Source organism: Lentzea sp. NBRC 102530 (genome assembly GCF_030269365.1).
Classification (GTDB): domain Bacteria; phylum Actinomycetota; class Actinomycetes; order Mycobacteriales; family Pseudonocardiaceae; genus Lentzea.
In genome coordinates, this window is record NZ_BSTF01000003.1 from 1 (window position 1) to 55521 (window position 55521).

Here is a 55521-nt window from a genome sequence, read left to right on the forward strand (position 1 = left end):
ACATCGACTGGTACAACACCACCCGCATCTCCACCACGCTCAAGGGCCTGAGCCCGGTCGAATACCGAGCCCAGGCCCTCACGGCCTAACCTTCAGTTAGCCAGTCCAACTTCCGGGGACCAGTTCAGGAGCAGCCCCCTCTTCTTCGTTTCGGAACTAGACCGCGATGGCCTCGGCGTCCGCGACCCGCTCCAGACCCGACCTGGTCGACAGCGGCTTCTCGCGCAGGAACCACACGAGGACGAACGCGACGATCATCACGATGCCGCCGGTCATGAAGACCGTGTCGATCGCGCTGGAGAACCCGTCGAGGAACGGCTTGGCCAGCACCGGGTCGAGACCGTTGAGGAACTCGGTGTTGTTGATGTCCACGCCGGACCCGCCACCGCCCTGCAGCATCTTCGCGAACTCCGGGTTCTGGCCCAGAGCGGCGCGGAAGGCGTCGGTCTGCGCGGCGGCCTTGAGGCCCTCGGCGATCTTGTCGCCGACCGTGCTGAACAGGATCGACAGGAACACCGCGGTGCCGACGGTGCCGCCGATCTGGCGGAAGAACGTCGCCGAAGCGGTCGCCACGCCCATGTCCCGGGGCTCGGCATCGTTCTGGATCGCCAGCAGCAGCGTCTGCATGCACTGGCCGAGGCCCGCGCCCATCACGAACATGTAGCCCATGACGAGCCAGGTCGGCGTGTCCGTGCCGATGGTGCTGAGCAGGAACAGCGCGAGCGCCATCAGGCCGGCGCCGATGATCGGGAAGATCTTGTAGCGCCCGGTCGTCGACGTGACCTTGCCCGCGATCGCGGTGGCCGACATGATCCCGAACGTCATCGGCAGCAGCATCAGACCGGCCGTGGTCGGCGTGACGCCCTTGACGATCTGCAGGTAGAGCGGGATGGAGACCATGCCGCCGAACATGCCGATGCCGAGCACGAAGTTGATCGTGTTGCCGAGCGAGAACGTGTGGTTGCGGAACATCCGCATCGGCAGCATCGCCTCGTCGCCCATGCGGTTCTCGACCCACACGAACGCCACCAGGCCGAGCACGCCGATCACGTACATGGCGATCGACAGACCCGACGCCCAGCCCCACTCACGGCCCTGTTCGGCCACGATCAGCAGCGGCACCAGGCCGACGGTCAGCGCGATGGCGCCACCGAAGTCGATGCGGTGGTTCACCCGCTGGTGCGGGATGTTGAGCACGCGGGCCACCACGAACAGGGCGAGCAGCGCGATCGGGACGTTCACGAGGAACACCCAGCGCCACCCGGTGACACCGAGGAACGAGCTGAGACCGGCGAACACGCCGCCGATGACCGGGCCGAGCACGCTGGCCGAACCGAACACGGCCATGAAGTACGCGGAGTACTTGCTGCGCTCCCGCGGCGAGATGATGTCCGCCATGATCGCGAAGGCCAGCGACATCAGACCACCGGCGCCGAGACCCTGCACCGCGCGGAACGCGGCCAGCTCGTACATCGAGGTCGCGAGGCCCGAGAGCAGCGACCCGACGAGGAACAGCGAGATCGCCGCGAGGTACATCGGCTTGCGCCCGTAGATGTCCGACAGCTTGCCGTACAACGGGGTGGTGATGGTCGCGGTGATCAGGTAGGCGGTGGTCGCCCACGCCTGCAGCGTCTGGCCGTGCAGCTGGTCGGCGATGGTCTTCATGGCGCTGGCGACGATCATCTGGTCCAGCGCCGCGAGGAACATGCCCAGCAGCAGGCCGGACAGCACCGTCATGATCTGGCGATGCGTCAGGGAGACCCCTGGCGTGGGTGTCGCCTCGGCTGTTGATGACATCTCTAGTCTTTCCCTCCGTCGCGGGGCCCCGTCCCGCGGTTGTTCAGAAAGAGCGCTGGAATCACGCGCTCGTAGTCCTGGACGAAGCGTTCGAACAGGTCCGCGAAGCCCTTGAAGTCCTCGTCGACCCAGTCCGCGAACACCTGCTCGATGGCCTCGTTGCGCTGACGCCGACGCGTCAGGATCAGCTCGCGGCCCGCTTCGGTGACCGCGAGAACGCTGGCCCGGCCGTCCGCCGGGTCGGCCCGCCTCTCGATCAGCCCGTCCTTCACCAGACCGGCGACCTGCCGGCTGATCGTGGACGGGTCCGAGAGAACCGCCTCCGCGAGCGCGCTCGACCGGCATTCCCCGAGACCGGAGAGCGTCGCGAGAAGCACGAAGGCGGACTTGTCCATGCCCTGCTTCGCCATCTGGTGCGACACCTGGGCGTGCATCTTGTTGAGGCGCACCATCGCCATCCCGACCCGGTCCGCGAGCTCGTGCTCGGGATCGACGTCGAAGGTGACGCTGGGGCACCTGCCCGGCTCGACCATCTGACACCTCGTTGCTTGTATCACCCAACTAGTTGCTCGGTACAAGCATCCATCCCGGTCCACCGGATTGCAAGTGAGTTTCAGGTCTCACTCCACGGCGGAGTGGTACGGACGCTCCGAGTAGCGGTTACTCGCGGGTAGCCCCAGGAGTTACCCGCCGGTAGCATCCGTCCCATGAGCCAAGACGTGTCGTTCATCGCCGACGCCATGAAGCAGGCAGTGCCGTACGTGAAGACGACCGGCATCGAGTTCGAGGAGGTGTCGGCGAGCCGCATCGTGGCGTCCCTGCCCGACACCCCGGAGCTGCACAACCACATCGGCGGCCCGCACGCCGCGATGATGTTCGGTCTCGGCGAGTCCGCGTCCGGCGCCGTCGTGATGGCCGCGTTCGCCGCCCACCTCGCGAAGGTCACGCCGCTCGCCGTCAGCGCGGAGATCTCCTACAAGAAGATCGCCATGGGACCGCTCCGCGCGGAAGCCGTGCTCGGGCGTTCCGCGGACGAGGTCCTGGCCGAACTGGAGGCCGGCACGCGGCCCGAGTTCCCCGTCACCATCACGATCAGCAACGCCGAGGGCGTCACCACCGGTGAGATGACCGTCGTCTGGACGCTCAAGCCCGCACGCTGAACTGGGCATCTCCGTATTTCGGTTGGAAATCGCGGTGAACCGAACCGCGCGAAATACGTAGCCTTGGCGACTCTCCGCCCCGCGTGCACCATCGAGGTCATGTCGGGGTGGAGAACTGTGGGCGGGGTCGTGCTGGTCCTGCTCACCGCGGGGTGCGCCGCGCAGGTGCAGGAGTCGAGACCGGTGGCCGTCGAGAAGCCGGCCGAGGACGCGCCGGTGACGGCGTCGTCGCCGACCTCGGCGTCGATCCCGCCCGCCCAGCTCGGCATCAGCGTGGCCTCGATCGTGGACGGCCGGTCCGTGATGCTCTCCGACGGCTCGAAGGCCGAGGTCAGCGGACTCGCGCAGCCCGGCGCGTGCTGGGCGGACGCCGCCACGAGCTTCGCCAGGAGCATGCTGCTCAACCAGCAGGTGCGCTACGACCGGGCCACCGGCGTCCTCTCCCTCACCGACGGCACCGACTACGCGTTGCTCGCGCTGGGCAACGGCGCCGGTCGCACCGCGGGCACCCCCACGCCGGGCCAGAAGGAGGCCGAGGTGGCCGCCCAGCGCGTGCCGATGGGCCTGTGGGGCACGCCCTGCGGCGGCAAGGACGTCCTGGAGACCTCGACTCCCCCGCCTCCGCCACCCCCTCCGGCGACGACGACCACGACCAAGAAGCCGCCGACGACGACGCAGACGCCGAAGCCCACCTACTTCGCGACCTGCGACGACGCCCGCCGCGCCGGTGCCGCCCCGCTCTACTGGGGCCAGCCGGGCTACCGGGTCGAGCTCGACGAGAACCGCAACGGCATCGCGTGCGAGTCCCGGTACCGCTAATAACCTCAGCGGTATGAAGCTGGACAAGGCCGCCGTCGACTACAGCCCCGCGAGCGCGGGGGACATCGCCAAACAGGCGGAAGAGCAGGGCTACGACGGGTTCTGGCTCGCCGAGACCAAGCACGACCCGTTCCTCGCGCTGGCCGGAGCCGCCGCGGCGACCGAGCGGATCGAGCTCGGCACGGCGATCGCGGTGGCGTTCGCACGCAACCCGATGACCGTCGCGACCACGGCGAACGACCTGCGGCTGCTGTCGGGAGGCCGGTTCAACCTCGGCCTGGGTTCGCAGGTCGAAGCCCACATCACCAAGCGCTTCGCCATGCCGTGGAGCAAACCCGCCGCACGCATGCGCGAGTTCGTGCTGGCCCTGCGCGCGATCTGGCACGCCTGGGAGACCGGCGAACGGCTGGCGTTCCGCGGCGAGTTCTACAAGCACACGCTGATGACACCGTTCTTCGACCCCGGCCCGAACCCGCACGGCCGGGCGCCGATCTACCTCGCGGGCGTCGGCGAGCGGATGACCGAGGTGGCGGGCGAGGTCGCGGACGGCTTCCTGTGCCACAACTTCACGACCGAGCGGTACCTGCGCGAGGTGACGCTGCCGGCGTTGGAACGCGGCCGCGCGAAGGTGGGGAAATCGTTGGAGGGCTTCGAGATCAGCGGCCCGGTGTTCACCGCGACGAACGACGAGGAGATCGCCGACGTCAAGCGGCAGATCGCGTTCTACGGGTCGACGCCCGCCTACCGGCCGGTGCTGGACCTGCACGGGTGGGGCGCGCTGCACGAGGAGCTGCACCGCATGTCGCGGCGGCAGCAGTGGGCGGAGATGAGCGAACTGGTCACGGACGAGGTGCTGGCCGAGTTCTGCGTGCTCGGCACCCCGGAGACCGTCACGGCCGCGCTTCTGGACCGCTACGGCGACGTCGTCACCCGGATCTCACCGTCGCGGAACGTGCTTCAGCGGCCGGAGAAGTGACTGAGCCCCTGGCGGGCCAGCTCGGCGTGGAACCCGACCAGTTCGGCGCGCACCCTGGCGACGCCCTTCTTGCGGATCCACCGGCGTCTGCCGACGTTGGCGGCGGTCAGGGCGAACGGCAGGGCGAGCAGGGTCAGGATCAGGGCGATGGCCATCTCGTCTCCTCAGGGGGTTGCGAACAAGCAACGACCAATCGAGACATCGCTTACGGTACCGGCTCGAACGCCACCCAGGTGGAGCAAAGTCACCGACAGACGACGAGTTCTTGACTAATATTATTTTCGGTGTGACGCTTGCGGCATGTTCGAAGTGGCGGTGATCGAGGACCCGTCCGCGGCCGAGGTGTCGCTGGACCCGGTGCGGGCGAGGCTGCTCGCGGAGCTGGTGGAGCCCGGATCGGCGACGATGCTCGCCGCGAAGGTCGGGCTGCCGCGACAGAAGGTGAACTACCACCTGCGCACGCTGGAGCAGCACGGCCTGGTGGAGCTCGTCGAGGAACGGCGCAAGGGCAACGTGAACGAGCGCCTGCTGCAGGCGACCGCCGCGTCCTACGTCATCTCCCCGACGGCGCTCGCGGCCGTGCAGCCGGACCCGGCGCGCTCGCCCGACCGGTTGTCCGCGCGGTGGCTGCTCGCCGTCTCGGCCCGGCTGGTGCGCGACGTCGGCACGTTGATCACGGGCGCGACCAGGGCGAAGAAGCGGCTCGCGACGTTCGCGCTGGACGGCGAGGTCCGGTTCGCCTCGGCGGCGGACCGCGCGGCGTTCGCCGAGGAGCTCGCGGGGTTCATGACGCAGCTGGTCGCGAAGTACCACGACGAACAGGCCGAAGGGGGACGCCCGCACCGAGTCGTCGTCGCCCTGCACCCGCGCGTGGCCGCCAAGGAGGAAGAGTCGTGACGCACGAGTTCGAGATCGCGAAGGAAGTCGAGGTCGAGGGGACCCCGGAGCAGGTCTGGGACGCCATCGCGACCGGACCCGGCATCGACTCGTGGTTCATGGGCCCGCACACCGTCGACGGACGCCTCGGCGGCCGGATGACGCTCGACATGGGCTTCTTCCAGGAGTCCTCGACGATCACGACCTGGGAGCCGGGCAAGCACCTCGCGTACTCGAGCGCGAAGGGCGAGGACGGCACGTTCCACGCCATGGAGTACCTGATCGAGGCCCGCGAGCAGGGCACGACCGTGCTGCGGTTCGTGCACAGCGGCATCCTCGCCGACGGCTGGGGCGACGAGTTCGTCGACCAGCAGTCGAAGGGCTGGGACATGTACCTGTTCACGATGGCCGAGTACGTCAAGCACTTCGCCGGACGACCCGGTACGTACGTCTTCGCGCAGTGGCCCGAACAGCCGGAGGGCGCGGACAACTGGCCGGTGCTGCTGGCGGCGCTCGGGGTCTCTCCCGACGCCGAGGTCGGCGACGAGGTGACGCTGCGACCGTTCGGCATCCCCGGCGTCGTCGACTACGTGGTCCGCCACGACCTGCACAACTTCCTCGGCGTGCGCGGCCCGGACGGCCTCTACCGCTTCCACGGCACGAGCGCGTTCGGCCACCACGTCTTCGGTGACGCGACCGGTGAAGCCGAGCGCTGGCAGGCGTTCCTGACTCAGACCGTCGGCGTGCAGACCTCGTAGACGTAGTCCTCGTGCCCGTACGGCACGATGTTCCGGTCGCGCCGGATGATCGACACCTTCCCGGCGCGATCGGCACAGGACTTGTTGAAGCCCGCCTCGGTGTACTCGATCTGGAAGAAGTCGTTGCCGAACGCGTTGGCGAACGTCCCGCACTCGTTGCGCGCCTGGCAGTCCTCGGTGATCGCGAAGTCGAAGCCGATCTCCTTCTTGCCCGCGTCACCCAGTTCCGCGGCGTTCTTCTGCGCCACCGCGAGCCCCTGCTCGTGCGCGTACCGCACGAACGCCTTCATGTACTCCTTGGTGGCGTTGAGGTCGAACGCGCCCTGCGAGCGCTGGTAGGAGTCGAGGTTGTCCGGCTCGACGCCCTTGAAGTACGACGTCTTGCAGTCCTTGATCCACTTCTTCTGGATCTCCAGGATCTTCGCGCGCTTCTCGCCGGTGGAGATGTCGAGGATCCCCTCCTGCCACTCCGGGTCGATCGCGACCTGGCCGTCCTTCTTGACCAGCAGGTCGTCGTGGTTCGCGCGCCACCAGTCGAGCCCGCCCTCCGCCTTGTTCGGCTGCGTCTGCAGGGCGTTGAGGTAGCAGATGTTGTAGCGCCGGCCGTCAATGATCTTGCTGCGGTCCCTGACGACGATCTTCACCGGCACGTCCGGCTGGTAGGCGCCCCCGAGCTGGTAGTCGAGCTGGCCACCGGCGGGCGGTTTCTCCCGCGGCGGCAGCTCGGGTTCGCTCGCACACCCGCTCAGCAAGACCAGCACGGCAAGTGCCGCAACAGGTTTGACCAGTGTTCCGAGATCCACGCGACGACCTTCCCGGTCTCGACGCCCTCAGGCCGTTCACAGCAGCCACACAGCCTGCTCCACCGCATGTCTCACCGGCGTGAGGATTAGGCCGTTGGGCGGCCATCAGTTCAGTGCCGGCCGGGTACCACCCGTCCATGCGGTGGTTGCTGCTGATCCTCGTCCTGGCGGGCTGTTCCGCGATCCCCCTCTCCCCCTCGGCGTCCTCCGCGGCCCAGGTCGACCGAGTCCCCCGGGGAACCCTCGACGCCGTCGCCGCCCGCACCTCACTGGCCGCACTGCCCGTGGCGACACCGGGCCGGATGGACGGCTACGTGCGGGACTGCGACGACGGCAAGGCGTGCGTCTTCGGCCAGCCCTGGTTCGACACCGACGGCGACGGCTGCGACCAGCGCAGCCAGGTGCTGGCCCGCGACCTCGCCGAGGTGACCCGCAAGCCGGGCCGCTGCGGCGTGCAGTCCGGTGTCCTCGACGACCCGTACACCGGCACGCAGGTGACCAGCGTGTCGAAGATCCAGATCGACCACGTGGTGCCGCTGGCGGCGATGTGGCGCAGCGGGGCCGCCTCCTGGGCGCCGGAGCAGCGGCTGGCGGCGGCGAACGACCTGCGGAACCTGGTGGCGGTGTCGGGCAAGGTCAACCAGTCCAAGGGAGACAAGACGCCGGACGAGTGGATGCCGCCGTCCGCCGGCTACGCGTGCTCGTACGGGCGGATCTACGTGACCGTGAAAGCCGCTTACAGCCTCTCCGTGACGCCGGCGGAGCGTGCGGCGCTGGAGCAGGCCCTCACCGCCTGCGGGTGAGGGAAACCGGCTGTGGGGAGCGCCTGAGAAATGCGGGAGGGCCAGATCAGCGAGTGATCTGGCCCTCCCGTCTCACCGAGCCGCCTATCGGAATCGAACCGATGACCTGCTCATTACGAGTTCCCTGGTGTTCGTGTTGAGTGCTGACGGGTAGTACCGCACCGGTCTGATTGATCCTGGTCAGGCCGGTGCGACTGCCGTTCGGTGCCGTTGTCGATCAGCTCGTTTCAGAGCGTTCGGGCACACAATGGGCACACTTTGCGTGCCTCCATCTCGTCCCCGCTGACCAGCACGGATGCCGCTCCGCAGACGGCGAACCAGAGTGTGATCCCCCGGAAGTTGATCGGGCGTGCCGTCGCTTCGACCGCGTGCAGCAACGACCGGAAGACACCGGCTGCCGGTCTGACTACGGCGTCCACAGGATCGGCCCAGTCGCCTTCACGAGCCGAGGCGCGAGCCGATCGCCAGGAACAGGAACGCTCAGCAACTCCTGAACCACGTGCGTCAGGGAACCCGTGCGCTCCCACACGATGCCGGGCGGCTCATCCCCATCGGTGCGCAACGCCATCGCGTCGTCCTCGTCGCGAACGCGGACAGCGTCGATCCATCCACCCGGCCAGACCCTGTAGCCATCGACCTGTGTCGGCACTCCCTCGACCGCGTCGCGGTGGACGAAACTCCAGCCTGCGTCTCTGATCGCGATGAGCGCAGCGAGCACGGGAAAGGCACGGATCGCCGCGTCGTCATTCATGCGGCATCACTCGACGCCCGGACGCGAACACCAGTCGCCACAACCAGTTCCGGCAACGGATCGCCGTTCACGCGGTGAACCACGCGCTGTCCGGTGAAGGCCCGTCGACCGTGCAACCAGCGGTGATTGTCCAGGACGTAGCCCTGCCCGGCAGTGAGCCTGAACTCGAACGCATGGCGGTCGATCGCGGCCCTCAGCACTGGAATCCAGCGGTCGACCTCGGGCGCGAACTGAGCAAGCTCGTCGAGCCGAAGTCTGACAGCGATCCGGCCGCCGCCGTTGTCGCTGAAGATCGAGCTGAGGTACCCGGCCGCGCCGCCGAACAAGACGGAGCGCGGAGTACTCAAGGCGGTGAGCGCTTCAGGCTCCGACTCGGCGAGATCGTCGTACACGGCCTGGCCGTCGATGAGCACGCACTCGCCGCCGGTTGTCGCTGCCTGCGTACAGCTCATCATCAGCAGCGCGGGCGGATGCGGAACGCCCGAGCGATCGGTGTGCGGGTTGAGCGCACAAGCGCTGAAGCCTGCGAACCCACTGCGCACGATGGACTCGCCGAGGTCAGCGATCGTGGTGACGCCGTCAGGTCCGCTGTCGCGATGCGGAACGACTATGGCGATCGACTGCGCGAGCCTCAGCAGGTCCTCGGGGCCGTCGAGACCGTCGACTACAGCGAGTCCCTGCTCGGCGATCAGCCCGACCAGGTTGGCGGAGTCCGCGTTGACGCGATACGGCTCGATCATGGCGTCTACCTCCCGAAACGACTCGTCTACGGGATCAGCAGAACGCTGTTCTGTCCACCACGTCCAGTGACAGGTTGTCAACACCGCGCTGCCTCGGCATGGTGGGTTCCGGTGCTACTTTGCCGTTGAGCAGCCTGCCCGCGAATCACGGAGGACACCTCGATGAGTCAGCTTGCCTACCCCGTCTCGATCAAGGGCGTGGTGGTCCGCGACGGCAAGGTGTTGCTGCTGAAGAACGAGCGCGAGGAGTGGGAACTACCGGGCGGCCGCATCGAGCCCGGAGAGACGCCGGAAGAGTGCGTTGCCCGCGAGATCACCGAAGAGACGCAGTGGAAGGTGACGACCGGGCCGATCCTCGACACGTGGATGTACTACATCAACGTTGCCGAGAAGAACGTGTTCATCGTGACCTACGGATGCCACCCGGTCGGCGATAGCGAGCCCGTGCTTTCCCACGAGCACAAGGAAATCGGCCTGTTCGCCGAGGACGAAGTATCCGGCTTGAACATGCCCGAGGGCTACAAGCGCTCGATTGCGACGTGGTTCGAGCGACTGCGCGCGAACGCGGTTAGGTAAGCCATGACGGGCGGACGGTGTGACGCGTGTGGAGCCGAACTCAGTCGGCTCGCCGTCGAGCCGATCTGTCCCACCTGTCACGCCAGTGCGCGTCACGTCGCCCCGGTCGTTCCAACTCGTCGACTCATGCCCGCCGTGTGGTTGTGGTCAGCGCCAGAAGCAACCGCGGCCCTCAGGAGTCGTGACCTGGCAACGATCCTGCGGGTGTACCGCAGGCTGAACAAGCTCAGCCAGGAACGGCTCGCCGCACTGCTCGGCTACGACAAGACCTACGTGTCGATGATCGAGACCGGTCGCCGGAACATCAGCGATGTAGCCACGCGCCGGCACATCGCCCGGACGCTCGGACTCCCGATGCACGCGCTTGGCGTGACCGACAATGACGATGCCGACTTCGCGGCGATGATCCAGTTCGGTGACTCGACCATCCGACTTGCTGAGATCGCCCGCCAGGCCGGTCGGGCAGTCGATGCGGTCAACGAACTGTGGCCGCTGGTGGCTCGGCTTGAGGCACGAGCCGCTGAGGGGCGAGCCGAACGAGACACGATGATCCTGCTCGGGCAGGGCCGTGCCGCGCTCGGTGTATCGCTCGGCACGGTGCTGCCCGAGGAGCGGCTGACGGCTGCTGCCCGCTGGACGGGCAAGGCACTGGTGATCGCCGAACGCCTCGGCGACCGGGCGTTCCTTGCTCACGCGCTCCGAATGCACGGGAACGAACTGCGCAAGGCTGACCACGTCGGCGCAGCAATCGCTCGACTCAGCCGAGCTGTTGCTGTGTCCGAGGATCGGGAAGGGCAGGGAGCCGCGTTCGCGCTTCTCGCTCGTGCGGCAGGCGAACACCGCGACCCCGACCTGTTCGACCTCGCGATCAACGGGTATCGCGAACGACTCGACCACGGTGGCGGTCGAAGCATGTTGTTCAACCCGTTCACCTTCCGGGAGATCGAGCTACGCGGCCTGGTCGCGACCGGTCGAACTGCGGCCGCTGCGCGCGTCATGCAGGCGGGGCAACCCGATGCCGCACCCGTGGCGCCGCAGTGGCACATCATCGAGCGCGTAACCGCTGGCAAGGTTCTGCTCGCCGCCCGGCAACGGGATGGCGCCGAGGCGTCATTGCGCGCCGCGCTCTTGGCGGCCGAGGTACACCGACTGCCCCACCAGATTCAACGCACGATCCGTGCTGCGAAAGCTGGCAAGTTGTCCCAGGTCGAGGTCGAAGGCCTTGCCGCCCTCCAGCGATTGAACGACTTGCTGACGGTTCGATAGGCACGACGCGGCCACGCGCCCGCGTCTCCTAGAACCCCAGCACAGATAGCTGCTCTGAGATCTCCCAGTTCCGTACACACCGCGAGCAGCTATGACGTACCGGTGCGCAGATTCATCCGCTGTGGGTCACCCCCCACCCCGGTCAGAGCTGTGTCGGCGCGGCATAGACGGCTTGCGGAGTGGCATGATCCGATGCCATGCCAGCCGCCACACCACCAGATCGCGCAAGCGGAGCCACGCCAGAGCGTCCCAGAGCACCGCAGTCAACTAGGAGCCTGGTTCTTACTGCGGCAACATTGATGACGATTGTGGTCATCCTCGTCATCGTCGCGCAGGTCTGGACCAAAGAGCCATCTGCCGCGAACTGGATCAACGGCATTGCCGCAACACTTTCAGGACTAAACGTTGCGCTCACGTTCTTCATCCTGCGAGCCGCACTAGGGCAACTCGATATTCTCCATCAAGACATGAACAACCAGGAGGATCGACATCGCGAGGCATTGCAAGCTCAAGAGCAGCGCAGAGTCGAAGAAGCGGAGCAGGCACAGGCCGAGCTAGCCCGCCAGGAAAGGCGGCACACGGACGAGTCTGGTCGCGCACAGGCACAACTTGCCAACGCACAAGCACAACTAGCACTACAAACGAGCTCGGTACAGATCGCACAAGCCAGCGCTACAAGCACAACGGGAAGCAGCGAGAACACGCCTAGACCTGACCGCCCCTCGCTGCTCTATCGAACTCACGAGCGCACTAGTCAACCTGTACCGACAGGGAAGCCAAGAACCACAACAAGTCCAAGACGAGGACCTCAAGCTAGACGAGGACGTCAACAAGCAATATCTAGAGGTTATTCTCACCTTTACCATCAAGAACTGGGGCCGCGAGCCGGTCATATATTCCCTGGGAAGCCCCTGGGAAAACACCGGATCCCACATCCTATATCCAGAGGTCCCGCAGAACCTCTGGTGGAAGTACAGGACCTCTGTCGATCACTGGATGCGAATAGCCGAAGGGCAAGCCAGCATTTACCGAAGCGAGGAAAAGCCGGACGGTCCTCCAAATCTGATCACGCTGCTGGTTCCAGTCAATAACCTCGACAACACCGTGAACGACATGCATCGATGGGACTCGTACATCATGCCGATAACCGTCAATCGCCTGAGCGTGGTGGCGCACCCAGGATCGAACATATTGAGGACCGCCCGGAAGATTACCTATTTTGAGCGGGAGTGGATACCTCTCCGGGAAGAGAAGGCGTCGCCATCGACTTAGGCCCGTCCGCGACACCTACACAGAGAAGCCTCGGGGCCGCCCCTCGTGCGCGCGAGACTGTTGGCGACCGGTCGAAACGGTCGCGTTCGGATCACCATTGCTCATTCGGATCAGCTCTCGGGACGTGATCCGAACGGTCTGAATGGTGATCCGGACGGCTAGGGCTACAAGTCGAGCGTCCACACCGAGCCCTGCCCGAAGCCCTGCCGGGTAGTCGCGATGCCCGCGCGCTTGCGGGCACGCTTGAGCGTCGCCTCGGCGATCCCGTCGGCTCGTGCGGCCCGAAGAATGTCGGAAGCCTTCGCGCTGCCGCCCTGCTGAATCAGGTAATCCCGCAACCACGAGACGGCCTCGTCCCGCTCCGACCGGGCCTCGGGATCGCTGCCAGACTCAGCGAGAATGTCGCGCACGTTGCGCTCAGTTTCGCCGACCATCACCAGTCGCCCGACCTCGGCAGGACCATCGTCGGTCTCGATCACATGGGACTCGATGCGATATCCAAGCGAAGGCAGATCGAGACGCCCGAGGTTGTTCTTCGCCTGGCTGATCACGCACGAGCCGTCCTCGCTGTCATCGTCGCGGGCGACAGCGAGCACAGCACGGGCGACGGCAGAGAACGCTCGGCTTCCGGTGATCAGGTTCAACGGGTCAGGACTCGCCGACTTGTTGAAGTGAGCGAGCCCGATCACTGCACATCCGGTGCGATCTGCCATGCGCACCAACGGTTCCAGTGCCAACCGCAACTCGCGGTCCCGGTGCGTGTCGATCCCGGAGGCGATCGCCGACAACAACGGATCGAGCACGAGCAAGCCGACACCTCGGGCGGTGATCTCGTCGCCGAGCCGCGTGTTCACCGAGCCCAACGGGACGCTGCTACACCCAGGCAAGGTGTCCGAGGCGTTCGAGAAGATCGTGCGGACGTCGAGCCTGCCGCCGATCCGGCTGCACGACCTGCGGCACGGTGCCGCAACGCTCGCACTCGCGGGCGGTGCCGACATGAAGACCGTGCAGGAGATGCTCGGTCACTCGTCCATCACGATCACGTCGGACATCTACACGAGCGTTCTCCCCGAGGTCGCTCACCGGGCCGCCGAAGCAGCGGCCAAGCTCGTCCCGCGCAGGTCCACCGGAACCGATGGGCACACTTCGGGCACACACGAGGCCCCGAGCAGTGCAGCTCTACAACTCGTCACGGACCTGGGCAAAAGGAAAGACCCAGGTCAGGAAGCCTGACCTGGGTCTTATCTCACCGAGCCGCCTATCGGAATCGAACCGATGACCTGCTCATTACGAGTGAGCCGCTCTGGCCGACTGAGCTAAGGCGGCGAGACGCGATAACTATAACCGACCCGCAAGCGCGTTACTCACGGGGGTCCCTCTCGTTGTACGGACAGTGACCGAGGTCACCACCTCCCCACCGTCGAGGAGTGCTCCGATGCGCCGTTCGTTGTCCGTGCCGCTGGCTGGGTTGCTGCTCGCGCTCGTCGCGACGCCCGCGCTCGCGCAGCCCCCGACCACTCCGGTGCCGGGGCCGCGCGATCCGAACCAGCCGCCGGCGTCGGCGCCGAACGGGCCCCAGCCCCTCGGGCACGCGGTCGGGGACGCGGGGACCGGGTTGAGCGTGCTGCGGCTCGGGCCGCAGGGGGTGCCCACGAACACGATCCTGCCGGGGTTCGGGGACCAGTTGCCGAAGCAGTCGGTGACCGAGTTCGGGTTGGGGCTGGCGAGCGCGCAGGTCAACACCGAGGCGTTCCTCGCGACGGAACGGGTGGTGACGCAGGCCAACCCGTTCGGGTTCGCGGTGGCCGGGCGGGCGCCGCAGACGCCGGGGACGTTGGTGCAGACGGCGATTCCGGACAACCCCCAGCCGACCAACGGCGGGTTGCCGATTCCGGAGACGCCACTCGCGAAGCTCAGGGCGTTGAACGGCAGCGTGCAGGCCCGGTGGGACGAGAAGGTCGGGCCGTGCGTGAGTCCGCTGGCCACGGCCAAGACGTCGTTGGCCGGGCTGGAGGTGCTCAGCGCGTTGCCGGCCGAGGTGCCGTTGCCGGTGAAGACGAGTCTGATCAGCGTTCCCGACACGTTCGAGGCGAGCTCGGTGGTCAAGCTCGTGGACCTGCCCGGCAGCAGGAACAAGGCAGTCGAGTCGACGTCGACGATGCGGGCGGTCAGCGTGGAGCTGGCCGGTGGCATCAAGATCGACGTGGTCACGCCGCCGACGCTGACGGCCACCGCCACCGGGGACGAGAAGACCTCGAAGATCACGTACTCCGCGCCGGTGCTCAAGGTCAGCCAGAACGGCAAGGAGCTCGGCACGCTCGACGCCGCGCACCCCGCGTTGGACATCCCGCTGTTGCTGGACCTGGTGGTCGTGAAGCTGCAGATCGCCGGGTTGAACGAGAAGAAGGCCGCGTTCACGGGCAACGGGTTCAGCGGGTTCCAGCTCGGGGCCACGGCGCGGATGCTCGACGTGCAGCTGCTGCCGACGGACAAGCTGAAGCTGCCGAGCCTGCCGGCGGCGCTCGCGCAGATCTCGCTGGGCGAGCAGATCGTGCGGGCCGCGGCGCCGCAGGGCGGCGTCGTGTGCGGGACGTCGCAGCCGCCGCAGACCACCGTGCCGCAGCAGCCCGGCGCGCCGGCCGCGCCGCCCAAGGGTGCACCGCCGCTGGCCTACACCAACGCCGCGTACAACTCGATCCCGTTGTTCTGGACGGGAACGGCGTTGCTGCTCGCGGGTGTCGTGATCTTCGCGGCGCTGCCGTCGCGGCGGCGGTCCGAGGTAGCGGAGCCGTCCCAGCTGCCGGACTGAGGGTTGTTCCGGCTGGCGGAACGTAGTTCCATGCGGAGAGCCATTCCGCCGCCAGATCGGAAGGCACGCAATGCAGGTCAGGCACTCGACCAACCCGGCCCAGCTGCCGGGCTTCGACACGGAGGGACTGCGGCGGCACTACCTCGTCGACGACCTCTTCGCACCGGGCGAGATCCGGACCGTCTACACGCACGAGGACCGCATCGTGCTGGGCGGAGCGACCCCGCGACCGGGCGGGCCGCTGAGGTTGGAAAGCGCTTCCCCCCTGCGTTCGCAGCACTTCCTCGAACGGCGCGAGCTCGCCGTCGTCGCCGTCCGGGGCAGCGGGACGATCACCGTGGACGGAGTCGCGCACGAACTCGGCACGCGCGACTGCCTCTACGTCGGACAGGGCTCGCAGGACGTCGAGTTCCACGCGTCCGGTGAGGACACCCGCTTCTACCTGTTCTCCACGCCCTCGCACGCCCCGCACCCCACGGCCGTCGCACGCTACGACGAGGTCGACGTGCTGGACGCGGGCGACCAGAGCACCGCGAACCGCCGGGAGATCCGCAAGTTCGTGCACGCCGACGGCATCCGCTCGTCGCAGCTGGTGCTCGGCGTGACGTCGCTCAAGCCGGGCAGCGTCTGGAACACCATGCCGCCGCACACGCACGACCGGCGCACCGAGTGCTACCTCTACTTCGACCTGCCGGAGGAGCACCGCGTCGTCCACCTGTGCGGGGATCCGCAGAACACGCGGAACATCGTGGTGCGCAACGAAGAAGCGGTGATCTCCCCGTCCTGGTCCGTCCACAGTGGAGCAGGTACGCACTCGTACGCGTTCGTCTGGGCGATGGGCGGCGAGAACCAGGCCTACGACGACATGGACCAGGTCGCCGTGACGGAGCTGCGATGAGCTTCTCGTTGGCAGGCAAGACAGCGCTCGTGACGGGCGCGCGCACGGGCATCGGCCGTGCCATCGCCCGCGGCCTGCACGAGGCGGGCGCGCAACTGGTCCTCGTCGGGCGCGGCGACCTGTCGGACGTGGCACCGGCGCTCGCCACGGTGTCCATCGACCTCTCGCAACCGCAGGACGTCGAACCGGCCCTCGGCCCGATCCTCGCCGAGCACCGCGTCGACGTCCTGGTCAACAACGCCGGCACGATCCACCGGGGCGCCGCCGTCGACGTCTCATTGTCCGACTGGCAGCGGATCATGGCGGTCAACCTCGACTCGGCGTTCGAGATCTCAAAGCTCTGCGGCCGCCAGATGATCGCCAATGGCGGTGGCAAGGTCGTCAACATCGCGTCGATGCTGTCGTTCCAGGGCGGCATCCTCGTCTCGGCCTACACCGCGTCGAAGCACGCCCTGGTCGGCATGACCAAGCTGCTCGCCAACGAGTGGGCCGAGTCGAACGTGCAGGTCAACGCCATCGCACCGGGTTACATCGCCACCGACAACACCGCACCGCTGAGGGCCGACCCGGACCGCGAACCGGCGATCCGCAGCCGCATCCCGGCTGGCCGCTGGGGCACGCCAGAAGATCTGGTGGGCCCGGCGGTGTTCCTTTCCTCGTCCGCATCCGATTATGTGACCGGACACGTTCTGGTCGTGGACGGAGGCTGGCTGGCGAGATGACCGACATCGCGCGGGTGACGGGCCTGCCGCAGTCGACGGTCCACCACCTCCTGCCGACGACGATGGTGGACGCGGTGGAGCGGGCACGGCCGGCGTTGCACGCGTTGCGGCGGTCGACGGGCTGCACCGTGCACCTGGCCGTGCTGTTGGGCGACGAACTGGTCCATGTGGACGAGGTCGAGAAGCCGTACCGCACGGCGTGGCGGCTGGGCACGTCCCTGCCCGCCCACGGCACCGCCATCGGCAAGGCCGTGCTGGCCTCGTTCTCCCCTGCCGAACTGGACGCCCACCTCACCCGCACCGGCCTGCCCGCCCGCACCCCGCACACGATCACCTCCGCACCTCGGCTGCGGGCGCAGCTCACGCGGGTGCGCCGGTCCGGGTTCGCGCTGGACGACGAGGAGAACGAGGTGGGCGTGCGCTGCGTCGGCGCCGCGGTCCGGGACCACTCGGGCGCGGTGATCGGCGGGCTGTCGGCGTCCTCGCCGGCGCTGGAGCACTCGCTGCCCGAGCTGATCGCGCTCGGGCCGCGGGTGCTGCGGGCGGCGGACGAGGTGTCAGCCGCGCTGGGGTGGCTCTGACCGCGCGGCGACGGCGGCGAACAGGTCCCAGCCGTCGAGTTCGGCGACCTGCCACCCGGCTTCGTCGAGCAGCGCGCGGATCACCCCGGGCCGGTTGAGGTTCAGACTGCGGCCACCACACGCCACCTGTCCGGCGTGCCGGAAACCGTCCGCGACGAGGCGCCCGTCGCCCGCCTGGAACACGATCACGAGCTGTCCGGGCTCGCCCTCGCGACGCAGCCGCACGACCTCGCGGCGGCCGTCGCCGCAGGAGTGGCGCACCGACCAGACGAACCGGTTCGCGCCGATCAGCAACGACCTGATCCCGCGCCGCGCCACCGGTTCAGCCCCGCTGGGGCGGTGCGACCAGGTCCGGCCGCAGCCGCGACGCCGTCTCCGCGGTGACGGTGGCCCCGTGGTCAGCCACGGTGCAGGGTGGTGACCATCGCCTCGACGGCGATCCGCGGCTTCACGTTGACCTCGATCGCCTCGCGGCACGCCAGCACGGCTTCCAGCCGCCGCAGGATCGACTCCGGCGTCCACTGGGCGGCCGCGGTCTTCGAGTCGCCGGAACGGTCCGGGTGCATCAGCGCCGCCTCGGACCCGGTCCTCGTGACCAGGGCGTCGCGGTAGAAGCCGGCCAGGTCGACCAGCGCCATGTCGAGCGAGTCGCGCTGGGTGCGGGTGGCGCGGGACTTCTGGCGCTTCTCCAGGTCCTTCAGCGCGCCCTTCGCGCCTCGGGTGGCGGCGGCGGTGCCCTTGCCGGTGCCGCCCGCGCCCATCGCGGTCTCCAGGGCTTCGCGCTCGGCCTCGTTGCGGGCCTCGTTGGCGGTCGAGGCGTCGTCCTCTGCCGCCTTGATCAGTTCGTCGGCGCAGGTGAAGACGTCGGCGGGCCTGCGCAGGGCGAGCGGAATGCGCAGGACGGCCTCGCGGCGGGCCCGGGACTGCTCGTCGGAGGCCAGGCGACGGGCCCGGCCGACGTGGCCGCCGCAGACCGAGGCCGCCCACTTCGCCATCTCGGGCGAGACGCCGTCGACGGTCTCCAGCGCTGTGGCGATGTCGGCGGGCCGCGGCGAACCCAGCGACACCAGCCGGCAGCGGGAGCGGATGGTCACCGACACGTCGTCGGGGTGGTCGGAGGGGGCGCAGAGCAGGAAGACGGTGCGCTCCGGCGGTTCCTCGACGGCCTTGAGCAGGGCGTTCGCGGCGCCCTCGGTCAGCCTGTCGGCGTCCTCGATGATCACGACCTGCCAGCGGCCCGAGGTGGGGCGGCGGGCCGAGATCTGCACCAGGGACCGCATCTCGGCAACGGAGATCGAGAGGCCCTCGGGCGCGACCACGCGCACGTCGGCGTGGGTGCCGTGCAACGTCGTGCGGCAGCCGGCGCACTCACCGCAGCCGGGGCGGTCGTCGGTCACCACGCACTGCAGCGCGGCCGCGAACGCGCGGGCGGTCGACGAACGACCGGAGCCGGGCGGGCCGGTGAAGAGCCATGCGTGCGTCATCACGCCTGGTGCCGGCGTGCCACCGGAGACGATCGTGGCCGCCGCCTCCGCGGACGCCGCCAGGGTCGCCACCGCTTCGGGCTGGCCGACCACCTCGTGCCACACGCTCATGGGTGCAGTCTTCCAGCGGCGGGTCAGACCGCGGCTTCGGGGACGGCGCGCCTGCGACCGGCGAGCAACGGCACCACGGCGGCGCGCACCCGCTCGGCCACCTCGTCGGTGTCGCCGTCCGCCTCGACCACGAGGTACCGGTCGGGGTCGGAGGCGGCCATCTCGCTCAGCAGCCGCTGCACCCGCCAGTGGTGCTCGGGCCCGATGCCCTTGCCGTCGGCCACCGGGCGGTCCAGCAGGATCGTCAGGTCGGGACGCAGGCGGCCGGTGGCCCAGTCGACCAGGCCTTCGAGCTCCTGGTGTTCCAACGAGCTGGTGGCGGTGAAGTGCGCCAACGGCGAGTCGACGTACCGCTCCATCACCACGACGGAACCCGAGTCCAACGCGGGACGCACCTGCCGTTCGACGACGTCGGCACGGACCGCGGCAGCCACGAGGGCCTGCGCGCGCACGCCCGCCAGTTCGGCCGACGACAGCATCGTGCGCAACCGGCGTTCGTCGTGCTCGGGATCGGCGGCCAGCAGCACGTCGAGCCCCTCCGCGCGCAACGCGGCGGCCAGGCGCCTGGCCTGCACCGACGTGTCCTCACGGGTGTCGCCCTCGACCGCGATCAGCATGCCCTTGGTGTGCCGTCGTCCCCGGATCGCCGCGAACAGCGACGACAACACCGGCTCCTCACGACGGTCGTCCATCTGCCGGTACGCGACGAGGCCCAGCACGATCGCGATCACCGCGCCGCCGAGCATCACCGGACGGCTCGCGTCGACCTCCATCGGGTGGCCGAACACGCTGACCTGCCGCTTCTGCAGCAACGTGAGCAGCAGCGGCGCGCCGGCCGAGGCACCGAACAGCACGACCTTCAGCAACGTCTGGATCAGGGCGACCGTGCGGCCGCGCATGTCGTCCTCGACCTGCGAGCCCACGATCGTGAGGCCCGTCAGGAACGCCACGCCCGCACATGCGCCGACCAGCGCCACCGTCAGCAGCGCGATCCACAGGTGCGGAGCGAACGCGACCAGCGCGAGCGAGATGCCGGCGAGCACGATCGTGACGCCGAACAGGCGGTTGTAGGCGAGGCGCTGGGCGAGCCGCGGTGCCGTCGCCATGCCGACCGCGAGCCCGAGGAACACGGCCACGAACAGCAGACCGAACGTCGAGGCGCCGCCCAGCAGCGACAACGCGTAGAGCTTGGCCGTGCCGATCACGACACCGGCTGCGGCGAACGCGCCGATCATGCCGATGAGCAGGCCGCGGACCAGCGGCGTCTTGCCGGCGAACCGCAGTCCGTCGCGGAACATCGCGATGAAGCCGAGCTTGTCCTGGTCGTCCTTCTTGCGGGCCGACGAGACGCGGCCGGACAGCTCCGGCAGGCGGGTCGCGACCAGGACCGCCGAGGTGAAGTACAGCAGGCCGTTGATCACCACCGCGATCGTCGCGATGCTGAACTCCAGGTTCCCGCCCTGCAGGTTCAGGTACGCGGGGATGCCCGAGATCAGCGAGTACAGGCCGAAACCGCTGATCGTGGAGATGCCGTAGGTCATCACGAGGCCGAGCTGGTTCGCCGACTCCACCTGGTCCGGGCGGCGCAGCAGGTTCGGCACCGCCGACTCCTTGGCCGGGATCCACAGCATCGCGCAGCAGCCGACCAGGAAGTTCGCGACGAAGAGCCAGATCGGCGAGCCGACCAGCGCGATCGAGATGAACAGCGACCCGCGCAGGACGTCGCAGACGACCATGACCTTGCGGCGGTCGAACTTGTCCGCGAGCACGCCCCCGATCGGCGCGAAGAGGATGCCGGGCAGCAGCTGCGTGAGCACGACGAGCGGCAGGGCGAACGACTGCCACTCGTAGCTCTTCATCATCGTCGAGACCAGACCGGTCAACGCGAGCAGTGACAGCCAGTCACCGACGCTGCACAGGTAGGTGACGAGCCAGAGCCGCCGGAACGGCCGGATGGCGAGTACCGATCGAAGCCGGTGAACCGTGGACACGCTGGACTGGGCCTGCCCTGCCTGGCCTGCCTCGGTCGCCGGTGTGTCCGCGTCCTGAATTTCCGTCACCCCTAAATCGCCACTCCCGTGCGATCAGCGTAACCGGATGTGGTGAGTCAGGTTGACGGACTCAGAACACGGCTAGCTGAAGATCGCTCCGAGGATGCCGACCAGGACCAGCACGAAGAACCCGATGACGACCAGGCAGCCGATGAACGCGGCCACGCCACTCGTCTGCTGCGCGGGCTGTTGTTGTTGCGGCGCAGGGTTTTGCGCCGGCACCTGGTAGGCGGGAGCGAACTGCTGCGGAGCGTACTGGTGCTGCGCGCGCGGCGCCCGGCCACGCGGCCGCCGCTGCTCCTGCTGCATCTGCGCGTGGATCGCCTGCCGCATCTGCTCGGTCGGCGCCGGAGGTGTCGGCACCGCCACACGTGAGCTGAACGACGTCCACTGAGGAGTGACGTAAGTGTCCGCCGTGACCAGACCGGCCAGCGGGTCCGGGTACAGCCGGGGAGGCGGCGGGGCCTGAGTCCCGTCGGGTCCGAACTCGTTGATCGGCACCGCCACCCCCTGCGACATCAGCTCTTGGTCTTGGCCGGAGCCTTCTTCGGCGCGGCGGGCTTCTTCGCCGCCGGCTTCTTGGCGGGGGCCTTCTTCTTGACCGGTCCCTTGGCGCGCTTCTCGGCCAGCAGTTCGGCCGCGCGCTCGTCGGTGATCGACTCGACGCTGTCGGTCTTGCGCAGCGACGCGTTCGCCTCGCCGTCGGTGACGTACGGGCCGAAGCGGCCCTCCTTGATCACCATCGGCTTGCCGGACACCGGGTCGTTGCCCATCTCGCGCAACGGCGGCGCGGCGGCCGCGCGACCCCGCTTCTTCGGCTCGGAGTAGATCTTCAGGGCCTCTTCGAGCGTGACCGTGAAGATCTGCGCCTCGTCGGTCAGCGACCGCGAGTCCGTGCCCTTCTTCAGGTACGGGCCGTAGCGGCCGTTCTGCGCGGTGATCTCGGCGCCCGTCTCCGGGTCCTTGCCCACCACGCGCGGCAGCGAGAGCAGCTTCAGCGCGTCGTCGATCGTGATCGTGTCGAGCGACATCGACTTGAACAACGAGCCGGTGCGCGGCTTCGGGGCCTTCGCCTTGGACTTCGCGGCCGTGCCGTTCTCGGCCGGTTCCGGCAGCACCTCGGTCACGTACGGGCCGAAGCGGCCCTCCTTGGCCACGATCTCATTGCCCGAGACCGGGTCGGTGCCCAGGGAGCGGCCCTCCTGCGGCGTCGAGAACAGCTTCTCGGCGATCTCGCTGGTCAGCTCGTCCGGCGCCAGGTCCTCCGGCAGGTTCGCGCGCTGCGCGGCCTCGTCGACCTCGCGCTCCAGGTACGGCCCGAAGCGGCCGACGCGGACGACGACCGTGCGGCCCTCGTCGTCGCTGAACAGCGGGATCGAGTTGACCTCACGCGGGTCGATGTCCTCGACACCCGTGCCGACCAGCTTCTTCAGCCCGCCGGAACGGCCGATCGAGCCGTCCGGGCCGACGTCGCCACCGAAGTAGAACCCGGACAGCCAGTTCGTGCGGCCCTGGCGACCTGCGGCGATGCCGTCCAGCTCGTCTTCCAGGGCGGCGGTGAAGTCGTAGTCGACCAGGCGGCCGAAGTGCTGCTCCAGCAGCCCGACCACGGCGAACGCGACCCAGGACGGGACCAGCGCCGCGCCCTTCTTCCACACGTAACCGCGGTCCTGGACCGTGCTGATGATCGACGAGTAGGTGGAGGGACGGCCGATGCCGAGCTCCTCCATCGTCTTGATCAGCGACGGCTCGGTGTAGCGCGAGGGCGGCGAGGTGGTGTGGCCGTCCGCGGACAGCTCCGCGATCGTCAGGTCCTGGTCCTTGACCAGCAGCGGCAGGCGCGACTCCGCGTCGTCCGACTCACCGCCGGCCTCGGCGTCGACGGTCTCGACGTAGGCCTTGAGGAAGCCGGCGAACGTGATCGTGCGGCCGGAGGCGGCGAACGTGACCTCCTGGCCCGTCGCGGCCCGCCCCTGGATGCGGATCGAGGTCGTGTTGCCTCGCGCGTCGGCCATCTGGGAGGCGATCGTGCGCTGCCAGATCATCTCGTAGAGCTTGAACTCGTCCGAGTCGAGCTCCGCGGCGACCTGGCCGGGCGTGCGGAAGACCTCTCCCGCCGGCCTGATGGCCTCGTGGGCCTCCTGCGCGTTCTTGACCTTGCGGGTGTACTGGCGCGGCTTGTCCGAGACGTACTGCGCGCCGTACAGGTCCGTCGCCTGCGTGCGGGCCGCGTTGATCGCGGTCTCCGACAGCGTCGTGCTGTCGGTTCGCATGTAGGTGATGTAGCCGTTCTCGTACAGCTTCTGGGCCGTGCGCATGGTCCGGTCCGCGGAGAAGCGCAGCTTGCGGCCCGCCTCCTGCTGCAGCGTCGAGGTCATGAACGGCGCGTACGGCTTGCGCGTGTACGGCTTCTCCTCGACCGAGGAGACCTTGACCGGCGCGTTCTCCAGCCCGGCGGCGATGGCGCGGGCCTGCTGCTCGTCCAGCACGACCACCTCGGCCTTGCCGGTGAGCTTGCCGTCCGAGCCGAAGTCGCGGCCCGTGGCGAGCCTCGTGCCGTCGACGGCCACGAGACGCGCGCCGAACTGACGCGGCGTGGCGTCCGCACCGGCGTCCATCTGCGCGGAGATGTCCCAGTAGCTCGCGGAGACGAACTTCATCCGCTCGCGTTCGCGCTCCACGACCAGACGCGTCGCCACGGACTGCACGCGGCCTGCCGAGAGCTTCGGCATGACCTTCTTCCACAGGACCGGGCTGACCTCGTAGCCGTAGAGGCGGTCGAGGATGCGGCGGGTCTCCTGCGCGTCGACCAGGTCCTGGTCGAGGTCGCGGGGGTTCGCGGCGGCGGCCTGGATCGCGGACTCGGTGATCTCGTGGAACACCATCCGGCGGACCGGGATCTTCGGCTTCAGGGTCTCGAGGAGGTGCCAGGCGATGGCCTCACCCTCGCGGTCACCGTCTGTCGCGAGGTAGAGCTCGTCGACGTCCTTCAACGCTTCCTTGAGCTCGGTGACCAGCGACTTCTTGTCGGCGGAGACCACGTAGAGCGGTTCGAAGTCGTGGTCGACGTCCACGCCGAGCCTGGCCCAGGACTGGCCCTTGAACTTCGTCGGAACGTCGGCGGCACCGCGCGGCAGGTCCCGGATGTGTCCCCTGGAGGACTCCACGACGAAGTTGCTGCCGAGGTACGAGGCGATCTTGCGCGCCTTCGTGGGCGACTCGACGATCACCAGTCGTCGGGTGCTGCCCCCGCCTCCGCTGCTCTTTCTCGTCCGTGTCGATCCAGCCACTCGCCGTCCCGCTCTCTTCCAAACCCGGTTCCCAGGCCCGCCAGTGTTGCCCAGCGTCGGCCGAAAAGCACACCTGTCCGTCATGTCTCCGCGACGCCCGTACGACGAGACAGAGTGACACAACCATGCCGGACCGCCCGCTCAGGCCGCCGGCCAGGTGCTCATCGCCACTCCCTGAGGAGGGCTTCCGACCAGCTCAGCGAGCCTTGCCAGCCGTCGCCGGCCGGTCACCCGCAACGCCGGTGCCCCTACCAGGGTGCACGGAAGTCCGGACGCGAGCAGGGCATTTTGCAACGGCAGGTGTGTCTGCGGTGCGTTGGGGTCCAAACCGAGCAGGTACGCGGACTCCATCCAGCTGCCCGCGGCCAGCGCCCAGACGCGCAGCACTGCTCCGTTCAGCTCGAAGTCGGACGGCACGGTCTTGCCCGATCCGGTCAGCCAGCGGGCGGCCAGAGGGGTGAGATCCGTGCGGAACGGCGTGCGGACGAAGTGCGTGCCCTCCTCGTTGACGCACAGCTCCGTGGTCACGCCGCGCTCGGTGCAGGCCTGCTTCAGGGGCTGGTGGCGCCACTGATCGCGCAGCTCGACGTAGACGCGGGCGGCCGTACCGCGCGCGAAGCTGACGGCCTGCCCCGGCCCGCAGAGGAAGCCGGCGAGGTCCGCCTTGGCCGGCGTGCGCGCCTCGGCCGAGAAGAAGGACAGCTGCCCAACCACGGCCGACAGCGTAGAACAGACGTTCGACTGTGACCAGTGGTGCGCCTGTGACTACGCCGGTCGAGCTACCCCGCCTTGAGCTCGTCGCACGCCGCCGCCCGGCCGATGGCGCCGGCGTACTTCGGCGACTTCTCGAGCGCGTCGAACGTCGCCCGCAGCTGCTCGGGGTTGCTCACCTGCGAGGTGTCGGCGAGCGCCTTCTCGGCGGCGTCCCAGAAGCCCGCGTTCGGTTCCAGGGCCGTGACCGGCGCTTTCGCCGCCTCGTAGGACCTGGCCGACTCGCCGACGTAGGTGAGCAGCCGCTCGTGCACGTCCTCCAGGTCGTCGGACGGCGGCCCGAGCTCCTTCAGCTTCTTCTCGGCCGCGGTGAACGCCGCCGCGTTGTCGTCCACGAGCTTCAGGTAGGCCGTCTTGACCGCCGCCGGGTCGGCCGCGTTCTGCGCCTGGAGCGCCTTGCCCGCCTTCAGACCGGGCACGAACGCGCCGCAGAAGGCGTCCACCCAGCCGCCCTGGGCGTCGCTGAGCGGCTTCTCCTCGTCGGACGCGCACGCGCTGGTCAGGACGGCGGTGGCGGCCAGCAGGGCGGCGATCAGGCGTGTCCTCACCCGGCTAGTTTCCCCTGGCCAGTTCCTGCCATCCCAAGCAGACCTGGTTCGCCCGGAACGCCTCGCCGTACTTCGGGACGTCGACGATCTGCTTGAAGAGCGCTTGGGCGTTCTCACTCGCGACCGAGATCATGATCTGCTCGTACCGCTCGGGGAACTTCGCGTCCGCACGCTCCGCCTGCAGGCGCACCGCCGCCTCGTCGAACCTCTTGGCCTCGTCGCGCAGCGCCTTGACCAGCCGTTCGTGCGGGTTCTGCACGTCGGACCCCAGCGGACCGAGTTTCTCCAGGTCGTCGGCCATCTTGCGGCCGGACGTGGCGGTGAGCTGAGCCCAGCCCACCACAGCCGTCCTCATCGCTTCCGGGCCTGGTGCCGCCTTGCTCGGGATGTCCCTGCGCGCGAGTTGCGTCACGCCCATCGGGCCGCAGTAGGCGTCGAACCACGCCGCCGGATCGGCGCCGGGCACGGTCACCGTCGTGGTGGTCGTGGGTGCGGCCTGCGGCACGGGAGCAGGCGGCGGCGTGCTGCCGCACGCGGCGAGAGCGGCCGCGCCCAGCACGGCCGCTACCAGGGAGAACTTCATGACTCCGCCAAGTACTTCAGAGGCCCGCAGAGGGGTTCTTCGTCAAAGGCCTTGCCGTAGGTGCTGCTCTTGGAGAACTGGAGGAACTCCTTGAGCACCTGTGCGTCCGCCGCCCCCGCCTGGTCGTCGAGGACCTGGCGGAACGCGTCGGCGTCGTCCGGCGTGCCCGGGATGAGCCGCTCGGCCGCGGCGTAGCCGTCCGCCGCCGAGCGCAGCGCGTCGATCACGCGCTCGTGCTCGGCCTCGGCCGTCGAGTTCGGCGGGCCGATCTCCGCGATCTCGTCCGCGATCTCCGTCAACGCCTTCGTGCCGGACGTGGCGACGTTCATCGCCGTGGTCCGCAGTGCCGCGGGGCCGGAGTTGCTCCACTTCTCCAGGTCGAGCTTGGCCCGGAGAAGTGGGCTGTAGCCGCCGCAGAAGGCCTGCGCCCAGTCCTGCGCCACGTCGAGCGAGGCGTTGGTGGGCGCAGACCTGTTGGCGCCGCAGGCACCGCCGAACGCGAGCAGCGCGAAGAGCGCCGCGACCAGTCGGGCCCCGGTCACTTGCCGAGCAGCGAGCCGAGCTTGGTGCGCATGTCGGTGCACTCGGGCGCCTTGGCGATGGCGTCCTTGAGCTTCGGGTCGCCGTCGAGCTTCTTGATCTGGTCGGAGAGCTTCGACGGGTCGGCGGAGTCGCCACCGATCTTCTCGACCTGGTCCATGAAGTCCGGCGCGGCCGCGTCGATCTTGCTGATCTGCTCGTGGACCGACTTGTACTCCTTGGCGCCCTCGCCGAACATCTTGACGAGCTCGTCGTGGACCGCCTGGTGCTCGGGGCCGGGCGCGCCGACCTCCTTGAGCTTCGTCTCGGTGTCGGCCATCGCCTTGCTGCCGGTGTCGAGCAGCTTGAGCATGCCCTCCTTGATGGCGGCCGGGTTGTCGGCGTTCGACGCGACGACGGTGATGAGCTCGACCGCACCCGTGAGGACCGGGGTGGTGCCGGCGCAGAACGCACCCGCCCACTTGATCGGGTCGGCGGCGGGCGCCGTCGTGGTGGTGGTCGTCGGCGCGGCCGAGGACTGCGAGGACGGCGTGGCGCTGCCGCCACAGCCGGTGAGGACCAGAGCCACGCCGGCGCAGGCAGCAGCGATCGACAAACGTGCGTTCACGATGATTTCCCCCAGAAACGTCTAACCGGACCGCCGAACAGTACACGTTCGGGCGATCCGGTCAGACGTGATTTCCGCTTGTCAGGTGGTGGGTGGCGAAGTCTGCAACGCCTTGCAGTTGGCCGCTTTCGCAGCGGCACCGCCGAGGCCCGTCTCGTTGAACTTCTTCTGCACGTCGGCGCCCGCCTTCTCCAGTTCGCTCGCCCGCCCCACCATCTCGGTGAAGGCGGCCACGACCTGGTTGACGTCGGTCGCCGAGTCGAGCTTCGACTTGGTGCCGGCGAGCAGAGACCTGATCTGACCCATGCCCTCACCGGCGGCGGTGGCCAGCTCCTTCGACTTCGGGTGCGGGCCGTCCTCGAGGCCCTTGAGGTCCGCGATCGACTTGTCGACGGCGGTGACCTTGGTGCCGAGCCACTCGGACATGCCGGTCTTGAGCGTGGACGGGTCGTTCATGTCGATCGGGGGCTCGTCGGACATGGCCTTCACGGTGCCGCCGACGGCACCGCAGACCTTGTCCATCCACGCCACGACGTCGGCCTCGTTCGGGGTGGCCTGCGTGGACGTGGACGAACCTCCGCTGCTGCACGCGGAGACCACGAGCAGACAGCTCGTCACGACTGCGATGACTGTGCGACGCATGGGCCGGAAGCTACTCCGCACGGCCCCGCTCAGCTCGTCGGCGTGACGTTGAGGCGCTGCATCTCCTGGCACTTGCCCGCGGTCTGCGTGGCCTTCTGCAGCTCGGGAACGCCCTGGAGGTCGCGCAGCGGGTCAGCGAGTTCGGAGAGCTTCGCGATGGCCTCACCGGCGGCCTGGATGCCGCCCGTGGCGTCGTTGCCGTCCGCCTGCTCGATCTTGGTCTTGGCCTCGGTGAACACCGTGCCGAGGGAGGTGAACGTCTCGGCCATCTTGTTCACGGCCTCCTCGCCACCCGCGACGGGCGACGGGCCGACGTTCTTGAGCCCCTCCGCCGACTTGGCGAAGGCGTCGGCGAGCTGGCCCATGTAGGCGGCCATCTCGGCCTTGAGCTTGGAGGTGTCCGCGGGATCGACCTTCGGGGCGGTCTTCTCGATCTTGGCGAACTCGGACGCGGCGGAGCACACCTTGTCCATGTACGCGACGGCTGCCGCGTTGTTGACGCCGCTCGAGGGCGTCGGGGAAGTGCCGGAGTTGCCGCCGTTGGTGCACCCGGCCAGCGCTAGGGCGGCAACAGCGGCAGTGGCGACGAGGCTGCGCCTCATGTCGGAACTCCTCGGTCGGGGTACGTCGGGGGATACCCGAACGTACCCCGGCCGGGGGTGCCGGACCTACGCGGCGCCGTTGCTCACGGCCTCCGCGGGGCTGTCCGTGATCGACGTGCTGCGCCGCTTCGACACGACGATCGCACCGACGATGATCAGCGCCGCGACGACCGCGATCAGGACGCGGATCGCGTCGGAGGCGCCGTCACCGATGGTGAAGGTGACGATGGCGGGCGCGATCAGCACCGAGACCAGGTTCATGACCTTGATCAGCGGGTTGATGGCCGGGCCGGCCGTGTCCTTGAACGGGTCGCCGACGGTGTCGCCGATGACCGTCGCGGCGTGGGCGTCGGAGCCCTTGCCGCCGTGGTTGCCGTCCTCGACCAGCTTCTTGGCGTTGTCCCAGGCACCACCGGAGTTGGCCAGGAAGACCGCCATGAGCGTGCCGGTCGCGATCGCACCGGCGAGGTAACCCGCCAGCGGGCCGACGCCGAGGCCGAAGCCGACGGCGATCGGGGCGAGCACGGCCATCAGGCCGGGGGTCGCGAGCTCGCGCAGCGAATCCCTGGTGCAGATGTCGACGACGCGGCCGTACTCGGGCTTCACCGAGTAGTCCATGATGCCGGGGTTGTCGCGGAACTGACGGCGCACCTCGAACACGATGGCACCGGCGGCGCGCGTCACGGCGTTGACCGCGAGACCCGAGAACATGAAGACGACCGCGGCACCGATGGCGACACCGACGAGCACGTTCGGGCTGAACACCACGAACGAGAACGACGACACGTCGCCGACGACCTCGCCCGTCTTGGCCACGGCCTGCTTGATGGCGTCGCTGTAGGAGCCGAACAACGCCGTCGCCGCCAGCACGGCCGTCGCGATCGCGATGCCCTTGGTGATGGCCTTGGTGGTGTTGCCGACCGCGTCGAGTTCGGTGAGGATCTGCGCGCCCTCGCCGTGCACGTCGCCGGACATCTCCGCGATGCCCTGCGCGTTGTCCGAGACCGGGCCGAAGGTGTCCATCGCGACGATGACGCCGACGGTCGTGAGCAGACCGCAACCGGCCAGCGCGATCGCGAACAGCGCGACGATGGCCGAACCCGAGAGCAGGAACGCGCCGTAGACGGCGGCACCGATGACCAGGGCGGTGTAGACGGCCGACTCGAAGCCGACCGAGATGCCGGAGAGGATCACCGTGGCCGCGCCGGTCCGCGAGGTCTCGCCGACCTCCTTGACGGGCTTGTGGTCCGTGCCGGTGTAGTAGCCGGTCAGCCAGAGGATGACGCCGGCCAGCACGATGCCGATGATCACCGCGACGGACGCGATCAGCGCCGGGTTGCCGCTGACGGCCTTGATCTCGTCGCTGATGCCGTTGAGGTCCGCGAAGGAGCTCGGCAGGTAGGTGAACGCCGCGATCGTGCACAGCACCGCGGAGATGACCGCGGAGATGTAGAAGGAGCGGTTGATGGCCGCGAGGCCGCTCTCGCCCGCCTTCGCCCGCGTCGTGTAGACGCCGATGACCGCGGTGAGCACACCGATCGCCGGGACGATCAGCGGGAACAGCAGGCCCTGGACGCCGAACGCGGCGGTGCCGAGGATCAGCGACGCCACGAGCGTCACGGCGTAGGACTCGAAGAGGTCCGCGGCCATGCCGGCGCAGTCACCGACGTTGTCGCCCACGTTGTCCGCGATCGTGGCGGCGTTGCGCGGGTCGTCCTCGGGGATGCCCTGCTCGACCTTGCCGACGAGGTCGGCGCCGACGTCCGCGGCCTTGGTGAAGATGCCGCCACCGACGCGCATGAACATCGCGAGCAGCGCCGCACCGAAGCCGAAGCCCTCCAGGACCTTCGGCGCCTGGCCCGCGTACACGAGCACGACGAGCGCCGCGCCGAAGAGGCCGAGGCCGACCGTGGTCATGCCGACCACGCCACCAGTGCGGAACGCGATGCGCGTCGCCTTTTCGCGACCGCCCTCTTCGTTCGCGGCGGCGGCGACACGCACGTTGGCGCGCGTGGACAACCACATGCCCAGGTAGCCGATGGTCGCCGAGAACGCCGCACCGACGATGAAGAACAAAGATCGACCGATTCGCTCGGCCAAATCATCTGCCGGGAGTGCGAACAGCAGTACGAACACGATCACGACAAAAATGCCGAGCGTGCGGAACTGCCGGTTGAGGTAGGCCGCTGCGCCCTCCTGAACCGCCTTGGCGATGTCCTGCATCTTGTCGGTGCCCTGGCCGGCGGCCAGCACCTCCTTGAGCAGCACGTACCCGACGGCGAGAGCAGCCAGGGCGACCACGGCGACCACGGCTACGACGCCGCGATCACCCCCGGAGAGCTCGAGGCCCTCCGCGAGGAAATGCCGGGACATCCGTCCTCCTGGTGAGTTGCCATGTGCAGCGCCAAGGCAGACCAGCCGCCCAGCGCGACGTGACGCATCCCTCATTGGATGCGATGAGCGGGGAGTCTAGGGGCTGGTTGCAAGGAGGCAACGAAACGTCCCGATCCGTGCACACACCGTTATCTGCGCAGGAAGTCGAGTGCGGCCCGGTCAGGACTGTCGGTGGTGTATGCGAAGCTCGATCCCGTGGTGGATCAGGGACGCCGGCTGCTGGACCGCGTGCTGGCGGGGGTTCCCGCCGGGGAGTCACCCCTCACGCATGCGCGCGATCTGCCGTTGCGGCAGGCAGATCACGTGGACTGGCCTGCGTGGACGGCTCCCGCGGTCGTCGAGGCCTTCGTGGAGACGGGCGTGCGCGAGCCGTGGCGGCACCAGGCCGAGGCCGCCTCGCTGGCGTGGTCCGGGCAGCACGTGGTCCTCGCGACGGGCACGGCGTCGGGCAAGTCACTTGCCTACCAGTTGCCCGTGCTTTCCACTCTTTTGGCGGACACGAAGGCCACCGCGCTGTACCTGTCCCCGACCAAAGCCCTTGGGGCGGACCAGCTCCGATCGCTCGAGGAGCTGGGGATCAAGGGGGTGCGCGCGTCGGCCTACGACGGTGACACCCCGATGGCCGAACGCGACTGGGTCAAGGCCCACGCCAACTGGGTCTTCACCAACCCGGACATGCTGCACCGCGGAATCCTTCCGCAGCACCCGAAATGGCTGCGCTTCTTCCGCCGGCTGAAGTACGTGGTGATCGACGAGTGCCATTCCTACCGCGGCGTTTTCGGGTCGCACGTCGCGTTGTTGATGCGGCGCCTGCGCCGGGTCGCCCGGAAATACGGCGCGGATCCGATCTTCGTTTTGGCATCGGCCACAGTGGCTGATCCTTCTGGATCCGCGGAACGATTGCTCGGGGTGCCCGTTTCCGCTGTCGTGGACGACTTCTCGCCACGCGCTTCGCGCACCGTCGCCTTGTGGGAGCCCCCACTGACCTCTCTGGAGGGTGAGAACGGCGCGCCCGTCCGGCGGTCGGCCGGCGCCGAGACGTCGCGCATCCTCGCCGACCTGGTCGTCGAAGGCGCACGTTCGCTCGCCTTCGTGCGCTCCCGCCGCGGCGCCGAGCTCACCGCGCTGGGCACGCAGCGCATTCTGTCCGAAGTGGACAGTGAGCTGCCACCGCGGGTCGCCGCCTACCGGGGCGGTTTCCTGCCGGAGGAGCGCCGGGCGTTGGAGAAGGCCCTGTCCACCGGTGACCTGCTCGGCGTCGCGACCACGAACGCCCTGGAGCTCGGCGTCGACATCGCGGGCCTGGACGCCGTGGTGGTGGCCGGTTTCCCCGGCACGCTGGCGTCGTTCTGGCAGCAGGCGGGCCGTGCAGGCCGTTCCGGTGACAGCGCCCTGGTGGTGTTCGTGGCGCGCGACGACCCGTTGGACACCTACCTGGTGCACAACCCGGCCGCCGTCCTGGACCGGCCGGTCGAAGCGACCGTGCTGGATCCCCTGAACCCGTACGTGCTGGGCCCGCAGCTGGCCTGCGCGGCCTCGGAGATGCCGCTGACCCCGGCGTGCCTGGACGATTTCGGCGGTCCGCTGGCCGAGGCCGTCCTCGCCGACCTGGTGGCCGAGAAGCTCCTGCGCCGCCGCCCGGCGGGCTGGTACTGGGCCTCGCACGACCGCCCGCACGCCGGCGTCGACATCCGCGGCTCCGGCGGCGACCAGGTGGCCGTCGTCGAGGCCGACTCGGGCCGCATGCTCGGCACCGTCGACCCCGGCTCCGCCTCCTGGCAGGTGCACCCCGGCGCCGTCTACCTGCACCAGGGGCGTGCCTACGTGGTCGACGAACTGGACTTGGAGAACGGCCTCGCGATGGTGCACCGCGAGGACCCGGAGTGGACCACCCAGCCCCGCGACTGCGTCGACATCACCGTCGTGCACGAACACGAGCGCTCGTCGTTCGACGGCGTCACGGTGTCTCTGGGCGAGGTCGAGGTGACCACGCAGGTCGTCGGCTACCTGCGCCGCCTGCCGTCCGGCGTGGTGCTCGACCAGATCCCCCTCGACCTGCCGGAACAAACCCTGCAGACCCGTGCCGTCTGGTACACCGTCGACGAATCGCTGCTGGTGGCGGCAGGTGTCGACCCGAAGCGCATCCCCGGCGCCCTGCACGCGGCCGAACACGCCGCGATCGGCCTGCTGCCGCTGTTCGCGACGTGCGACCGCTGGGACATCGGCGGCGTCTCGACGGCCGTGCACCCCGACACCGGCATGCCGACGGTGTTCGTGCACGACGGCCACCCCGGCGGTGCGGGCTTCGCGGACCGGGGCCACTCGGCGTTGCGGGCCTGGCTGACGGCGACCCGTGCGGCGATCAGCGCGTGCGCGTGCCCGATGGGCTGCCCGTCGTGCGTGCAGTCGCCCAAGTGCGGCAACGGCAACGAGCCGCTGGACAAGGCGGGTGCCGTGCTGGTGCTGGACGTGGTGCTGGGCAAAATCGCCTGACCGGGGTCGCTCCGCCCGGTTACCGTGGTGGACGTGAACGCATGCGACTGCAACGCCACCGACCGGACCCGTCGCCTCTGAAACGGCGAGCTGGAAGCCGTCGTGCCACTGGGCGCGGCGAGCTGGAAGCCGTCGTGCCCTGGCGCGGCTGACGTCGATCGCTCCGCCGCGCCCGTCCACCTCCTGGCCACGGGTTCTTCGGAGTCTGCCTTGTTCACGCCCTTTTCCGACCTGAACGCCCTTCTCGCCGACCTCGTCGCCTCCCAGCGCGAGATCCTCGGCCCCACCTACGTCGGCACGTACCTCCAGGGCTCGTTCGCCCTGGGCGCCGGCGACGTCCACAGCGACTGCGACTTCATCGTCGCCTGCACCGAACTCCCGTCCGGCGACCGCGAAGCCGGCCTGCGCGCGTTGCACGACGAGCTGCCCCTGCGTCCCGGCCGGTGGTCGACGGAGATCGAGGGTTCCTACGCCGACGTCGGCTCCCTGCGGTCGGTCGCGGGCCTCGGCGTGCCGTGGCTGTTCAACGACCACGGCACCCGCACCCTGGAGTGGGACCTGCACTGCAACAGCCCGCACGCCCGCTGGATCCTGCGCCACCACGGCATCGTGCTGGCCGGGCCACCGATCACGTCGCTGGTCGACGAGGTGCCGGCGTCCGTGCTGCGGGAGTCGATGCGGGCCGAGCTGCCGCACGTGCTGTCCGGCATCGAGGAGTGGGCGCCGATGGGCAACGCCTGGGCGCAGCGCTACATCGTCTCGGCCTACTGCCGCACGCTCTACACCATCCACACCGGGGAGGTGGAGTCCAAGCGCGGCGCCCTGCTCTGGGCGATGAAAATGCTCGATCAGCGGTGGCACCCGCTGATCGAGCAGGTCCTGCAGGACCGGGACCTCGGCTGGGACGCCGACGCGGTACCGCGGCCCGGATCCATGGAGCAGACCTTCGCCTTCGCGGCCTACGCGGAAGGACTCTGGTTCTAGCTCTCGGGTTCTCCCTGTTTTCGTGGGCGCGGCGGGGGCTCACGGGTACCCCCGCCGCGCTCTCCACGTGCCGAACACTGTTTTCCCGCCTGCTACCGCTTCGTGACCGGATCCCTTGGAACATCGGTGGAATCAGGTTCGTTCGTCTGGACAGGACACGCGGGAGGCGACGGTGTCCACTGTCTTCTGACGAACTCCGGGGAGGAGCCGGCTTCACCGACCGCGGCGGAGCTGGTGCTCCGCCACTAACGTTCCTCGGCCCGGTCACTACAACGGGAGGCTGTCCTTCGGGGTGCGTGTTCGGCTTTTCACCCGGTCCTCTGCGGCCCCCGACGTGCGGGGTGCGGAGGCCGATCATCGGATCGGGTTTGGTGGAACGGCCGCGCAGGGCATCGTCTTCGGGGTTGTCGGGGAGAGTCCACGACGACACCCAGCGCGGCCGGGCTTGTTCTTCAGTTGTGGGTCAGACGGTTTCGAGCTGGAAGCGCGACGGGGCGTGCACGGCCTCGACGAGCGCGTCCTGCACGACGTGCGCGTCCGGCAGGTTCCAGCCGCAGACCTGCGGCTTGACCCGCCAGTGCACGACACCGTGCGCCATCGTGGTGGGCGGCAACGGGATGTACTCGCCCTTGCCGTACAGGTGGACGTCCGCGTTGTTCGCGAGCTCGGCGTTGAGCTTCGAGCCGGACTTCACGAGGAACATCCACCGGCCGGACGGGGTCGCGGCGATCGGCACGGGAACACCGATCTGCCGCAGTGCGACGGCCGCGCGGCGACCCAGGCCGGTGCCGACCTCGATCGCGTCCACCACGTGGCCGGTGGCGACGAGAAGGCTGTAGGACGCGCCGGTCCACCACGTGGCGACCTGCTCGGGACGGGTCCCGATCCGGTCGACCCAGTCGCGGTGCACCGGGATGGGACCGTGCTGCTCGAGGCCGCTGCGGCCCGCCCACTGCGTCACGCCGTTCTCAGAACCGGCCGGGTACGTGCCGGGCAGTACGGGCCAACCGCGGTACGCGAGGCTGATGGCCTCGGCACGCAGTTCGATGCGGAAGGCCCCGCGCCAGCTGTCCGACCAATCCATCTTCCGTCGCCTTCTTCCTAGGCTCTGACTCGACATCGACGTGGTGCCGGTTTCCGTAGGGACACCGCGTCGGTGCCGCCACTACAACTAACGACACCGGCACCGGCCTCCGTAACCCCCGCTCGACAACTGGTAGCTACGGGACGGCGAACGTCCTTTGCCAGAACGGGCCACTGAACTCCGCGCGTTTGGTTCGATCACCGTTCAGCATGTCCCGGCGCGGGTGTGAGTCCGCTCACCGCTGTGAGCCGACCGCTCGTCGTGCTCCAAACGCTTCGATCTTCGGCCGGACCTGCCCTGGCTCGGGCGTTCACCGGGCCGAACGGCGTAATCGCCGACACCTCGACCACCACCTCCCATCCGCTCACCGCACAGCTCGTCAGCTCGGCCCCGTTCTCCAGGGCCACGCGTTTCGCCTGCTCACAAGCACTTTCGTCGCCGTCGGCCAGCCGAGCGGCAGCGGCGAGCGCCGCCAGATCGGCCGCACCGGTCACCTGATGCCGCGCCACGACCGCCGACCCGACCTGCGCACCGGCCACCACGACGATGATCAGCAACAACATCGCCACCACACCGCTCACCGCAGCCGAACCCCGGTCGCAACCCGACCGTTCACCGTTCATCGCGGCTCCGGCACGGCGAACGCCCGAGCGCTGAGCGGTAAGCCCAGCGGCCCCCTCTTGCTGACCACGACCGAGATGGCGTCGCCCTGGACCTCGACCAAGACCTGGGCACCACCCACGATCCGCCCGGCCGCCTCCTCGCCGCGCTGCCGTTCCCCGCGGGCCGTGAGCCGGGCGGCCTCCCGGGCGGCGTCCGCGCACCGCATCTGCTCGGTGACGGCCACCAGCCCGTTCGCCCCCAGCCACACGGCCACCAGCAACGCGCTGACCGCGACCGCCGCCTCGACCGTGACCATCCCCTGGTCGTCAGACCGCCTCCAGCGCACGCTGTATCAGCTCCTGCACCAGGTTCCGCAGACCGTCACTGGTCACCACCACGTACAGCAGCCCGGCGAACGCGGCCGCGGCCAGCGTCCCGATCGCGTACTCGACGGTGCTCATACCGCTGTCGTCCTTGAGCAGTTCCATCTCTCTCTTCTCCTATCTCAGGAATTGACCGGCCAGCCCCAGCACCACCGGCGCGACGCCGAGGCACAGGAACGCCGGCAGGAAACACAGTGCGAGCGGCGCGGCCACCGCCACCGCGGCCCGCTGCGCCTTCGCCTCGGCCTCGTCGGCCGCTTCTTGCCTGGTCCGCGCGGCGAGCTCAGCCGTCTGCCGCGCCAGCGCCGCCCCGGACCGCGCGGTCCGTCTCGCTGCCCTGGCCAGCAACGCCGTCCCGGGCTCGTCCAGCGCGGACGCCCAGGCCGTGACCGGGTCAGCCCCCAGCCGCAGCAGCTCCGCGACCCGCGCGAGCTCCTCGATCTCCACCGCCTGGATCGCCGTGGGCACCGGCAACCCGGCCTTCAGGCACGCGGCCAGCAGGTCCCAGGCCGCGGCCCGTTCGAACGGCCCGTACTGCTTCTTCTTGCCGGGCGGCGGATCGTGGGAGCGCGGCCGGAGCCTCTCCACGGCTTTCGGCGGCAGTGGGAGCGCGAGCACGGCCAGCGCCAGCAGCAGGAACGTCACGTCCGCACCTCCGTGATCCGCTGCGTCCACCACACCCCGGCCGCCACGAACACCGCCCCGGTGGCCAGCAGCACCTGCCCCGCGGGCGACGCCGTGAGGACGTGGAACGGCCCGGCCCCGCTCAGCTCCCCCAGCACCACCCCGATGACCGGCAACACGGCCAGCACCGCCGCGCTGGCCCGGGGCCCGGCCATCCGCGCGTGCACCTGCCGCGCGAACGCGGCCCGCTGGTCGAGATCGCGCCTGGTGGCGTCCAGCACGTCCGCCAACGCCACCCCGTGCCTCGCCGACACCCGCCAAGCCCTGGCCAACTGCTCCACCGCGGTGCCCAGCAGGGGTTGTTCGAGGTTGCGCAACGTCCGTTCGACGTCGCCCCCGAGCTTCTCCGCGACCGCCGCCGCCCTGAGCACCTCCCTGGCCGGCGCCGGCGTGTCCTCGGCCGCACCTTCCGCCGCGTGCGCCGGATGCGCCCCGGCCCGCAACTCGTCGATCACCCCGCCCAGCCCGCTGCTCAACGCCTCGGCCGCTTCTCTTCGCTGCTTGTTCTGCCTGTGCTGCTTGATGATTCTTCGCGCGGTGACGGTCAGCACCGCGGCAGCGACAAGTCCGCCGACGCCTGTCAGCAGGTAGATCGCCGCGGCTGCGACTGCGAGCCAGATGTAGTGCGGCACAACGACTTCCCGCTTGTTCGCCGGTCTCAGCCGCCTGATCGACCTGACGTGCGGCCACACGAGCAACGCCACCGCCACCAGCAGAAGGCTCACCACAACAACTCCTTCGCCAGCCACCCGTGCTCACGCGTCCAGACAGGACGGACGCTGAGTCCTTCGCGGCTCTCGATGACCCCGATCTCGTTGAGGTACCTGGTGGTTCCGTCGCGGCGCATGTGCAGCACGACCTTCACCGCCGCCGCGACCTGGCTGCGCAACGCCCGCGGCTCCAGTCCGCCCAACGCCCCGAGCGCCTCCAACCGCGCCGGCACCTCACCGGCCGAGTTGGCGTGCAACGTCCCGGCACCACCTTCGTGCCCGGTGTTCAAGGACGTCAGCAACTCCCTGACCTCGGCCCCGCGCACCTCCCCGACCACGATCCGGTCGGGCCGCATCCGCAACGCCTCCCGCACCAGCTGCCGGGTGGTGACCTCGCCGGACCCCTCGACGTTGGCGGGCCGCGCCGTGAGCCGGACGAACTGCGGGTGGTCGGGATTCAGCTCGCTGGCGTCCTCCACGCACACGATGCGTTCGTGTTGCGGCACGCACCCCAGCAACGCCGACAACAACGACGTCTTGCCCGACCCGGTGCCGCCGATGACGAGGAACGCCATGCGACGCCGCACGATCGCCCGCAGGGTGCCTGCCGTCTCCGCGTCGAACGTGCCCAGCTGCTGGAGGGCGTTCAGGTCGTGGGTCGCCGGTCTGAGGACGCGCAGGGACAGGCAGGTCTGGTCTGCGATCGGAGGTAGGACGGCGTGCAGCCGGACACCGCTGCCGGGCAGCCAGCCGTCGACGCAGGGGGAGGCGTCGTCGAGCCTTCGGCCCGCTGCCACGGCCAGGCGTTGGGCGAGGCGGCGGACGGCGGCTTCGTCGGGGAACGCGACGGACGTGCGGTGCAGGCCGTTCGTGCCGTCCGCCCAGACCTGGTCCGGAGCGGTGACGAGGACGTCCGTGGTGCCGGGGTCGGCCAGCAGCGGGTCGAGGGGACCGGTGCCGCTGAACTCCTGGCGGAGGACCTGGAGCGCGTCGAGGACGTCGGAGTCGGCCAGGACGCCGCCTGCTTCGGAGCGGACCGCGTGGGCCACGACGGCGGCGGTCATCTCGATGTCGGTTCCGGTGCCGGCGAGGCGGTGCCGGACTCGGTCGATGAGGGTGGAGGTCATGGCGAACACCTCGCGGAAGTCGGTGCTGCGGCGGGAGGTCGGGGTGGGCGGAGCCGGGATGGGCGGCTCGGGTGAGAAGGCTCGCGGCGGGTGGAGGCGCTCAGCGGAAGGCAGCCACGGCTTGGGATGCAGGGTGGCGCGTGGCAGGCAACGGCTGGTCTCTGAACGCGGAGGGCCTCGTGACCGGGCGGCAGCCGGCGCTCTGCGGCGGCATGGCCAAAGCCGGGTGCTTGCGGTGCGCAGGCTTCGTGGCCGGCGGCGGTGTGGCTGCGTCAGGCGGGGTGGGGTGGTGCCGCCGTTGGGCGGCGGGCGTGGCGGCCGTAGGTCGGCTCGTGGCCCCTCAGGCGGAGCCAGGTTTCTTGGCACCAGGCGAGGAAGCGGCTCACTTCGACTCCTTCTTGAAGACGTACCGGGGCGGGAAGGGGCGGCCGTAGCGCCACAGGTTGCGGGCCATCCCCCACAGGATCTGGAGGACGATCACGGCTCGAGTTCCTTTCGCGCCGACGGGATCTCGGGGAAGACCGGTACGCAGCCGCAGGCTTGCCACGGGGACGGCTCTGGTTCCGGTGGGGCGGGCGGGGTTGCCGGGTAGTCGGCCTCGTCGGCCAGGTCCGGGGTGGTCATGGGCGCAGCTCCTTCAGGACCGCTCTGGCCGCTGTCGCCAAGGGGCCCTTGGGGTTGCGGGGGAAGCGGCCTCGTTCGAGGACCTCGGCCAGGCCCGGTTCCGCGCGCATCGAGGTGAGCAGGGGGACGCCGATGACGTCGGCCATCTCGGACGGGCGGAGGTTGCCCGGGGACGGGCCCCTGACCACCAGGCGGAGGGTTCTGCCGTTGGTCAGGAGGTGGGTGGCCACCCGGCTGGCCGCCGCGGTGGCCCGGACCTCCGCTGGGACCACCAGGACTGTCAGGTCTGTCCGGTCCAGCGCCGCCGAGGCCGCTGAGCTCGGGTGGCGCGGGAGGTCGCAGATCACCGTGCAGCCCGCTCGGCGGCCCGCGTCGAGGACGGCCGCCACCGCTGCCGGGCTCGGGTCCGGGGCTGCGCGGTCGCAGGCCAGGACGCTCAGGTTGCCCGTGGTGGGGAGGGCTGCTCGCAGCGCCGACATCGGGACTCGGCCGCCGGTGGCGTGGACGCCCGGCCAGCGGGCGCCCTCGTCGGACTCGGTACCCAGGGCCAGGTCTATGCCGCCGCCCAGCGGGTCGCAGTCGACCAGCATGGCTTCGCCGCCGGTCAGGACCGCTTCGCGGCCGCAGGCCACGGCGAGGGTCGAGGCGCCTGCTCCTCCTCGGCCGCCGATGAACGAGACGACCCTCCCCCGGTCCGAGGGCGGGCCCTCACCCAGGTCGGTCAGGGCGGTGACCAGGGAGCGGGCCTCCACCGGGAGCTCCAGGACGCCGTCCGCTCCCAGGGCCACCGCCGGGGACCACGGGGGATCGCCGCCGTGGACCACCAGCACACCGGGGCGGCGTGGGAGGCCCGCGTCCAGGCAGGCGACGACCGCTGCCGGGTCGAGGAGGACGAGCGGCGCCGCGTGCCAGGCGGCGCGCAGGGCCGGCACGTCCGGGGCGCAGGTGAGGTGGCAGTCGGCCGCGGCGGCCACGCGGAGGACCTCGTCGAGGAGGTCCTGGTCGGTCACCAGGGCGGTGGGGTGGGTCATGGGATCGACGGTGGTCGGTCGTGATGAACGACACAACGGGGTGAAGATCCACATGTGGACAAACCAGCGGCTGTGGACAAGTCGCGATCTTGAAAGCCTTGCCAGCGCGGAAGTGTCGGGGGTGCGTGCGACTCTGGAGGGTTCAGCACACGACGGGACGGACGCGCCCCGCGAGAGCGGCAGAGGTCCAGTCCCGGTCAGGACGAAACGGGGTCTGGATATGGGACGACCCCCGCCAGGGGGGAGGGACGGGGGTCGTCAATGGTTCAGTCCCGGGGGGTCGGACTGAACCCGTCCGTCGAACCGGACTCTCCTACTGTATCCCCATGCGCCAGTGCCGCGCGCAACTTCCGCAACAGCTGGGGGCCAAGTTTCGGTAACCGTGCACCGCAACGGTTTCGTACACGAACGAAATGCCGCCCGAACGGCCTACTGGCGAGTACACCTAAGCTGAGCCACATGAGCCGGATCGCCGCCTTCTTCGACCTCGACAAGACCGTGATCGCGAAGTCGAGCACGCTGGCGTTCAGCCGACCCTTCTTCCAGGAGGGACTGATCAATCGCCGCGCGGTGCTGAAGAGCGCATATGCGCAGTTCGTCTTCATGCTCGCCGGCGCGGACGCGGATCAGATGGACCGGATGCGGGCGCACATCACGGCGCTGGCCGCGGGCTGGGACGTCGAGCAGATCCGCAGCATCGTCAACGAGACGCTGCACGACATCGTCGACCCGCTCGTCTACAAAGAGGCGACACAGTTGATCGCCGACCACAAGGCAGAGGGCCACGACGTGGTCATCGTCAGCGCGTCGGGCGAGGAACTCGTCGCCCCCATCGCCCAGATGATCGGGGCGGACTACAGCGTCGGCACCAAGATGGTGATCCAGGACGGCCGCTACACCGGCGACGTCGAGTTCTACTGCGCCGCCGACAACAAGGCCGTCGCGATCAAGCAGCTCGCCGCCGAGCACGGCTACGACCTCGCCAAGAGCTATGCCTATTCGGACAGCGTCACGGACCTGCCGATGCTCGAGGTCGTCGGCCACCCGACGGTCGTGAACCCGGACCGGGGCCTGCGCCGCGTCGCGACCGAGAAGGACTGGCCGGTCCAGCAGTTCGTCGACCCGGTCAGCCTGCGCGGCCGCATCCCCACCCCGTCGGGCAAGGCGGTCGCCGTCACGGCGATCAGCCTCGGCGCCGTCGCCGCCGCGGGCGCCGCCTGGTACGGCCTTCGCCGCCGCCGCAACAGCTGAAAGTCAAGGCCCGCCACCCCGGAACACCGGGAAGTGGCGGGTACCGGCGAGTAGCGGCAACGCCCCGCACACGTGGTGCCCGCGTGGGTGCACGGCACCGCCCTCCCAGCGGTACCCGAACACGAACACGAGCTCACAAATCCAGAAACGCCAGTACTTTCCTTACTGAACGTGGCTTGAACGGTGCACCCGTCCGAGCCCTTGCTGTGACCGGGCCCACGCACTTAAATGGGTGGTGCGGAACTCGGGTCGGCCAGGGACCTGGCGAAGAGAAGCCAGAATCCACCCCGACAGGGCTCCGTGCGCGGACTTCGAGTACCCACGCGCAGCACGCCGCGGGAGGCTTGTCGTCTAGGGCCTGCGTACCGGGACGCCGGACGCCGAGGCCAGGGTTGTACGACTGGAGTTGCACGCTTGGTAACTCGCAAGCCCGCGCTGAAGACGGGGCACCCTTTCGAGGGTGCCCCGTCTGCTTGTTACGGCAAGAAAACCCACCGAACGGCAGAATGTCCGCCCGTTGACCCACCACGCAGCCGTGAGTAACTTGCGAAATACGCCAGTTACCTGTGGGAACATCACCGGGAGGCACGGACAAGTGCGGAAGTTCGCCGCGTTGACGCTGGTCACAGCCATGGTCGCCCTCACGCCGGTGGCGAGAGCGGACGCCAGCGTGACCACCCTGCGCGGGATGTCGCTGGAACAGAAGGTCGGCCAGCTCTTCGTCACGTACGTCAACGGCCAGGCCGCCGACGTCCCGCACCCCAAGAACCAGACCGACTTCGGAGTGGCGACGCCCGCGGAGATGGTGCGCAAGTACCAGCCCGGCGGCGTCATCTACTTCAACAACTCGAGCCGCGACAACATCGACACCCCGAAGCAGATCGCGCAGCTCTCCAACGGCCTGCAGAAGGCCGGCAAGATCCCGCTGCTCATCTCGACCGACCAGGAGATGGGCCTCGTCACGCGCATCGGTCCGCCGGCCACCCAGCTGCCGGGCAACATGGCCCTCGGCGCGGGTCGCAGCGTCCAGGACGCCGAGGAGGCCGCCCGCATCACGGGCCAGGAGCTCCGCGCGATGGGCATCAACCAGAACTTCGCGCCGGACGCCGACGTCAACTCCAACCCGGCGAACCCGATCATCGGCGTGCGCAGCTTCTCGAGCGACCCGAAGCTCGCCGCCGACATGGTGAAGGCGCAGGTCCAGGGCTACGAGGGCCGCCGCTGGTTCGACATGGACTCGGTGACCTCGACCGCCAAGCACTTCCCTGGCCACGGCGACACCTCCGAGGACAGCCACACCGCCCTCCCGGTCTCGAACCGCAGCCTCGAGCAGTGGCGCACCATCGACGCACCGCCGTTCCAGGCCGCCATCGCCGCCAAGATCGACTCGATCATGACCGCGCACATCCAGGTGCCGCAGATCGACCCGTCGGGCAACCCGGCCACGCTCAGCCCGAAGATCATCACCGGGTTGCTGCGCGACGAGCTGAAGTACGACGGCGTCGTCGTCACCGACTCGCTGGAGATGGCGGGCGTGCGCAAGCTGCACTCCGACGCCGAGATCCCGGTGCTGGCCATCAAGGCGGGCGTCGACCAGCTGCTGATGCCGCCGAACCTCGGCCTCGCGATCGACAGCGTCGTCAAGGCGGTCCGCGCCGGTGAGATCACCGAGCAGCGCATCGACCAGAGCGTCCTGCGCATCCTCAAGATGAAGCTGCTGCGCGGCGTCATGCTCACCGCCGAGGTCGACCTGAACAAGGTCGACCAGATCGTCGGCTCCAACGCCGAGAAGGCGCAGAAGATCGCCGACCGCACCATCACGGTCGTGCGCAACGACGGCCAGGCGCTCCCCCTCAACGCCACCGCGCCGCTGGTCATCGGCACCAGCGACGCTCCCACCACCGCCCTGGCCACGCGCCTCAAGGGCACCAAGGTCGTCACGGCGACCAGCCCCACGCCGGCGCAGATCCAGCAGGCCCTGGCCGCGGCGGCAGGCGCCGACAAGATCGTCGTGCTGACCAACAACGCGAGCACCAGGCCCGCCCAGGTCGACCTGATCAACCAGCTCGTCGCCACCGGCAAGCCCGTCGTCGCGGCCGCCACCGGCAACCCGTACGACGTCGCCCACGGCAACGCCAAGACCTGGCTCGCCACCTACTCGACCACCACGGTGTCGATGGAGGCGCTGGCGAGGATCCTGCTCGGCGAGGCGAAGCCGCAGGGCAAGCTGCCGGTCGACGTCCCCGGCCCGACCCCCTACCCGTTCGGGCACGGGGTGAGCTGGTGAGGCGGCGCAGCTTCCTCGCCGCAGGCGCCCTGTCCGTCCCCCTCCTCAGCACCGAAAGCGCCCACGCGGCCCCGAAACTCGCCACCGCCTCCGAACAACTCGCTCAGGACGGCTGGCGCAAGTTCAAGGGCCGCAAGGTGGGCGTGCTCACGAACCCGACGGGCATCCTCCAGGACCAGACCCACATCGTCGACTCGATGGTCGCCCACGACGCCAAGCCGACCGCCGTCTTCGGCCCGGAACACGGCTTCCGCGGCACCGCGCAGGCAGGCGGTTCCGAGGGTGACTACGCCGACCCCCGCACCGGCGTCCCGGTCTACGACACCTACCAGGCCACCCCCGCGAAGATCCGGGCGATGTTCGAGAAGGCGGGCATCGACACCGTCGTCTTCGACATCGCGGACGTCGGCGCGCGCTTCTACACCTACATCTGGTCGCTGTACCAGGCGATGGAAGCCGCGCAGGACCTCGACTTCGTCGTCCTGGACCGCCCGAACCCCATCGGCGGCACCGCGAACGGCCCGCAGCTCGACCCGGCCTACGCGACGTTCGTGGGCCTCAAACCGATCGTGCAGCAACACGGCATGACGGTCGGTGAACTCGCGAGGCTCTTCAAGGGCGAGTTCGACCTCGGGACCAGGCTCGAAGTGGTCAACGTCCGCAACTGGCGGCGGAACCAGCTCGACACGGGCCTGCCGTGGGTCCCGCCGAGCCCGAACATGCCCACCCAGGACACCGCGCTGGTGTACCCCGGCACGTGCCTGTTCGAGGGCACGGTGCTGTCCGAGGGGCGCGGCACCACCAGGCCGTTCGAGACGGTCGGCGCCCCCGGCATCGACTGGCGCTGGGCGGAAGCGCTGAACGCCCTGGGCCTCAAGGGAATCCAGTTCCGCGAGACGTACTTCAGCCCCACCTTCAACAAGTTCCAGGGCAAGACCTGCGGCGGTGTCACCCTGCACGTCACCGACGCGGCGGAGTTCGACGCCGTCCAAGCGGCCGTGGCCATGCTGATCACCGCGAAGTCCTTGTACCCCGGCGTGTTCGCGTGGCGTCCCGACAACTGGATCGACAAGCTCAGCGGCTCCGACCGGCTGCGCAAGATGATCGACGCCCAGGCACCACTGGCCGAGATCACCGGTGCGTGGCGCCACGAGCTCCAGCAGTTCCGCCGCACCCGCCTGCCCTACCTGCGCTACCGGTGAGGACGCCATGCTCATCCCTGCCCTGGCCGTCGCACTCGTGACGACCGCGCTCCCCGGCCACTTCGACCAGCCCCAGGACGGTTTCGCGCCCGCGTGGACGACCCTGCGCGAGTCGAACCCGTACTGGGCGAACCTCGACCCCGAACCGGTCAACACCGCCCTGCGTCAGCTCCGCGACTTCCAGAAACCCCAGGCCAACGGCAAGCCGCTGTTCGCCGGCGCCGTCACGATGTACGTGCACGACGGCAAGATCGTCACGCACGACCGCACGGGTTACGCGGTGCTCTACGAAGACCAGCAAACCCAGCTGCCAGAAGAAGAGCGCGTCCCGATGAAGAAGGACACGATCTTCGACTTCGCCTCCATCTCCAAGCTCTTCACGTCGATCGCGGTGATCCAGCAGGTCGAGCAGGGCCGGGTGAGCATCGACGAACGCGTCGCCACCTACCTGCCCGAGTTCGGCGTGAACGGCAAGGAGAACATCACCGTCAAGCAGTTGCTCACACACACGAGCGGCCTCGAACCGTTCATCCCGTTGTGGCAGAAGTACCCGGACGTCCCGTCGCGCATCAAAGCCGTCATGGACGTGACGCCGAAGTCGACGCCCGGCACCACCTACGTCTACTCGGACCTGAACCTGATCACGCTCGGCGAGCTGGTCTTCAAGGTCAGCGGGAAACGCCTCGACCAGGCGGTGCAGGACGGCATCACCAGGCCGTTGAACATGAAGGACACCGGCTACAACCCGAAGGCCAAGGACCGCACGGCCGCCACGGAGTTCCAGACCGCACCACCACGCGGCATCGTCCGCGGCGAGGTGCACGACGAGAACGCGTGGTCCCTCGGAGGAGTGGCCGGACACGCCGGTGTGTTCGGCACGGCCAAGGACCTCGCGATCCTCGGCCAGACGATCCTCAACGGCGGCATCTACAACGGCCGCCGAATCCTCAGCGAGCACTCCGTCGAGCTGATGCTCACGAACTTCAACCAGCAGTTCCCCGACAACGCCCACGGCCTCGGCTTCGAGCTCGACCAACGCTGGTACATGGGCGCACTGAGCGGCCCCGGAACCGCAGGTCACACGGGCTACACCGGCACGTCGTTCGTGATCGACAAGGCCTCGCGCTCGATCGCGATCCTGCTGACCAACCGCGTCCACCCGAGCCGTGACTGGGGCAGCGTCAACCCCGCACGCCGGGCGGTCGCCGACGGCCTCGCGCACGCACTCGCCGTGCAGTCGCACGGAAAGCATTGGCGGGCAACGACTTCCGGCGCGACCCTGATCGCCGAACGCCCGGTCGAGGTGTTCGTCGACGTCGACAAGGGCGACAAGCTCACCGTCCAGCACTGGAACGGCACGGACTGGCAGGACGCCCGCACCATCACCACGACCGGACGTCGTTGGGTGCCAACGGAATCCGCGAAGTCCAGGTTCGTCTACACCAAGGCCGGCCAGTACAACGGCCGCGGCGTCTACGTGCACGCCCGTGGCGACGTCACCGCCGACGGCTGGTCAGTGGCACGCCGCTAGCGCCTCGACGAAGGGGCGGAGCGCCCGTGGGAACGCGGGCGCTCCGAAGCTCACCACGACCCCTGACCGGTCGTCGTCGCTCTTCTCGTGCCGGAACCACGAAAGCGGACTGACCTCGATGCCACGTTCACGAGCCGCGCGCACGACCTCTTCTTCGTAAGGCGTCTCCAGCACAGCGTGCATCCCGGCCGCGATGCCCGACACCGAGACGTACGGCGACACCGCCTCCACGAGCTGGTCACGCCGCCGCTGGTACTTCAGCCGCATCCGGCGGACATGGCTGTCGTAGGCCCCGGACTCCAGGAAGTCGGCCAACGTCAGCTGGTCGAGCATGCTGATGTGCTGCTCACGGTCGGTCTTCAGCGCCAGGACCGGATCGACGAACCGGTCCGGCAGCACCATCCACGCGATCCGCAACGCCGGTGACAACGCCTTGCTCGACGTCCCGAGGTACACGACGTGCTCGGGGTCCAGCCCCTGCACGGCCCCGACGGGCTGGCGGTCGTAGCGGAACTCCCCGTCGTAGTCGTCCTCCAGCACAAGACCCCCCACGCGCCGTGCCCACTCCACGGCCGCAGCACGCCTACGAGGATGCAACGGGCCGCCCAACGGAAACTGGTGCGCCGGCGTCAACACACACGTGCGCAGGTCATCGGGCAGTTGTTCGGTGTTCGCACCGTGGTCGTCCACCGCCAACGGCACGGTCGCCTTCCAGAACGCCCGGTGGAAGCCGAGCCCGTACTCCTCGACGACGACCGGCGGCCGCAGCAGCCGGTTGAACATCTGGACGGCGCCACCGAACCCCGAGCACACGACGATCCGTTCGGGATCGGCCCGCACGCCCCGGGCCCGCGCCAGGTACTCGGCCAGCGCCGTCCGCAGCTCGATGCGCCCCTGCGGGTCTCCTGGCCCGAACGCCTCCGAGGGCGCCGCCGTCAACGCCCGCCGCGTCGACCGGATCCACTCGGTGCGCGGGAACTCGGTGACGTCCGGGGTGCTCACCTGCAGGTCGTACCTCACCGCCGGTCCGGCAGCCGCGCGCGTCACCGGCTGCGGCGGCGCGACCCGTTGCGCGACAACGGTTCCCGAACCCTGACGGGCGGTCAGCCACCCCTCCGCCACCAGCTCCGCGTACGCCTCGGCGACGGTGTTGCGCGCGATCCCGAGATCGGCGGCGAGCGACCGCGAGGCGGGCAGCCGGGTACCGGCCGGCAGCCGTGCCGAGCGGACCGCCTCCCGCAGCGACGCCGTCAACCGCTGGCGCAGCCCACCCGGACCGGACAGGTCCAGGTGGAAGTCGAGATTGGCCCACGATTCCACGTGAAGATTGCACCATGCTCGGGGACAATCCGGGTCATAGGTTTCTTCCCATGACGAACCGCATCGACTTCCCCAAGAAGGCCCCGAAGGTCTACCGCGCGATGATCGCGCTGGACGCCGCCGCCCGGGAGGGCCTCGACGAGCAGCTCGCGGAACTGGTCCGGATCCGCGCGTCGCAGCTCAACCACTGCGCCCACTGCATCGCCATGCACACCGCCGACGCCCGCAAGCTGGGCGAGTCCGAGGCCCGCGTCTACCTGCTCAACGCGTGGGAGGAGGCCGGCGACATCTACACGGAGAAGGAGCGGGCCGCGCTGCGCCTTACGGAGGCCATCACGGTCCTGAGCAGCCACGAGTACGTGAACGACGACGTGTACGCGCACGCCGCGAAGCACTTCGAAGAAGAGGAACTCGCGCAGCTCATCGCGCTCATCTTCACCATCAACGCGTGGAACCGGATCGCCGTGTCCACCCGGATGACCCCTATCGTCCACTGACCACCTGCCGAGAGAGTGACTTTCGGACACAGTCCGTTGACCGTTGGTGTGGCGGTTAGTAAGTTTCCCACGTGTCCACTGAGAGCAGTGCCGAGTCCAGCCCCCTGGTGAGGATCCGGTCGTTGTTGCCGGGTCTCGCGCGCGCGGAGCAGCGCGTCGCGAAGGTGGTGCTGGAGAACCCGGCGACGGTCGCGCACCGCAGCATCACCGAGGTCGCCGAGCAGGCGGGCACCAGCGAGACGACGGTGACGCGGTTCTGCAAGGCCATCGGCGTCGGTGGATATCCCGAACTGCGCATCGCACTGGCCGCCGACACCGCGCGCAGCCAGGCACGTGCCAACCACGACATGGGCGGCGACATCGGCCCCGGCGACGACCTCAGGCAGGTCGTCGGCAAGGTCGCGTTCGCCGACGCCCGCGCCGTCGAGGAGACCGCGGAGCAGCTCGACGTCGAGTCGCTCGACAAGGTCGTCCAGGCCGTCGCGGGCGCCCGTCGCGTGGACGTCTACGGCTTCGGTGCCAGCGCGTTCGTGGCGTTCGACCTCCAGCAGAAGCTGCACCGCATAGGGCTCACCTGCTTCGCGTGGAACGACACGCACATCGCGCTGACGTCGGCCGCCGTGCTGACCGAGGCGGACGTCGCCGTCGGCATCTCGCACACGGGCTCGACCGCGGAGACCGTCGAGGCGCTGCGGGTGGCCCGCGAGTCCGGCGCCACCACCGTCGCGCTGACGAACTTCCCGCGCTCGCCGATCACCGAGGTCTCCGACCACGTGCTGACCACGGCCGCGCGCGAGACCACGTTCCGCTCCGGCGCGATGGCGAGCCGGATCGCCCAGCTCACGGTGATCGACTGCCTGTTCATCGGCGTCGCCCAGCACCACGTGGACACGGCGAAGACGGCACTCGAGGCGACCTACGAAGCGGTCTCCGGCCACCGGCTGGGCGCGAGACCAGACGGCCGGCGACGGCCGCGGGAGACGTCTAAATGACCTCCCCCCGGAACGGTGTGGTGGTGCGCGTGGAATCTCCGACCGAGCAACGGAACCCGCGCACCGCGGACATCGACCGGGTCTCCACGATCGACGTGCTCCGCATGATCAACGAAGAGGACCGCACGGTCCCGGCCGCGGTCGCCCAGGCCCTCCCGGACCTGGCCCGCGCGGTGGACCTGGGCGTCGCGGCGATCATGTCCGGCGGCCGCGTCCACTACGTCGGCGCGGGCACCTCGGGCCGTCTCGCCACCCTGGACGCGGCCGAGCTCGTGCCGACGTTCAACGCCCCGGCGGACTGGTTCGTCGCCCACCACGCAGGCGGTCCGGAAGCCCTCGTCCGTGCCGTCGAAGAGGTGGAGGACCACTCCGGCGCCGCCCAGATCCGCCGCCACGCCGCAGCGAAAGACCTGGTCGTGGGCGTGACGGCGTCCGGGCGCACGCCGTTCGTGATCGGCGCCCTGCAGGAGGCGCAAGCGCTTGGCGCCCACACCGTCCTGGTCTCGAACAACACCTCGGTGCCGTTCACGCCGGACGTCCTGGTCGTCCTCGACACCGGCCCGGAAGCCATCGCGGGCTCGACCAGGATGAAGGCGGGCTCGGCCCAGAAACTGGTGCTGACCTCGTTCTCCACGGCGGTGATGGTCAAGCTCGGCCGCACCTACTCGAACCTGATGGTCAGCATGCGCGCCACCAACGCCAAGCTGCGCGGCCGCACGATCCGCATCCTGCACGAGGCCACCGGCCAGCCGGAGAACGCCTGCGAACAGGCTCTCGCGGACGCCGCCGGCGACCTCAAGGTGGCCCTGGTCCACCTGCTCGCGGGCGTCCCTGCCGAACGCGCCGCCGCCGCGTTGGAGGACACGAAGGGCCACGTCCGCAACGCCCTGGACCGGCTAGCGGGTTAGGTCGGGCCCGAACACCTCGTAATGGATGTCCGCGACCCCCGCCGCGAGCAACTGCGCCCGCACGGCCTGGAGGAACGGCGTCGGCCCGCACAGGTACGCCGTGGTGTCCTGCGGAACCTCGATCCCCGCGAGGTCCACGTACCCGGTCCGTTCGGCGGGCCACTCCCCGACCGGCCGCTCGTAGAACACGTGCGCCTGCCCGCGGTCGAGCTTCCCCACGAGCTGGGCGAGGTCGGCGCGGAAAGGGTGCGTGAACTGGTCGCGGTCACCGTGCACCGCGATCACCTGGCGCGGCGACCCGACCGCCGCGAGTTCAGCGAGCATCGCCACCATCGGGGTACACCCGATCCCCGCCGAAGCCAGCAACACCGGCCCGTCCCCCGGCAGCAACGTCACGTCCCCGGACGGCCGGCTGACGTTGACCACGTTCCCCACCGACACCTCGTCGTGCAGGTGGTTCGACACCTCGCCGTCCCGCTTGACCGAGAACTGCACCGCGTCGTCGGTCCGTCCCGACAGGCTGTACTGCCGGATCTGCCGAGCGCCGTCCGCCAACTCGACCTGCACCGACACGTACTGCCCCGGCGAACTGGGCGGCACCGGCCCGTTCAACGGCCGCACCACGAACGTCACCACGTCGTCGGTCTCCTGGAACCGGGCGATCACCCGGTGCTCCTCCCACCCGCGCGGCAGGAACCTCTCCATCCCGATCAACGTGTCGGCCATCAACCAGTAGACCTCGCTCCACGCCTCCGCGACGTCCTCCGACACCTGGAGAACCTCGGCCACAGCTCCGAGCAAGTGCTTGTGCACCACCGCGTACTGCCCCGGCGTCACACCCACCGACACGTGCTTGTGCGCGATCCGGCGCACCATCGCGTCAGGCGTCCGCCCGGCGAGCAACCCGGCCGCGAAGGCCGCGACCGACCCGGCCAACGCCTGCGGCTGGGTCCCGTTCGCCTGGTTCCCCCGGTTGAACAGATCGCGCTGCAACACCGGGTGTTCCTCGAACATGCGCGCGTAGAACAACTTGCTGATCTCGCCGATCGCGGCGGCGACCGCGGGCAGGCTGGCCTCGACCAGCTCCGTCGACTTCGGGGACAGCATCGTCTTCCTCACTTCAGCTGCAGGGTGAGCAGCACGGGTCCGGTGGGATCAGCGACGAGGTCCTCGACGCTCAGTGGATCGAGCGAGGCGTAAAAGGCTTCCTGCGCCTGGCGCAACGCCCGCCGCAACCGGCAGGCGGCAGCCAACGGACACGGCACGTCGCCCTCACAGTCGACGACGTCCCCGACACCTTCGAGCTGCCGCACCAACTGTCCGATCGAGGAGGCGCGGCCGGTGCCGGTGAGCGTCAGCCCACCGCCCCTTCCCCGCCTCGCCTCGACCACACCCAGGTGCTGGAGCTGCGCGACGACTTTCGCGGCGTGGGTGTACTGCACGCCCATGACCTCGGCGACTTCGCGGGTGGTCGGGTTCGCCTCGTCGGCGACGGCCAGCCGCATCACGATCCGCAGCGCGATGTCGGTGCTCTTGGTCAGCCTCACAAGATCGAGGCTAACTTAATTGGCATCTCAGATGCATGTTATCTGGGCCACGAGTCCCACCGGCGGACTTCAGGCTCCCCCGCGACCCAACGTACCGAGAGGGTCTGACACTCCGGCCAAACCACGAACCGCACTCGCCAACGCAGGCCGACCACCGTCTTGGCCAGGCGCGCGCACTCAACCGGACAGCCGACATCGCCAGCCAACCACCTACGAGTCCTGGCGTGGCGAAGCGCAGCGAGCCCGAACGGGCTGCTTCACACCAGGCCAGCCGGTTCCCCCTGCCTTGGCGATCGGGGCTTTACCTTGAGGGGGCGGGGTGCCAACCTGTCCGGTCCGGCCGGGGCGTCCTTCACCCCGGCTTGTGAGGCCGCGAACGCGCCCCGCCAGAGGCTCAAGGTCAAGCCCCAATCGCACCCCACATCATTCGAACCGGCCCGCGCGCCCACCCTCGCAACCGCAGCCCAACCCCAGGAACGCGACCAACCCCGCTGGAACCGGAACGGACCTACGGAACGTCACCCCGGCAGAACGGGCCGCCACGGAATCGGCGTGGACAGCACCATCGCGCTGGACGTCTCCCCATGCGCCGCCAACCGCACCAGCAACCGCTCCAACTCCACGATCGAAGTCGTCACGACCTTGACCACCGAACAGATGTCCCCGGTCAACCGCACCACCTCGACCACCTCGGGCAGGTCGTCCAGCAACTCCGGGTGCACGGTGATGCACCGGGGCCCGTAACACTTCATCCGCACCAACGCGACCACCGGCCGTCCGACCACGGTCGGGTCGACCACGGCCCGGTACCCGGTGATGGCCCCCATGTTCTCCAGCCGCCGCACCCGCTGGGCCACGGTCGGCGGTGACACGTGGACCCGGCGCGCCAGTTCGTTGTACGACAGTCGCGCGTCCTCTTGGAGGGCCTCCAACAGGGCCTTGTCCACCTCGTCCAGCATGACCGCAAAGCTACAACCCGAAATCCTTCACGATCGGAAGAAGTTCGGGCCGAACGCCTTAAGACGCCCATTCAGGTGACCGCCCACAGCGGCGACGATTAGCACCATGAGCTGCCCCGTGTCCCCCAAGCTGGATTTCGGCGGCACCACGCCGTACGAGGACTACGTGCACGCGTCGGTGTTGCACACCCTTCAACAGCAGTGGTCCAAAGATCCCCGCGAGATGTCGTTCCTGGTCATCACGCAGGTGATGGAGCTGTACTTCGGCCTGCTCTGCTTCGAGTGGCGGCAGGCCCAGTCCGAGCTGCGCAGGGACGACATCCGCGCCGCCGTCCGCACTCTCCGCAGGTCCGACCTGCACCTGCAGGCGTTGTCGGCGGCGTGGCGGCCGATCGCCCGGATGACGCCGACCGAGTTCAACTCGTTCCGCGACGCCCTCGGTGAGGGCTCGGGATTCCAGAGCGGCATGTACCGCGAGATGGAGTTCCTTCTCGGCGAGAAGTCCGCGTCGATGCTCGTGCCGCACCGCGCGGTGCCGGCGATGCACGACCAGCTGGAGAAGTCGCTCAGCCTGCCCTCGCTCTACGACGACGTGCTGGCTTCGTTGAAGCGCAAGGGTTTCGACATCCCGCAGAGTGTCCTCGACCGCGACCTGACCAAGGCGTACGAGCCGTCGGCCGAGGTCGAGCAGGTGTGGGCGGGCATCTACCGCGGCGACGACCGGGACCTGCTGGAACTCGGTGAGGCGTTGACCGACATCGCCGAGGAGTTCGCGCGGTGGCGGTACGACCACCTGCTGGCCACGCGCCGGTCGATGGGCTCGAAGGTCGGCACGGGCGGGTCCGCTGGTGTTGCATGGCTGGAGAAGCGCACCCAGCGTGCGGTGTTCCCCGAGCTGTGGACCGCGAGGAGTCACGTGTGAGGCGCGAGCTGTTCGACATCCCCGAAGGGGTCATCTACCTCGACGGCAACTCCCTCGGCGCACCACCGAAGCACGTCGCCGAGCGCATGAAGCAAGTCGTCGAGCACCAGTGGGGCAACCGGTTGATCCGGTCGTGGAGCGAGGGCTGGTGGGAGACTCCGCAACGGGTCGGTGACCGGATCGGGCGGCTGATCGGCGCGGCCGAGGGGCAGGTCGTCGTCGGTGACTCGACGTCGGTCAACGTCTTCAAGGCGTTGATGGGCGCGGCCAGAGGCAGCACCCGCACCGAGATCGTCGTCGACGAGGCGACGTTCCCGACCGACGGCTACATCGCCCAGTCCGTGGCCTCCCTGACGCAGAAGACCATCCGCGCGGCACATCCGTCCTCTTTGGACCTCACCGGGGACACCGCGGTGGTGCTCCTCAACCAGGTCGACTACCGGACCGGTGCGCTGCACGACATGCGGGCGCTCACCGAGCAGGCGCACGCCGCCGGGGCACAGGTGGTCTGGGACCTCTGCCACAGCGCGGGCGTGCTGCCGATCGAACTGGACGCGCTCGGCGTCGACTACGCGGTCGGCTGCACCTACAAGTTCCTCAACGGCGGACCGGGTTCGCCGGCGTTCATCTACGTCCCGCACCACAGGCAGGGGTCCTTCGAGAACCCGCTGTCGGGCTGGAACGGCCACCGCGAGCCGTTCGGCATGAAGGCGGACTACGAACCGGATCCCGGCATCGCCAGGGCCCGCGTCGGCACCCCGGACATCCTGTCGATGCTCGCCCTCGACGCGGCGCTGGACGTCTGGGACGACGTCGACCTGGCCGAACTGCGCGACCGAGGTCTCGCGCTCACCGCGCTGTTCCGCGAGCACGTCGAGAAGCTCACCGGCCTCGAGGTGATCACGCCGGAACAGCGCGGCAACCAGATCTCCGTCCGCTCCCCGCAGGCCAAGGCGGTGATGGACGAGCTGATCAGCCGAGGGGTCATCGGCGACCACCGGCCGCCGGACATCCTGAGGTTCGGCTTCGCCCCGCTCTACGTCACCGACGACGACGCGATCAGGGCGGCCGAAACGCTCGCGGAGATCGTCAACTAGCGAGAGCGGCGTCCGCGATGCTGCGCGCCTCGCGGGCGCCCGCCTCCAACGACGA

General features: G+C 69.1%; 59 protein-coding genes and 1 tRNA gene (1 of these 60 only partly in view). 25 read left to right on the forward strand and 35 right to left on the reverse strand.

Features of this window, described 5'->3' with window-relative positions; translation table 11 throughout:
• Positions 1-2: 2 nt before the first annotated feature.
• Positions 3-89, forward strand: a complete 87-nt coding sequence (locus QSK25_RS07465) for an IS3 family transposase (protein ID WP_502881823.1) — start codon at positions 3-5, stop codon at positions 87-89.
• A 67-nt stretch (positions 90-156) separates the two neighbouring features.
• Here QSK25_RS07465 and QSK25_RS07470 read toward each other — a convergent pair whose 3' ends face one another.
• Both QSK25_RS07470 and QSK25_RS07475 read right to left on the reverse strand, forming a co-directional pair.
• On the reverse strand, positions 157-1797 hold the full coding sequence (locus tag QSK25_RS07470; RefSeq protein ID WP_285635320.1) for an MDR family MFS transporter: 1641 nt from the start codon (positions 1795-1797) through the stop codon (positions 157-159).
• A 2-nt stretch (positions 1798-1799) separates the two neighbouring features.
• Positions 1800-2330 (reverse strand): MarR family winged helix-turn-helix transcriptional regulator, encoded by a 531-nt coding sequence (locus QSK25_RS07475; RefSeq protein WP_285635323.1) that lies wholly within the window; start codon positions 2328-2330, stop codon positions 1800-1802.
• 174 nt (positions 2331-2504) lie between these two features.
• Between QSK25_RS07475 and QSK25_RS07480 the strand changes: the two genes are divergently transcribed.
• The 3 genes from QSK25_RS07480 (at position 2505) to QSK25_RS07490 (ending at position 4752) form a co-directional block, all read left to right on the forward strand.
• Positions 2505-2957 (forward strand): DUF4442 domain-containing protein, encoded by a 453-nt coding sequence (locus tag QSK25_RS07480; RefSeq protein ID WP_285635326.1) that lies wholly within the window; start codon positions 2505-2507, stop codon positions 2955-2957.
• 99 nt (positions 2958-3056) lie between these two features.
• Positions 3057-3776 carry an excalibur calcium-binding domain-containing protein gene (locus QSK25_RS07485; RefSeq protein ID WP_285635329.1) on the forward strand — a complete coding sequence of 240 codons (720 nt, stop codon included), beginning with the start codon at positions 3057-3059 and terminating at the stop codon, positions 3774-3776.
• Positions 3777-3789: 13 nt separating this feature from the next.
• Positions 3790-4752: a TIGR03617 family F420-dependent LLM class oxidoreductase gene (locus QSK25_RS07490; protein ID WP_285635332.1), complete on the forward strand. Its 963-nt coding sequence runs from the start codon at positions 3790-3792 to the stop codon at positions 4750-4752.
• Here QSK25_RS07490 and QSK25_RS07495 read toward each other — a convergent pair.
• A complete protein-coding gene (locus QSK25_RS07495; protein WP_285635335.1) occupies positions 4734-4907 on the reverse strand; it encodes a hypothetical protein in 174 nt (57 codons plus the stop codon). The genes QSK25_RS07490 and QSK25_RS07495 overlap by 19 nt on opposite strands.
• Positions 4908-5052: 145 nt before the next feature.
• Here QSK25_RS07495 and QSK25_RS07500 point away from each other — a divergent pair, with 145 nt between their 5' ends.
• Both QSK25_RS07500 and QSK25_RS07505 read left to right on the forward strand, forming a co-directional pair.
• Entirely contained in the window at positions 5053-5649 is a 597-nt protein-coding gene (locus QSK25_RS07500) for an ArsR/SmtB family transcription factor (protein WP_285635338.1), read from the forward strand.
• Positions 5646-6386 carry an SRPBCC family protein gene (locus tag QSK25_RS07505; protein WP_285635341.1) on the forward strand — a complete coding sequence of 247 codons (741 nt, stop codon included), beginning with the start codon at positions 5646-5648 and terminating at the stop codon, positions 6384-6386. The genes QSK25_RS07500 and QSK25_RS07505 overlap by 4 nt, the downstream gene beginning before the upstream one ends.
• Here QSK25_RS07505 and QSK25_RS07510 read toward each other — a convergent pair.
• The gene (locus QSK25_RS07510) at positions 6359-7189 is read right to left on the reverse strand and encodes an endo alpha-1,4 polygalactosaminidase (protein WP_285635344.1); all 831 of its coding nucleotides are present in this window, start codon (positions 7187-7189) and stop codon (positions 6359-6361) included. The genes QSK25_RS07505 and QSK25_RS07510 overlap by 28 nt on opposite strands.
• Before the next feature lie 137 nt (positions 7190-7326).
• Here QSK25_RS07510 and QSK25_RS07515 point away from each other — a divergent pair, with 137 nt between their 5' ends.
• Complete coding sequence (locus QSK25_RS07515) at positions 7327-7992, forward strand: HNH endonuclease family protein (protein ID WP_285635347.1); 666 nt, start codon at positions 7327-7329, stop codon at positions 7990-7992.
• Between the two features lie 406 nt (positions 7993-8398).
• Here QSK25_RS07515 and QSK25_RS07520 read toward each other — a convergent pair whose 3' ends face one another.
• Together QSK25_RS07520 and QSK25_RS07525 are read right to left on the reverse strand one after the other, a co-directional pair.
• On the reverse strand, positions 8399-8743 hold the full coding sequence (locus tag QSK25_RS07520) for a hypothetical protein (RefSeq protein WP_285635350.1): 345 nt from the start codon (positions 8741-8743) through the stop codon (positions 8399-8401).
• A complete protein-coding gene (locus tag QSK25_RS07525; protein ID WP_285635353.1) occupies positions 8740-9483 on the reverse strand; it encodes a TauD/TfdA family dioxygenase in 744 nt (247 codons plus the stop codon). Before QSK25_RS07525 ends, QSK25_RS07520 begins: the two co-directional genes overlap by 4 nt.
• A 162-nt stretch (positions 9484-9645) precedes the next feature.
• Here QSK25_RS07525 and QSK25_RS07530 point away from each other — a divergent pair, with 162 nt between their 5' ends.
• Together QSK25_RS07530 and QSK25_RS07535 are read left to right on the forward strand one after the other, a co-directional pair.
• On the forward strand, positions 9646-10059 hold the full coding sequence (locus QSK25_RS07530; protein WP_285635355.1) for an NUDIX hydrolase: 414 nt from the start codon (positions 9646-9648) through the stop codon (positions 10057-10059).
• A gap of 204 nt (positions 10060-10263) precedes the next feature.
• On the forward strand, positions 10264-11325 hold the full coding sequence (locus QSK25_RS07535; RefSeq protein ID WP_502881814.1) for a helix-turn-helix domain-containing protein: 1062 nt from the start codon (positions 10264-10266) through the stop codon (positions 11323-11325).
• Between the two features lie 1436 nt (positions 11326-12761).
• Here the strand turns inward: QSK25_RS07535 and QSK25_RS07540 are convergent.
• Positions 12762-13451, reverse strand: coding sequence for an AAA family ATPase (locus tag QSK25_RS07540; protein ID WP_285635360.1), 690 nt, complete (start codon positions 13449-13451; stop codon positions 12762-12764).
• A gap of 34 nt (positions 13452-13485) precedes the next feature.
• On the opposite strand from QSK25_RS07540, the gene QSK25_RS07545 reads away from it, so the two are divergent.
• Complete coding sequence (locus tag QSK25_RS07545; RefSeq protein ID WP_285635364.1) at positions 13486-13830, forward strand: tyrosine-type recombinase/integrase; 345 nt, start codon at positions 13486-13488, stop codon at positions 13828-13830.
• Between the two features lie 19 nt (positions 13831-13849).
• On the opposite strand, the gene QSK25_RS07550 is transcribed toward QSK25_RS07545, so the two are convergent.
• A tRNA-Thr gene (locus tag QSK25_RS07550) sits at positions 13850-13923 on the reverse strand.
• Positions 13924-14032: 109 nt separating this feature from the next.
• On the opposite strand from QSK25_RS07550, the gene QSK25_RS07555 reads away from it, so the two are divergent.
• The 4 genes from QSK25_RS07555 to QSK25_RS07570 all read left to right on the forward strand — a co-directional run bounded on the left by QSK25_RS07555 (position 14033) and on the right by QSK25_RS07570 (position 17607).
• The gene (locus QSK25_RS07555; RefSeq protein ID WP_285635366.1) at positions 14033-15406 is read left to right on the forward strand and encodes a hypothetical protein; all 1374 of its coding nucleotides are present in this window, start codon (positions 14033-14035) and stop codon (positions 15404-15406) included.
• Between the two features lie 70 nt (positions 15407-15476).
• Complete coding sequence (gene kduI / locus QSK25_RS07560; RefSeq protein ID WP_285635368.1) at positions 15477-16304, forward strand: 5-dehydro-4-deoxy-D-glucuronate isomerase; 828 nt, start codon at positions 15477-15479, stop codon at positions 16302-16304.
• The gene (locus QSK25_RS07565; protein WP_285635371.1) at positions 16301-17026 is read left to right on the forward strand and encodes an SDR family oxidoreductase; all 726 of its coding nucleotides are present in this window, start codon (positions 16301-16303) and stop codon (positions 17024-17026) included. Before kduI ends, QSK25_RS07565 begins: the two co-directional genes overlap by 4 nt.
• Positions 17023-17607 carry an IclR family transcriptional regulator gene (locus QSK25_RS07570; RefSeq protein ID WP_285635374.1) on the forward strand — a complete coding sequence of 195 codons (585 nt, stop codon included), beginning with the start codon at positions 17023-17025 and terminating at the stop codon, positions 17605-17607. Before QSK25_RS07565 ends, QSK25_RS07570 begins: the two co-directional genes overlap by 4 nt.
• Here the strand turns inward: QSK25_RS07570 and QSK25_RS07575 are convergent.
• The 13 genes from QSK25_RS07575 to QSK25_RS07635 form a co-directional block, all read right to left on the reverse strand.
• Positions 17584-17925: a hypothetical protein gene (locus QSK25_RS07575; RefSeq protein ID WP_285635377.1), complete on the reverse strand. Its 342-nt coding sequence runs from the start codon at positions 17923-17925 to the stop codon at positions 17584-17586. The two genes, QSK25_RS07570 and QSK25_RS07575, sit on opposite strands and share 24 nt — an antisense overlap.
• A gap of 80 nt (positions 17926-18005) precedes the next feature.
• On the reverse strand, positions 18006-19202 hold the full coding sequence (locus QSK25_RS07580; RefSeq protein ID WP_285635380.1) for a DNA polymerase III subunit delta': 1197 nt from the start codon (positions 19200-19202) through the stop codon (positions 18006-18008).
• 23 nt (positions 19203-19225) lie between these two features.
• A complete protein-coding gene (locus QSK25_RS07585) occupies positions 19226-21262 on the reverse strand; it encodes a bifunctional MFS transporter/dTMP kinase (protein WP_285635383.1) in 2037 nt (678 codons plus the stop codon).
• A gap of 72 nt (positions 21263-21334) precedes the next feature.
• Positions 21335-21772 (reverse strand): hypothetical protein, encoded by a 438-nt coding sequence (locus tag QSK25_RS07590; protein WP_285635386.1) that lies wholly within the window; start codon positions 21770-21772, stop codon positions 21335-21337.
• The gene (gene topA / locus QSK25_RS07595; protein WP_285635389.1) at positions 21772-24543 is read right to left on the reverse strand and encodes a type I DNA topoisomerase; all 2772 of its coding nucleotides are present in this window, start codon (positions 24541-24543) and stop codon (positions 21772-21774) included. The genes QSK25_RS07590 and topA overlap by 1 nt, the downstream gene beginning before the upstream one ends.
• A 141-nt stretch (positions 24544-24684) precedes the next feature.
• On the reverse strand, positions 24685-25257 hold the full coding sequence (locus QSK25_RS07600) for a hypothetical protein (protein WP_285635393.1): 573 nt from the start codon (positions 25255-25257) through the stop codon (positions 24685-24687).
• 65 nt (positions 25258-25322) lie between these two features.
• On the reverse strand, positions 25323-25862 hold the full coding sequence (locus QSK25_RS07605) for a hypothetical protein (protein WP_285635396.1): 540 nt from the start codon (positions 25860-25862) through the stop codon (positions 25323-25325).
• A gap of 4 nt (positions 25863-25866) precedes the next feature.
• Positions 25867-26445: a hypothetical protein gene (locus QSK25_RS07610; RefSeq protein ID WP_285635399.1), complete on the reverse strand. Its 579-nt coding sequence runs from the start codon at positions 26443-26445 to the stop codon at positions 25867-25869.
• Positions 26442-26987 carry a hypothetical protein gene (locus QSK25_RS07615; protein WP_285635402.1) on the reverse strand — a complete coding sequence of 182 codons (546 nt, stop codon included), beginning with the start codon at positions 26985-26987 and terminating at the stop codon, positions 26442-26444. The genes QSK25_RS07610 and QSK25_RS07615 overlap by 4 nt, the downstream gene beginning before the upstream one ends.
• Complete coding sequence (locus tag QSK25_RS07620; RefSeq protein WP_285635405.1) at positions 26984-27592, reverse strand: hypothetical protein; 609 nt, start codon at positions 27590-27592, stop codon at positions 26984-26986. Before QSK25_RS07620 ends, QSK25_RS07615 begins: the two co-directional genes overlap by 4 nt.
• An 81-nt stretch (positions 27593-27673) precedes the next feature.
• On the reverse strand, positions 27674-28234 hold the full coding sequence (locus QSK25_RS07625; RefSeq protein ID WP_285635409.1) for a hypothetical protein: 561 nt from the start codon (positions 28232-28234) through the stop codon (positions 27674-27676).
• 29 nt (positions 28235-28263) lie between these two features.
• Positions 28264-28836, reverse strand: a complete 573-nt coding sequence (locus tag QSK25_RS07630) for a hypothetical protein (protein WP_285635412.1) — start codon at positions 28834-28836, stop codon at positions 28264-28266.
• Between the two features lie 66 nt (positions 28837-28902).
• Positions 28903-31209, reverse strand: coding sequence for a sodium-translocating pyrophosphatase (locus QSK25_RS07635; protein WP_285635415.1), 2307 nt, complete (start codon positions 31207-31209; stop codon positions 28903-28905).
• Between the two features lie 192 nt (positions 31210-31401).
• Here QSK25_RS07635 and QSK25_RS07640 point away from each other — a divergent pair, with 192 nt between their 5' ends.
• Together QSK25_RS07640 and QSK25_RS07645 are read left to right on the forward strand one after the other, a co-directional pair.
• On the forward strand, positions 31402-33723 hold the full coding sequence (locus QSK25_RS07640) for a DEAD/DEAH box helicase (RefSeq protein ID WP_285635418.1): 2322 nt from the start codon (positions 31402-31404) through the stop codon (positions 33721-33723).
• Positions 33724-33933: 210 nt separating this feature from the next.
• A complete protein-coding gene (locus QSK25_RS07645) occupies positions 33934-34707 on the forward strand; it encodes an aminoglycoside adenylyltransferase domain-containing protein (protein WP_285635421.1) in 774 nt (257 codons plus the stop codon).
• A 463-nt stretch (positions 34708-35170) separates the two neighbouring features.
• Here QSK25_RS07645 and QSK25_RS07650 read toward each other — a convergent pair whose 3' ends face one another.
• The 9 genes from QSK25_RS07650 to ssd all read right to left on the reverse strand — a co-directional run bounded on the left by QSK25_RS07650 (position 35171) and on the right by ssd (position 40953).
• Positions 35171-35791 carry a bifunctional DNA primase/polymerase gene (locus QSK25_RS07650; RefSeq protein WP_285635424.1) on the reverse strand — a complete coding sequence of 207 codons (621 nt, stop codon included), beginning with the start codon at positions 35789-35791 and terminating at the stop codon, positions 35171-35173.
• 197 nt (positions 35792-35988) lie between these two features.
• Complete coding sequence (locus QSK25_RS07655; RefSeq protein ID WP_285635427.1) at positions 35989-36414, reverse strand: Rv3654c family TadE-like protein; 426 nt, start codon at positions 36412-36414, stop codon at positions 35989-35991.
• Positions 36411-36740 carry a TadE family type IV pilus minor pilin gene (locus QSK25_RS07660; RefSeq protein WP_285635430.1) on the reverse strand — a complete coding sequence of 110 codons (330 nt, stop codon included), beginning with the start codon at positions 36738-36740 and terminating at the stop codon, positions 36411-36413. The genes QSK25_RS07655 and QSK25_RS07660 overlap by 4 nt, the downstream gene beginning before the upstream one ends.
• Positions 36721-36882 (reverse strand): DUF4244 domain-containing protein, encoded by a 162-nt coding sequence (locus QSK25_RS07665; RefSeq protein WP_285635433.1) that lies wholly within the window; start codon positions 36880-36882, stop codon positions 36721-36723. Before QSK25_RS07665 ends, QSK25_RS07660 begins: the two co-directional genes overlap by 20 nt.
• A gap of 12 nt (positions 36883-36894) precedes the next feature.
• Positions 36895-37422, reverse strand: a complete 528-nt coding sequence (locus QSK25_RS07670; RefSeq protein WP_285635436.1) for a type II secretion system F family protein — start codon at positions 37420-37422, stop codon at positions 36895-36897.
• Entirely contained in the window at positions 37419-38186 is a 768-nt protein-coding gene (locus tag QSK25_RS07675; protein ID WP_285635439.1) for a type II secretion system F family protein, read from the reverse strand. The genes QSK25_RS07670 and QSK25_RS07675 overlap by 4 nt, the downstream gene beginning before the upstream one ends.
• A complete protein-coding gene (locus QSK25_RS07680; RefSeq protein ID WP_285635442.1) occupies positions 38183-39298 on the reverse strand; it encodes a TadA family conjugal transfer-associated ATPase in 1116 nt (371 codons plus the stop codon). The genes QSK25_RS07675 and QSK25_RS07680 overlap by 4 nt, the downstream gene beginning before the upstream one ends.
• A gap of 477 nt (positions 39299-39775) precedes the next feature.
• A complete protein-coding gene (locus QSK25_RS07685) occupies positions 39776-39922 on the reverse strand; it encodes a hypothetical protein (RefSeq protein ID WP_285635445.1) in 147 nt (48 codons plus the stop codon).
• Positions 39919-40953, reverse strand: coding sequence for a septum site-determining protein Ssd (gene ssd, locus QSK25_RS07690; protein WP_285635448.1), 1035 nt, complete (start codon positions 40951-40953; stop codon positions 39919-39921). Before ssd ends, QSK25_RS07685 begins: the two co-directional genes overlap by 4 nt.
• Before the next feature lie 459 nt (positions 40954-41412).
• On the opposite strand from ssd, the gene QSK25_RS07695 reads away from it, so the two are divergent.
• From QSK25_RS07695 to QSK25_RS07710, 4 genes are all read left to right on the forward strand, one after another.
• Complete coding sequence (locus QSK25_RS07695; RefSeq protein WP_285635451.1) at positions 41413-42204, forward strand: HAD-IB family hydrolase; 792 nt, start codon at positions 41413-41415, stop codon at positions 42202-42204.
• 631 nt (positions 42205-42835) lie between these two features.
• Positions 42836-44491: a glycoside hydrolase family 3 protein gene (locus QSK25_RS07700; protein ID WP_285637532.1), complete on the forward strand. Its 1656-nt coding sequence runs from the start codon at positions 42836-42838 to the stop codon at positions 44489-44491.
• Positions 44488-45693: an exo-beta-N-acetylmuramidase NamZ family protein gene (locus QSK25_RS07705; protein ID WP_285635454.1), complete on the forward strand. Its 1206-nt coding sequence runs from the start codon at positions 44488-44490 to the stop codon at positions 45691-45693. The genes QSK25_RS07700 and QSK25_RS07705 overlap by 4 nt, the downstream gene beginning before the upstream one ends.
• A gap of 7 nt (positions 45694-45700) precedes the next feature.
• The gene (locus QSK25_RS07710; protein WP_285635457.1) at positions 45701-47224 is read left to right on the forward strand and encodes a serine hydrolase domain-containing protein; all 1524 of its coding nucleotides are present in this window, start codon (positions 45701-45703) and stop codon (positions 47222-47224) included.
• Here the strand turns inward: QSK25_RS07710 and pdxR are convergent.
• Entirely contained in the window at positions 47207-48544 is a 1338-nt protein-coding gene (gene pdxR, locus QSK25_RS07715) for a MocR-like pyridoxine biosynthesis transcription factor PdxR (protein ID WP_285635460.1), read from the reverse strand. The genes QSK25_RS07710 and pdxR overlap by 18 nt on opposite strands.
• Before the next feature lie 50 nt (positions 48545-48594).
• On the opposite strand from pdxR, the gene QSK25_RS07720 reads away from it, so the two are divergent.
• From QSK25_RS07720 to QSK25_RS07730, 3 genes are all read left to right on the forward strand, one after another.
• On the forward strand, positions 48595-49041 hold the full coding sequence (locus QSK25_RS07720; protein WP_285635463.1) for a carboxymuconolactone decarboxylase family protein: 447 nt from the start codon (positions 48595-48597) through the stop codon (positions 49039-49041).
• 71 nt (positions 49042-49112) lie between these two features.
• Complete coding sequence (locus tag QSK25_RS07725) at positions 49113-50033, forward strand: MurR/RpiR family transcriptional regulator (protein WP_285635466.1); 921 nt, start codon at positions 49113-49115, stop codon at positions 50031-50033.
• Positions 50030-50941, forward strand: a complete 912-nt coding sequence (locus QSK25_RS07730; RefSeq protein WP_285635468.1) for an N-acetylmuramic acid 6-phosphate etherase — start codon at positions 50030-50032, stop codon at positions 50939-50941. The genes QSK25_RS07725 and QSK25_RS07730 overlap by 4 nt, the downstream gene beginning before the upstream one ends.
• Here the strand turns inward: QSK25_RS07730 and QSK25_RS07735 are convergent.
• From QSK25_RS07735 to QSK25_RS07745, 3 genes are all read right to left on the reverse strand, one after another.
• Positions 50930-52060: a globin domain-containing protein gene (locus QSK25_RS07735; protein WP_285635471.1), complete on the reverse strand. Its 1131-nt coding sequence runs from the start codon at positions 52058-52060 to the stop codon at positions 50930-50932. The genes QSK25_RS07730 and QSK25_RS07735 overlap by 12 nt on opposite strands.
• A complete protein-coding gene (locus QSK25_RS07740; RefSeq protein WP_285635474.1) occupies positions 52057-52488 on the reverse strand; it encodes an Rrf2 family transcriptional regulator in 432 nt (143 codons plus the stop codon). Before QSK25_RS07740 ends, QSK25_RS07735 begins: the two co-directional genes overlap by 4 nt.
• Before the next feature lie 518 nt (positions 52489-53006).
• Positions 53007-53447: an Lrp/AsnC family transcriptional regulator gene (locus tag QSK25_RS07745; RefSeq protein WP_211257779.1), complete on the reverse strand. Its 441-nt coding sequence runs from the start codon at positions 53445-53447 to the stop codon at positions 53007-53009.
• A 106-nt stretch (positions 53448-53553) separates the two neighbouring features.
• Between QSK25_RS07745 and QSK25_RS07750 the strand changes: the two genes are divergently transcribed.
• Both QSK25_RS07750 and kynU read left to right on the forward strand, forming a co-directional pair.
• Complete coding sequence (locus tag QSK25_RS07750; protein ID WP_285635492.1) at positions 53554-54369, forward strand: tryptophan 2,3-dioxygenase; 816 nt, start codon at positions 53554-53556, stop codon at positions 54367-54369.
• The gene (kynU, locus tag QSK25_RS07755) at positions 54366-55466 is read left to right on the forward strand and encodes a kynureninase (protein WP_285635494.1); all 1101 of its coding nucleotides are present in this window, start codon (positions 54366-54368) and stop codon (positions 55464-55466) included. The genes QSK25_RS07750 and kynU overlap by 4 nt, the downstream gene beginning before the upstream one ends.
• Here the strand turns inward: kynU and QSK25_RS07760 are convergent.
• Positions 55459-55521: the 3' end of an oxidoreductase gene (locus QSK25_RS07760; protein ID WP_285635497.1), read on the reverse strand. Its footprint extends 666 nt past the window's final position; only the last 63 of its 729 coding nucleotides appear in the window; its start codon lies beyond the right edge, outside the window — the gene reads right to left on this strand; the stop codon is at positions 55459-55461. The two genes, kynU and QSK25_RS07760, sit on opposite strands and share 8 nt — an antisense overlap.

Excerpts from the sequence above, each read along its gene's own strand:
- QSK25_RS07470 (WP_285635320.1), bottom strand. The coding sequence starts at position 1,797 with ATGTCATCAACAGCCGAGGCGACACCCACGCCAGGGGTCTCCCTGACG.
- QSK25_RS07475 (WP_285635323.1), bottom strand. The coding sequence starts at position 2,330 with ATGGTCGAGCCGGGCAGGTGCCCCAGCGTCACCTTCGACGTCGATCCC.
- QSK25_RS07480 (WP_285635326.1), top strand. The coding sequence starts at position 2,505 with ATGAGCCAAGACGTGTCGTTCATCGCCGACGCCATGAAGCAGGCAGTG.
- QSK25_RS07485 (WP_285635329.1), top strand. The coding sequence starts at position 3,057 with ATGTCGGGGTGGAGAACTGTGGGCGGGGTCGTGCTGGTCCTGCTCACC.
- QSK25_RS07490 (WP_285635332.1), top strand. The coding sequence starts at position 3,790 with ATGAAGCTGGACAAGGCCGCCGTCGACTACAGCCCCGCGAGCGCGGGG.
- QSK25_RS07495 (WP_285635335.1), bottom strand. The coding sequence starts at position 4,907 with ATGGCCATCGCCCTGATCCTGACCCTGCTCGCCCTGCCGTTCGCCCTG.
- QSK25_RS07500 (WP_285635338.1), top strand. The coding sequence starts at position 5,053 with ATGTTCGAAGTGGCGGTGATCGAGGACCCGTCCGCGGCCGAGGTGTCG.
- QSK25_RS07515 (WP_285635347.1), top strand. The coding sequence starts at position 7,327 with ATGCGGTGGTTGCTGCTGATCCTCGTCCTGGCGGGCTGTTCCGCGATC.
- QSK25_RS07520 (WP_285635350.1), bottom strand. The coding sequence starts at position 8,743 with ATGAATGACGACGCGGCGATCCGTGCCTTTCCCGTGCTCGCTGCGCTC.
- QSK25_RS07525 (WP_285635353.1), bottom strand. The coding sequence starts at position 9,483 with ATGATCGAGCCGTATCGCGTCAACGCGGACTCCGCCAACCTGGTCGGG.
- QSK25_RS07530 (WP_285635355.1), top strand. The coding sequence starts at position 9,646 with ATGAGTCAGCTTGCCTACCCCGTCTCGATCAAGGGCGTGGTGGTCCGC.
- QSK25_RS07555 (WP_285635366.1), top strand. The coding sequence starts at position 14,033 with ATGCGCCGTTCGTTGTCCGTGCCGCTGGCTGGGTTGCTGCTCGCGCTC.
- kduI (WP_285635368.1), top strand. The coding sequence starts at position 15,477 with ATGCAGGTCAGGCACTCGACCAACCCGGCCCAGCTGCCGGGCTTCGAC.
- QSK25_RS07565 (WP_285635371.1), top strand. The coding sequence starts at position 16,301 with ATGAGCTTCTCGTTGGCAGGCAAGACAGCGCTCGTGACGGGCGCGCGC.
- QSK25_RS07570 (WP_285635374.1), top strand. The coding sequence starts at position 17,023 with ATGACCGACATCGCGCGGGTGACGGGCCTGCCGCAGTCGACGGTCCAC.
- QSK25_RS07580 (WP_285635380.1), bottom strand. The coding sequence starts at position 19,202 with ATGAGCGTGTGGCACGAGGTGGTCGGCCAGCCCGAAGCGGTGGCGACC.
- QSK25_RS07590 (WP_285635386.1), bottom strand. The coding sequence starts at position 21,772 with ATGTCGCAGGGGGTGGCGGTGCCGATCAACGAGTTCGGACCCGACGGG.
- QSK25_RS07610 (WP_285635399.1), bottom strand. The coding sequence starts at position 26,445 with ATGAAGTTCTCCCTGGTAGCGGCCGTGCTGGGCGCGGCCGCTCTCGCC.
- QSK25_RS07625 (WP_285635409.1), bottom strand. The coding sequence starts at position 28,234 with ATGCGTCGCACAGTCATCGCAGTCGTGACGAGCTGTCTGCTCGTGGTC.
- QSK25_RS07630 (WP_285635412.1), bottom strand. The coding sequence starts at position 28,836 with ATGAGGCGCAGCCTCGTCGCCACTGCCGCTGTTGCCGCCCTAGCGCTG.
- QSK25_RS07635 (WP_285635415.1), bottom strand. The coding sequence starts at position 31,209 with ATGTCCCGGCATTTCCTCGCGGAGGGCCTCGAGCTCTCCGGGGGTGAT.
- QSK25_RS07650 (WP_285635424.1), bottom strand. The coding sequence starts at position 35,791 with ATGGATTGGTCGGACAGCTGGCGCGGGGCCTTCCGCATCGAACTGCGT.
- QSK25_RS07655 (WP_285635427.1), bottom strand. The coding sequence starts at position 36,414 with ATGAACGGTGAACGGTCGGGTTGCGACCGGGGTTCGGCTGCGGTGAGC.
- QSK25_RS07665 (WP_285635433.1), bottom strand. The coding sequence starts at position 36,882 with ATGGAACTGCTCAAGGACGACAGCGGTATGAGCACCGTCGAGTACGCG.
- QSK25_RS07680 (WP_285635442.1), bottom strand. The coding sequence starts at position 39,298 with ATGACCTCCACCCTCATCGACCGAGTCCGGCACCGCCTCGCCGGCACC.
- QSK25_RS07685 (WP_285635445.1), bottom strand. The coding sequence starts at position 39,922 with ATGACCACCCCGGACCTGGCCGACGAGGCCGACTACCCGGCAACCCCG.
- ssd (WP_285635448.1), bottom strand. The coding sequence starts at position 40,953 with ATGACCCACCCCACCGCCCTGGTGACCGACCAGGACCTCCTCGACGAG.
- QSK25_RS07695 (WP_285635451.1), top strand. The coding sequence starts at position 41,413 with ATGAGCCGGATCGCCGCCTTCTTCGACCTCGACAAGACCGTGATCGCG.
- QSK25_RS07700 (WP_285637532.1), top strand. The coding sequence starts at position 42,836 with ATGGTCGCCCTCACGCCGGTGGCGAGAGCGGACGCCAGCGTGACCACC.
- QSK25_RS07710 (WP_285635457.1), top strand. The coding sequence starts at position 45,701 with ATGCTCATCCCTGCCCTGGCCGTCGCACTCGTGACGACCGCGCTCCCC.
- QSK25_RS07720 (WP_285635463.1), top strand. The coding sequence starts at position 48,595 with ATGACGAACCGCATCGACTTCCCCAAGAAGGCCCCGAAGGTCTACCGC.
- QSK25_RS07730 (WP_285635468.1), top strand. The coding sequence starts at position 50,030 with ATGACCTCCCCCCGGAACGGTGTGGTGGTGCGCGTGGAATCTCCGACC.
- QSK25_RS07745 (WP_211257779.1), bottom strand. The coding sequence starts at position 53,447 with ATGCTGGACGAGGTGGACAAGGCCCTGTTGGAGGCCCTCCAAGAGGAC.
- QSK25_RS07750 (WP_285635492.1), top strand. The coding sequence starts at position 53,554 with ATGAGCTGCCCCGTGTCCCCCAAGCTGGATTTCGGCGGCACCACGCCG.